This window comes from Veillonella ratti, assembly GCF_003992115.1.
Classification (GTDB): Bacteria; Bacillota; Negativicutes; order Veillonellales; family Veillonellaceae; genus Veillonella_A; species Veillonella_A ratti.
Genome location: NZ_RQUX01000016.1, coordinates 1 through 50888, shown reverse-complemented (window position 1 = coordinate 50888; position 50888 = coordinate 1). Strand labels below are relative to the sequence as shown.

The window sequence follows — 50888 nt, the reverse complement described above, 5'->3', positions numbered from 1 at the left end:
GTTAAATATATTTATCAACTAAATAAACACTTCATTTTACTTTTAATAAATTTATAAATCAAAAAAGCAGTTATAAAGTAAAAATTTTATAACTGCTTTAGCATATACCTATTAAATTTTATCTATAAAAATATTAGAGTTCTTTAACAAATTCTCGGCACTTGGTCCTCACCCAACTGATCTAGCAAGCGAACACCGCCGAGCGCTGTTTTAAGCCCCACCTTACCGGCATTGGCACTTAGCACCTCACCGATACAAGCGGCTTCACGGCCATATTCGTTAGCATGCAAGATTTCAAGCACTGTATCGGCCACATCGGCTTCGACGACGAATACGGCTTTCCCTTCGTTCGCTAAATAGAGTGGATCATAGCCTAAAATACTGCACACGGACTGTACTTCATCATGAATCGGTAAGGCATGTTCATCTACACGGATACCCACATTCGCCTGACCGGCAATTTCATAGAGCGTTGTAGCTAAACCACCACGGGTCGGATCACGCATAACAGCCACTTTATTCCCCACTGCATCAAGTACTGCCATAACCATATGATTCAGTGGCGCACAGTCGGTTTTAATTGTTGGTGGTAATGCCAGTTCATAGCGACTACCCATAACGGCAATGGCATGGTCACCAAGCGAGCCGGATACAATAATCTTCATGCCCGGCTGCACACGGGTGGGGTCGATATTAATTCCATCCGGAATCATCCCCACACCGGCTGTGTTGATATATAACCCGTCCACGGCCCCTTTTTCAACGACCTTCGTATCGCCGGTCACAATGGAAACGCCTGCTTCTTTGGCCATATCGGCCATAGTTGCCAAAACGGAATCCAAGGTTTTCACCGACAACCCTTCTTCCAAGATAAGGCCGCAGCTCAGATATAACGGCTTAGCCCCGTTCATTGCCAAATCGTTAACCGTACCGCATACGGCTAATTTACCGATGTTGCCACCGGGGAAAAACTGCGGTGTTACCACGTAGGAATCGGTGGTAAACGCCATGCGTCCAGCAGGCACATCGAATTGAGCACCGTCATGTAATTTTGCCAATGCGTCATTTTTAAAATGAGGCATAATATATTTTTCCATCAGTTCATGGCTGAATCGGCCGCCATTGCCATGAACCAAGCGTATTGTTTCATCCATAAATTACTCCTTTGCCGGCAAACCGCATATCAGCAGGCTCGCAATAAAGGTATTCAAATAGAAGTATTCCACTAAAGATATTCCAATAAAAGCATCGCCCAAGGGCTCTGTCTTTATTCTTCCCAAGTCATACCGCCGCTGGCACGACCGTATTTATACCAAGCCGCACAGCTTCCTTCTACAGACACCATGCAGGCACCTACCGGATGGTCGGCCGTACATAACTTACCGAACAAACCGCATTCGTCGGGACGAATTAAGCCTTGTAAGACGCGACCGCATTGACAGCCTTTCGGCACACCGCCACTTTCAATAGGCCCGAGTGGAATCATGCGCTCCGCATCAAAGGCAGCATATTCACCTTTTAAGCGCAAACCGGACTGCGGAATCACGCCGATACCGCGCCAGGTATCATCAATCACTTCATAGAGTTCATCCATAAGCTTCACAGCCACCGGATTCCCTTTTTTAGCGACCACCGACTTATATTGATTGCCCACATAGTACTGACCGCTCTTGCGCTGTGCCAATAAATCGCGCACCGCCGCCAAGATTTCAAGGCCGTCAAAACCGGCAATACAGGATGGCATGTGGCATTCCGTCGGAATAAAGCTATATGGTTCTTCGCCGATAATAACACTCACGTGCCCCGGTAAAATAAAGCCGTCCAGATGGCCTTCTTTTTGATTAGCCAACGCCCACAGAGCGGGAGGTACCAATTTATGAGATACCAAGAAGAACACATTTTTAAGACCGGACATTGCCACCGCCTTAACGGCCGCCGCAATAACGGCAATAGTCGTTTCAAACCCAATGACCAAGAATACGATTTTTTTATCCGGATTAGCTTTTCCGAGTTCAATAATTTCCAAAGGACTGTAGATAATGTGGATATGGGCTCCGCCGCTCTTCGCTTCCCACAGATTACTGTGCGTGCCCGGAACTTTGAGCATATCCCCGAAAGTGGCCACAATCACATCATCCATGGCCGCGTAGGCCAGCGCTTTATCCATATATACCTGGTCGGTTACACATACGGGACAGCCCGGCCCGCTGACGAGCTCGATACCGTCCGGCAACAATTGGCGAATCCCTTCGCGGAAAATTGCCACCGTATGGGTACCGCACACTTCCATGAACCGAACTTGTTTGCCCAGCGTATGAAGTGCCTTTATTTCTTCCAACAGTTCATTAGCGACCTGCGTTTTTTCCTGCAAAGTAATTTTCTTCAAGTTCTTCCAACTCCTTAAAGGCTTCCATTGTTGCATTAGCCTCTTCTTCATCTACGATTTGGACGGCGCAACCGGCATGAACCAGTACGTAATCGCCAACCTTGGCTTCCGGCACCAACATGAGATTAACATCCCTGGTTACTCCCGTAAGCTCAATCGTGCCGATGAATTCATTTACTTTTATTAATTGAGCAGGTACTGCTAAACACATAGTGTTTCCTCCTAACTTTCAAACGGAGTTTTAATAACTTCTTTGATCAAAACTGCTTGTTGCCGACAAAATATATGACTCCATATATTCTACCGTTTTATTCACGGTTTTCAGATTAACCTTACAGGTCAGCCAACTTCTGGTGACCTAGCCATAATTGTCCCAAGGCTAAACCGCCGTCATTAGGCGGCACTTGACGCGGCAACAGCATAACTTGATCGTGATTTATACTCATCATTTCTTCGATAAGGCGTCTATTTTGAAAAACGCCGCCGCAAAGAATAACTTGCTTAATATTATATTGAGTGCACAAATGCTCCATCGTTTCCGTAATGCCATAAGCTAAGGTTCGATGGAACGACGCCGCCAAAACGCGTTTAGAAATGCCGTCACCCAAATGACCGATAATATCCTGAACCAACGGTTTAAAATCAAGGATTTTGCCGTCAAAAATAAATTCCTTAATTTTGCCACGCTCACCATAGGCTAATTGTTCAAGGCTCATGGCAATCTGACCGTCAAAGGTGTGCTCATTACCAAGGCCCAACAAGCAGCCCACCGCATCGAATAAACGACCCGCACTGCTGGCGTCAACCATAGGCATATTGTTTTTCATCATAAAATCCAACAATTCCCAATTATCCGGCAATTGATTGAACCACGGTTCAAGCCAAGCCGGTGTATCATCGCCAAATTTATCGCGTACATACCAAAGAGCCTGACGCCACGGTTCTTTAACAGCCGCTTCACCACCCGGTAACGGGGCCGTATGTATATGAGCTAAACGCTGCATGGAATGGCCTTGGCAGAGTAAAAACTCACCGCCCCATATAGTGCCGTCTAAGCCATAGCCGGTGCCATCGAAACAGATACCCAAAACGGGCTCCGAATCCAGCCCGTATTCAGCCATAACCGCCGCTACATGGGCATGGTGATGTTGCACCTGAATAAATGGAATATTGTGCTCTTCACTATAAGTTTTGCCATATTGGGAAGAGAAATACTGCGGATGATAATCGGCTACTACCGCTTCCGGTGTAAGGCCGAATAAATCTTTATACCGATCGATAGTCCAAACCAGACTGTCGTTCATGGCCATATTTGCCAAATCACCGATATGAGGGCCCATAAGGACTGCCTCGTTACGATTCATGGCAAACGCATTCTTTAAGTCGCCACCCATGGCAAGTACCGTCTTTTTACCTTCATTCGGTAACCGAACTTTAAAAGACGTAGGCACATAACCGCGGCTGCGACGGATTTGCAAGGTTTCACCCTTAACCACTTCCACCACCGAGTCATCAACGGATGCCACGATGCGACGATTGTGAACGAGGAAATAATCCGCCACATTTTTCAACTTAAGAACGGCTTCCTCATCCTTAAAAATCACCGGTTCGCCGCTGCGATTACCGCTGGTCATAACCCATACGGCACCGGCCGGCAGCCAAACTTCATGGACCGGCGCATAAGGAAGCATAATCCCCACATAGTGATTATTAGGCGCTACCGCCTGCCACGCCACTTTAGCATCGCTCCGTTGCGGTACTAATACTATAGGCCGCGCCGGCGATTGTAGGAGTGCTTCTTCTTCCGGCGTAATATGGGCAATTTCTTTCGCCATTGCCAACGAATCCACCATAACCGCTAAAGGTTTATGCGGCCGTTGTTTACGCTCTCGAAGAGTCATAACGGCCTTCTCATTCGTGGCGTCACACACCAAGTGATAACCGCCTACCCCTTTAAAGGCAATAATATGACCGGTCATGACGTAGTCACGGCCCAAAGTGAGCGGATCCAAATCCGGTGAAGTTGCTTCTAATTCACCGTTATTCACTTCATATAATGTATATTGCGGGCCACATACGGGGCATGCATTCGGTTCTGCATGATAACGGCGATTGTCTTCCGACTCATATTCGTTCTTACAAGCCGGACAAAGGGGAAACTCCTTCATTGATGTAAATTTACGGTCATACGGCACTGTCTCTACAATGGTGTAACGAGGTCCGCAATGGGTACAGTTAATAAAGCCGTAATGAAAACGGCGATTCATCGGATCGTGCAGTTCCCTTCGGCACGCCTCACACGGAGCCGTATCGGCGCCGATAAACGTAGCCGGTTGTTTCCCCGCCGGCGAAGGCGCAATGACAAATAGGCTGTCCTCCTTTAAAGGAATCTCATATGCCTTAACCGTATCAATGCGTGCTATAGGTCCCTTTCGCTCTTTTACGGCGTCAACAAATTTTGCCAACGCCTTTTCCGTACCCTGCACTTCTACATAAACACCGGCATCGTCATTATAAACAAAACCCGTTAATCCCAGCTCTCGTGCTACAACCGCAATCAGGGGCCGAAAACCGACCCCCTGTACTATCCCTGTAAATCGTATACCTTGTCGCTTCATAAATAGTTCCTTTATTATATACTATTTGCTTACTTGTTATACGGTATTTAGTTTTACATCCAATTATGCTGTTTGCGTTCCTGGAAGGCCGGATCCTCCTTCGGCACAATCCCTTGTTCACGCAATTCATCAAGCTCAGCCTGGATCATAATGGCGCATTCAATGCGTTTTTTCTGCAATTCACAACCTAAAGCATATGGTTCGTGAATAGTCCCTGTAAAAGTTTCATTATTGGCATGGCAACCGCCGGAGCAGAAGAATTTAGCCCAGCAAGCGGCACATGTCGGTTTTGTAAATACATGAGTATTGCGGAATTCACGAGGAATATCAAAGTTTTTAAGACCTTCGTACACATTCCCCAATACATAACCGTCACGACCGACAAACTGATGGCATGGGTAAATATCGCCGTTCGGTACGATGGCCATGTATTCATGACCGGCACCGCAACCGCGCAAGCGTTTAGCCATACATGGGCCACGATATAAGTCCATGCGGAAGTGGAAGAAGTTGAACTTCTCACCCCAACCTGCTTTTTGGCGTTCCAAATACAAATCGGCAAGCTTTTCGTATTCTTCCATCAAAGCCGGTAAATCTTCTTCACGAAGTACATAGTCCCCTTCTTTACCAACTACCGGTTCCATGGATAAATGTTCAAAACCGAGGTCGGACATGGCGATAACGTCTTTCGTGAAATCGAGATTATTATGCGTATAGGTACCGCGTGCATAGTATTCAAGACCATGACGCTGTTTAACCGCGTTAATCAAGTTTTTGGCAACGGTTTTATACGTATCCGTACCGCCGGCGCTCGGACGCATGTGATTATGCACTTCTTCACGACCGTCGATAGATAGTACCATGCTCAATTTATGTTCGTTGAGGTAATCAATTTTCTCCTGAGTCAACAACACACCGTTAGTAGTCATGGTCATTTTGAAAATCTTATTGTGCTCAGCACCTACTTTTTCAGCATACTCGATGGTCTGCTTAACGACTTCCCAGTTCATCAATGGTTCGCCGCCAAAGAAATCTATTTCCAAATGTTGACGAGGACCACTCATAGAGATTAAGAAATCAACGGCACGTTTGGCCACATCAAAACTCATGAGTTCACGTTTTACCCCGCCGTAATCGCCCTGGCTGGCAAAGCAGTAACGGCAAGCCAAGTTGCAGTCGTGAGCAATGTTAAGGCATAATGCTTTAACAATCGGTTTTTCAGCCGCCACCAATTTGAAATCTTCAGACATTGGTGCATAGAGCATTTCATCTTTAATCAAAGCGTCCAATTCGTCTAATAATTCATTGATTTCTTCCGGTGATTCAACCCCGTCAAAAGCCTGATGAACCGCATCACGATTCGTGCCGTCATAAATGTCGAGCACTTTATCGGTAAATTCGTCAATCACGTGAATAATACCGCTATTTACATCAAGACAGAAATACTTATCCTTCATCTTGAATTTGTGAATCATTGGTTTTAATTCTAACATGGTACCTCCATATATTTAATAGTTACTACTACCTTTATATTATACATCATTTATCTACTTTTAGCTTAAAAAAAAGGTTCTACCATATATGAAATAATGACATACAAGACCTTTCGAAAATTCTGATTTATTAATTTTGCATGCCTTGGGTTGTTTTAAATATAGCTTGAATTACTTTAAATTATAAAAATAAAATAAGACCCAATCACTATCACATAATGATTGGATCTTATTGGGTCATTGACGTATCAAAACAGATAAGAAATCTTATTTCTGTTTGCAAACCTGGTTGCCTACAGTGCAGCTTGTTTTGCAAGCGGACTGGCAAGAAGTCTGGCATTCGCCGCAGCCACCGGTTTTAGCAGTTTTCTGTAAAGATTCAGTGTTGATTGTACGAATTCGTTTTGCCATGGTGTTCAACCTCCTCAAAATACTACTATACGTTACTTTTATTTTAACATAGTAACGCGATAATCGGCAATAGTTCAGTCAATGCGAAATATCAATATCCCCTATGTGATTGAGAAATACGTTGATAATTCTCTTTTCTTTTCAGCCTCAAAAAGTACTATAAACCACCTAAAACAGCCTTTGACATTCTTATAAAATACGTATTATTAAGCACCTAACGCTGTTTTTAGTACCTTCAAATTATCTTCCATAATAGATAAATACGTAGCCCCTGCTTTCATTTGTTCTTCGGTTAAGCCTTCTACCGGATTTAACATATACACCTTAGCGCCCGTTTCTTTGGCAATAGCCTCGGCGAGTTTTGGATTAACTAATTCTTCACTGAAGATGGCCTTTACTTTATGCGCTTTGACAAAACTGATAATCGACGCCATCCGTTCCGGCGTAGGTTCCGCGTCCGGCGCTACCCCCATGATGCCCAATTGGGTAAAACCGTAGCGATTGGCCAAATAGCCGAAGGCCTCATGAGTTACGACCAGCTCTTTATTTGGAATCGTTGCTGCAAATGCTCGGTACTGTGCATCTAAAGCTGTCAATTTTTCTTTATACGCTTTGCCATTGGCTTCATAATAGTCTTTGTTGGCCGGATCGGCTTCACTAAAGGCCGCCACTACGGCGTCCACTTCTTTAGCTACATTCATCGGATTGAGCCAAATATGAGGGTCCACCGTACCATGATGATGGTCATGACCGTCATCGTCATGATGCGCTGCATCAGTATGATGATTGTGATCATGGTCAGCTTCCGTTTCATTATCAAGCTCTACGGTTTTAATCGGCATAACGTCAACCGACTTTGCCAACTCCACCGGTTTAGCCTCTTTTAAAATATCCGGAGCCAATAATTTTTCACTCGGTTCCAAACCGGCGCCGTTATAAATAAATACTTTCGCCTGTCCCACTGCCTTCAAATCTTTTACGGTTGGTTCCCAATCATGCGGTTCTGTTCCCGGCGGTACCAATAAAGTTACATTCACCTTGTCGCCCCCAACTTGCCTTGCTATATCATAGGCCGGATACACCGTCGCCACTACGGGTAAGCCCCCTTTGCCGACATCACCGGTGCTATCACCCAGACCACAGCCTCCCAGTATAGCGGCGCCCGCTACCAAAACGGTAGTCAACACAGCTGTAAGACGCCATTTGTGCCAATTCATTTGAATATTCATTTCATCGCCTCTCTTTCATCAATATCTATTCATATATCAATATATACATTCAAAAAGCCCCGACATGACGTCGAGGCTAATGGTTTAACATATTATTTATCTGTTTTAAGTTTAGCCCTGAGCGCCATGACTACCGGCGTACCTACTACCACAGCCGCCAATGCTTCAAGCGGTCCGTGGAATACGGCTACACCAATTACAATATTTGCCACATGGTCTACAGGAATCCCTTTGGCTGCTGCATATGGTTCTGCATAGATAAGGTAAATCAAGCCCATTACCATTACGGTATGCACGATAGTGCCTACGAATAAAGCAAGCATAACACGCCACACCGGTCTTTGAATCGGCAAATAACGATATACATAGTATGCAATAGGTCCGATTAACATACGTGGTAATATGGAAATAATCGGGTTTAAAAATACGAAAGACATGATGTTTGGTTGTACCATGTTTTGAACCAAACTGTAAGACCCGAAAATGAAACCGATAACCATACCGATTTTAGGACCTTCTAAAAGTGCGCCGATTAAAGTCGGAATATGCAAAATAGTCGCATAAATCGGTGGAATCGGAATAAATCCTAACCCGCTGACACCCAGTACTACGGTTAATGCGGACAACAAACCGATAACAGTCAATTGTCGCAAGCTGAATCGCTGACGCGGATACGGACTTTTCGTATCCATATTATCTTTTTCCATGTAAAAAATCCTCCGTTCTCATTCCTATTCGGATATAAGTCGAATACATATTTAATTCTAAAACCTCAATTTTTCAAAAAAAAGCAATTGCTGAAAATTGCACAAAATCTATTATACCATATAGCAGTACATAGTACGACAGATTACATAATGTGCCTTACAGGCTATTTCGCCTGTCTTTTCAAAATAAAATCTTCTAAAAGTAAACCTAAACCAACAGACATTCCAAGTACTATGAATTCAAGCAAGCCCGGGGTGATGTACACCAACCAATTGCCTTGGAATACCGGCATCAGGAAGTATAACAATTCCATAAAGAAGTCCGGCTTCCAACCATACATCAAGTGGCCGTTGATGGCGAGCCATACCAAGGCGGTTACCATAATACGAGCCAAGCGAAGGCCTTGTTTTTGCCCCATACGCGGATGCAAATAGATGGCAATAACACCCATGGTCCAAATAACAAAACCATAGAGCCAAAGTTGTAAAAAGGTAAATACTTGCGGACTGAGTTGGGCTGCCAATATTGGATCGGGCACATTTAAAAATAACACATCCCCTAATAACAGCATAGGTACCGGCAAGGAATAGACCGCCATATCCAAGGAATCATCGAACCAGCGATTAAACCGTGGTCGCTCCGCAAAAAGTGTCAAAATAACAGCCACAATAGTCATGGCCAATAGACAGACCGTAAATACCACAACCCAGCCAAGCATAATCATACCCATGCTGCCGGATGCAATGGCATAAGGAATAACACTGTCACCTAAGAAGAAAAAGGTTAAGCACCAAATCCAACTATATGCATATAAACTGTTACGCCACGGATAGGTCAAAAATTGTTGCAACTTATCTTGACGGCGCAACACCATAGGCGTCAAGAATGAAAGTACTAAGAAAGCCACCATGCCCAAGGACACACCTTGTAATGCCAATATAATCATAGTCACCGGCAATACGATAGCAAGATTTAAAACAAACATGCGCAATACATTTTTTATCATTTAGCGGCCCTCCCTCTTACGAGTGAATTAAGTATATAACCGGCCGTCAACGAAAGCGAAACCTGAATATACATAACAATTACAAAGGCTATATCACGACCAAAGCTTGGCAAGCCCCATAGGAATGAAAAATCGCCTACAAAAAAGGTCTGATACGTGGCCAGCTGAACGATGACCCAGCCCAATATATAGAAAATACGGCCCACTCGCTTTTCTTCCGGACCGAAACCACTTCGCTTCGAAGATAAATACGCCACCGGCACCAATAATGACAACACCAAATAACTGACAAGCGCCACCATGGCACTGGACCCGTTATGAATAGTGTAGGCACCTAAGGGTACTAATATGATGAAAAAACTCATATATAGCGTGCGTCCCAAAATATCCGCAAGGACTTTCATACTAAAAACCTCCTACATCCTTATCTTAACAGTATAATTTTACTATAGGACGCCTTAAAACTCAACCGCAAAAGGCGGTGCTCCGAAGAACACCGCCTTAAAACTGCTTATAAACACCTTAGTTTCGCTTACGCTACAACACGAGCCGTCGTTTCAATTACCGAATCATCATCTTCAGATTTAGCCGGTAACAATGGCGTCATACTGCGTAAACCAATACCTAACGTAAACAGATTATGCATCCATGCCGTCGTGCTTGGTGTCAATACCTGGAATAAACCAAGACCTACCAAAGCGCCGTTAACACCGACAATGGAGTTGTAATTAAATTGAATACGATCCATCAATTGCATAGCAATGCGACGTAAGTCTACAAGACTGGAAAGATTATCGGAGGAAACCGTAACATTGGCGATTTTCTGAGCAATCGGTGCCCCTTCATTCATCGCAACGCCTACATGGGCTTCCGACAAGGCCGGCGAATCATTGATACCGTCGCCAACCATCATAACCGTATACCCTTCTTCTTTAGCTTTCTTCACATAAGCCGCTTTATCGCCCGGCAATACTTCCGCATGTACTTCGTCGATGCCGATCTCACGTGCAACTCGTTCTGCATTGCGTTTGCTGTCACCGGTCATCATAACGACTTTTTTGATCCCCAATTCGTGAAGTTCTTTAATAACTTGTTTTGCTTCTTCACGTACCGGATCTTTAATGCAAAGAACCGCAGCCAAACGGCCACTGATAGCTAAGTATAAATGAGAGGAGGAGTCCGGCAAATTGTCGAATTTTTCCTGTTCCCCTTCCGGAATAACAACCTTTTCATCATCAAAAATAAAGTGCGCACTGCCGATACGGCATTTGCGATTGCCCACTTTCGAGGCAATACCGTGAGCTACAATATATTCAACCTTAGAGGAGTGTTTTTCCTTATGAGGCAAATTATGCTGTTCCGCTGCATTAACCACGGCTTTTGCCATAGAATGAGGGAAATGTTCTTCCAAGCAAGCAGCGAGCATAAGCATATCATCCGGATCATGATCTTCAAAGGTAATAATCTGTTCAAATACCGGTTCTGCTTTAGTTAATGTACCTGTTTTATCAAAAACAACCACATCAGCAGCGGCAATTTGTTCCAAATATTTACCACCTTTTACGGTGATACCACGCTTAGACGCTTCTTCCATGGCAGATAATACAGCCAACGGAATGCTTAATTTTAAAGCGCAAGAGAAGTCAACCATCAAGAACGATAAGGCCTTCATCGTATTTCGGGTCAATAAATACGTTAAGATAGTGCCGGCAAAACTGATTGGCACTAATTTATCGGCCATGTGGAACGCCTTCTGTTCCATACCGGATTTCATCTGTTCCGATTCTTCGATAAGAGCCACAATTTGTTCATAACGCGATGATTTGGAATTACCGCGAACTTCGATTACACAATGGCCTTCTTCTACGACGGTTCCTGCATATACCGAAGTAGCTTCATCACGGCGAACCGGTTCAGGCTCACCTGTCATGGAACTTTCGTTCACAAGGACAACGCCTTCTACTACTACACCATCCAATGGTACCACTTCACCTTGACGAAGTACCACAAGATCGCCTTCGCCAACTTCGGATACGGGACGACTCACTTCAACGCCATCCACTTTAACCCAAACTTTATCCACATTGAGGGACATACTTTCGGCTAAATTAAGGACAGATTTACGGAGTGTCCATTCTTCCAAGGTTTCACCAATACCCAAGAGGTACATAACGGCGCCCGCCGTGGATACGTCACCACGTAACAAGGATACGGTAATCGCTACGCCATCCAATACTTCTACAGTTAATTTGCGATGCCATAACATAGTTACCGCTTTTTTCGCAAATTTTAAAGCATTAAACCAAGACCACACCATATTGATTGGTGCCGGTAACAATAACTTTTTACCTAAATACATGAGAGTCTGACTAATCATGGACTCTTTGTATTGTTTATTGACAAGTCGCGGTGAGTATTCCGTCAATGCCGGTGCATCTTCGAAATTCAAATCATTAAGTGCCACCAATGCATCACGAACAGCTATTTCATCCCCTGTATGGTGGATAATAATGTCACGTGAACGCGTAAAAAACTGAGCTTTTTCAATCGCCGGATTCTGCAGCAACACTGATTCTACATAGGCAGCTTCTGCATCATCAAACAACCGTCCGGTGCATCTAACATGAAGACGTTTCGATAATCTTTGAATAACCGAAAACTTCAACATATTAATTATTCACCCTTTTCTTCGCCTTGTTCTTCTTCAAACAAAGCTTCTTCTTTACGGCGATTTTCGTTGATTTCCTGAGCATCTGCCAAAATGCTGCCGCTGGAAGCCTGTACTTTTTCAGCAGTCTGCATTACGCTTTCTTTAGCGCGAAGACCTGCTGCTACAACATTGGCATACACTTTCTTAGCATCTTTGCTGGTCAACATTTTAAGACCTACAGTACCAAGAGCCAAACCGGCTGCGAATAAATTAGCGTGTTTTACTTTTTCTTTGTTTACGTTGAACATATAAATCTCACCTTTCCTCTACAATATGTAAGGTGCTGTAATGCTCCTTACAAAAAATAAAATAAGCGCCTATTGCTTTATAAAAATAGCCAAGGTCTACCCGAACCTTGGCTACTTTTGCCGTAAATCCATCGAATACACTGTATTCGTCAGTCATTACCCTTATGAAATCCTATTTGTTGCCCCCACAACCGCAGCCACAACCGGAGGAAGAAATTTCTTTCTTCTTGCCGTTACCGCTACCACCGCAACCGCAACTGCAGCCGCTCTTGCCGCTTAAGGTCTTATACGCCTTGCGAGCAACAAATAATACAGCGATTAATCCGATAAGATATACTATTAGGTTCTCCATTATCATACACCATCCTTAATCAATAATCAATAGCGATTTGTAAAAATTTTGAGAAAACATTGATTGGCGTTATATTCTCAACGATTATCAGTAGTTAATTCTCATTTAGACTATCATGGGAACAAGCTAATAACTTAACAGAAAAACGCATTTCAGTTTTGATTCATTTAATAAATAACTGTTTTTTTCAATCAATGGAAACCAAGTAAACGACCGCCATTGTAGACGATAAAGGCTGCTACCCAAGCAAGGGCCGTTGAATAAACAACAAAGAAAGTTAACCAGCCCCAACCGCCGGCTTCACGTTTGAATACGGCCATAGCCGCAAAACATGGCGGATAAATAAGAACGAACATCATCAAACCAACTGCAACGAGTGGTGTGAATGAAGGGTCCTGACGTAAGTAAACTTGCAATGGCTGTTCATTATCTTCATCAGCCGCAATAGAGTAGATTGTACCTAAGGTACTTACCATAACTTCTTTAGCAGCTAAGGCTGTAACCAAGGATACGCTCATCTTCCAGTCGAAACCAAGCGGTCTCATAACCGGTTCGATAAATTTACCGATAGAAGCTACATAAGAGCCTTCCAATTTTTCAGTAGATTCTTTCTGATCGAGATCCCCAATAGCTTCGTCTTTTTCTTGATTATTCAAGTAAATTGCCCAAGCAACCGGGAATGCATCAGCATTGGCAACTTGAAGATCGTGGAAATAATCAGGAACTTCAGGTGCAGCATTTGCATCTTCAGCTGTAGCAGCTTCGTCAGTCGCAGCGGCTTCGCCGTTAAGACCTTCATCACCGATTTCTTCTTCCCCTTCTTCAGCGGCAGCTTCGTCTTGTTCTGTCTGAATAGCTGTCATTTCATCAACCATAGCCATAACCGGCGCTTTTTGTTCATCCGTAGCAATACCATACTGAAGCAAGATTGCATTATCGCGAGCTTCATACTCTTGCGTTACTTGATCGCGAGCGGCGTCAAAGTCTTGAGACATTGGTACATCTTGCGGATAGGATGCTAAGAACCAAATCAACACGGACGCTGCTAAAATGAAAGTACCTGCTTTTTTAAGATATAAGAAAGCACGTTCCCACATATGCATTAACACACTCTTAAGAGTTGGCATATGGTATGGCGGTAATTCCATTACGAATGGTTCGGATTCGCCCGGGAATAAGAATTTGCGGAAGATTTTAGCCATTACAATCGCCAATACGATACCGGCAAAGTAGATGGCAGCCAATACATTACCACGTTGTGCTACCGGGAAGAATGCCCCGATGAACAAAGTGTATACCGGCAAACGAGCACTACAAGTCATGAATTGGGAAACAAGAATCGTAATCATTCGATCGCGGTTATTATCCAAGATACGAGCACCCATAATAGTAGGAATACTACAACCATAACCCATAAGGAGGGGAATAAAGGATTTCCCGTGTAAACCGCAGGCACGCATGATACGGTCCATTACGAAGGCCGCACGTGCCATGTATCCGGTGTCTTCAAGGAACGCAATCCCTAAGAATAAGAGTACGATAAGCGGTACGAAACTCATTACCGCACCAACACCGGCGATGATACCGTCAACCACCAAGGAATTCAATTGACCTTCCGGAATTACTGCACCGGCCCAGTCGCCAAGGGCCGTAAAAGCATCTTCAATCCATCCCTGTGGATACGCACCGATCGTATTAACGAGGTTAAATAAGAGCCACATTACGAATACGAAAATCGGTAAGCCCCAAATACGATGGGTAAGCACTTTATCGATACGGTCGGAACGGGTTTCGATTTCTTTAGGTGTACCTTTTATAGCATTATTATAAGTAGCAACGGCAAAGCTGTGACGGAATTCTTGGAAAATAATTTCTAAATCAACTTTGTCTTTAAGCTCTTCGCGCCACTGTTCTGCTTTTGCCAAAACCGCTTCGGTACGTTCAAAGGCTTTTACTTTTTTAATTACATCAGGATCGGCTTCCAATAATTTAATAGCCACCCAACGCAATGGATATGTAATGGTATCTGCTTTCTCGAGTTCATTAACAATATCTTTAATAGCCGGTTCAAGTTCAGGACCATAATCAATAGTCGCACTTGGTTTTTTAGCTTCTTTGGCTACATCGATAACAGCTTGTAATAATTCGGTAGTCCCTACATTATTACGACCAACCGTTTCGACGATAGTAGCACCGGTCAATTCACTCAATTTCTTAATGTCAATATGAACACCCATTTCTTTGGCCACGTCGGACATGTTAAGCGCCATAACCAACGGACGTTCCAATTCCAACAATTGAGCTGCTAAATATAAGTTACGTTCCAAATTAGATGCGTCAATAACATTAACGAGAACATCCGGCTCATCATTAATAATTACGTTACGAGCTACTAATTCATCAAGGGAACGAGCTGTTAAGCTGTATGTACCCGGTAAGTCAATAAAGAGTAAATCTTTACCGCTAAAAGTACATTCCCCTTCTTTCTTTTCTACCGTTACACCGGGATAGTTACCAACATGTTGTTTGGCACCGGTAATATTATTAAAAATTGTTGTTTTACCACAGTTCGGATTACCGGCCAGAGCAATTCGGATAGACGTGGTACTTTGGTCACTCATTCTAGGCCTCCTGACTCACTTCAATATCAATAGTTTCTGCTTCGCTGACACGCAACGCTAAATCAAAGTTTTTTACTTTAATTTCAATGGGATCACCCAAAGGTGCGAATTTCATAACACGCACGAAAGTCCCCGGTACGAGGCCCATGTCAACGAGACGGTGTTTGATGTTACCGGAACCGCGCAACTGTTTAATTGTGCCCGCTTCGCCGGTTTTCATCGACGCCAATGATTTTATCACTATCTACACCTCCTTGTGGCCGAACCAAACAAACTCATCTTCAAAAATTTGCTTAAGAACTGCACTGAAACTGATAAAAAATTACAATTAAATTATAACATAGTCACTGAGAAAATCAATAACCATTTTCAATATCGAATCTTATGAATGCAGATAGATAATCTTCAATTTTCATTATCATTGCTCATCTTTTCAGTATTTTCTCATGAATAACAGCCTCGCCGTTCTCATTCTCATTTGAAATACCTTCTCTTTTATTATCAATTAGAATTAAACTGCAATTATTATCAAAAGATTATCAATTAAATAACTATTCTCAATGAATTATTAAAATATATATTTCGCAAAAAAAGTATGCGCTTAAGTTCAAATTATCCTAAATATATCGATTCTTTTATATAAATCATCTATATATGATATAATAAAAATAGATTTAGCTAATTTAATATCAATGAATCCTATTTATTCTACAAAATTAACGGTAACAGCTAATTTACAAAGTCCCCCTATTCCCCTCCGGGACTCATCACTCAAAGTATTACGAATTAAAAATAAGGAGACATATATGAAATCATTTCAAACTCTTGGCGTTGTGCCCGAACTCATAGATTCCCTGGCCAAACAAGGTATTAAGGAGCCTACCCCGATTCAGGAACAAGCCATTCCCCCTGCCTTTAAAGGCAACGACTTGATTGCTATGGCACAAACCGGTACGGGTAAAACTCTGGCATTCTTGATTCCTGTCTTGCAGCGTATCAACATCGAAGTATTCCAAGAACAAGCACTTATTATTGCCCCAACCCGTGAATTGGTAAAACAGATTGCTGACGAAGCCAAGGCTATCGGCGATATTTTGGGCGTCGATATTCTTCCCCTCATCGGCGGTCGCACTATTGAAGGGCAGCTACAACAATTAGGCCGTCGTCCTCATGTTATCCTCGGCACGCCGGGGCGTTTATTAGACCACGCCACACGCGGTTCCCTTCACCTCGATACGGTGCGCCGTGTAGTTCTCGACGAGGCGGACCAGATGCTTCACATGGGCTTTTTGCCGGATGTAGAATCTCTTATTGAAAAAACTAACGCCAACCGTCAATTATTACTCTTCTCCGCTACCGTGCCGGATCGCATCCGCAGCCTTGCCAAAACCTATATGAAAAAACCAATGTCCGTAACGGTTAAAGGCAATAACGTAACCTTAGACACTATTGAACAAAAGGTTATCATGGTAAAACCGGAAGAAAAGTTGAACCGTTTAATGGCCCAACTAAGAGAAGACAATCCGTATTTAGCCATTGTTTTCTGTAATAAAAAAGAAGGCGCTATTAAGCTTTCCTACGAATTAACGGCAGCCGGTTTTAACATCGGCGAATTACACGGTGATTTAACACAAGGTCGTCGCACGCAAATTCTGCGTGATTTTGCCCGTGCCCGTACGCAAATCTTGGTGGCTACCGACATTGCGGCTCGCGGTATCGACATTGAAGGCATCAGTCATGTATATAACTATGATGTGCCGCATGATGTAGATTACTACATTCACCGCATCGGCCGTACCGGTCGTGCCGGTACCAACGGCATTGCCATTACCTATGCGACACAAGCGGACGAAACATGGCTTCGCCGTATCGAACGGGCTATTGAAGCAACATTGACAAAATACACCACCGACGGTCAGGTGAAAACCAAAGGCCGTGCGCAAGCACCTAAGAAGGCAACGGCATCCAAAAAACCGGCCATAAAATCATCTTACCAAGCTACCAAAGCGAAACGACATAAAGCAACAGGCCATAAAGGGGTTAACACAAGACGCCGTCGCTCTCGCTAATAGGATTTAATGTCCTATAACCCGATTTAATAATACAGTGTCTTTCACTATAAGCACTTACCAGCACATATAAATAAAGGACTACTCTCGTAGACACGCCGTTCGTACTTTGAATAGCATGTTCCTACAAGAGTAGTCCTTTTTTATAAGCAACTTACTTAAAAACAACCGGTTTCCCATCTACATCAGCCACGGTAGTGCGACATTTAGGTTGATTGGCACAAGTCCAACTTGTATTGCCATTACGCACAATGGCTACTAAATAGCCTTCGCCGCAACGTGGGCACTTATATTGCAAGGTCCCTTTTTCCTTAGCCGCCGCCAATGCTTGCGCCACCTGGGGGTCAATAGAATCAGCACTTCCTCTGCCGAAGCCGGTCGAATTCCCGGTCGGATTCCCGGTCGGATTTCCGCTCGGAGTTCCGGTCCCATTTCCGTTTAAAGGTCCACCTTGAACTTTACCGGCATTCGAAGGGTTTGTTGCAGGCTTAGTAAAATTACATTTTGGGTAATCGGTACAGCCGTAAAACTCCCCGAATTTACCGTTTCTAAGTCTTAATTTCCCCTTACCGCAACGCGGACAAGCTTCGAGCTTACTGAGCTCTTCGTCCGACAAAGCTGCACCGCCTCGATTAACAGTATTACCGGTTCCGCCTGACGGGCGTTTCACTGTACGCACGGTGCTGACAATATTAAAACCGTCTGTATCGAGACCATCCATATTCATGCCGCTATTTGCCTTGTTAATCAAACTTTTTAAGAATTCAATCTGATCGGTCAAAAAAGAATCCAATGTATCCCGACCTTCGCTGATAGCCGCCAAACGTTCTTCCCAAAGAGCTGTTTCATCGGGATAGAGCATTTCCTCCGGTAAAGCATCCACCAAAGTATACCCCAAAGAGGTAGGCTGAATTACTTTCTTTTTGCCTTTTGCTGACATAAACTTACGTGTAATCAACTCATCAATGATGGTGGCCCTGGTTGCTTCCGTACCGATACCGGATACGGCCTTCAATTGCTTTTTCAAATCCTCATTCTTCACATACTTGTGAATTTCTTTCATCGCCTGCAATAAAGTGGCTGCCGTAAAACGGCTCGGCGGTTTAGTCTGCTTCGCATCAATAGCCATATTATCTACATCAACAGAATCGCCTTTTTTTACATTTGGCAGTTCACCGCTCTCTTCAATAGGCTGTTTACGTTTTTTCCCCGCTTCTTGCGAATCTGCCTCTTCATCACCGGCCGAATCATCCCCATCATGGCCGTCATCCGATGCATTATCATCCTTTTTAGCTTTTTGATACAAAGCCTTCCAGCCTACTACCAAAATAACGCGGCCATGAGCGACAAATTCCTCATCACATTGGGTCACTGTTAAACGAGTTTGCTCGTATTCATGTTCCGGATAAAACTGCGTAATATAGGACTGGGCGATGAGAAAATAAATATTTCGCTCCATGTCCGGCAACGTAGCCATGTTACAAGCCACCGTCGTTGGAATAATAGCATGGTGAGCGGTGATTTTCTTATCGTTCCAAGCCCGTGATTTAATAGTTAAATCAGCACCTTGAGCCCATTCGCCGATAACGCCGCTGTTTTTACTTAAATTCTGTATTATTGCATGACGATCTTCAAATTGATTTGTCGGTAAGTAATCACAATCCGAACGGGGGTAAGTAGTCAATTTCTTTTCATATAATTTCTGCGCCGTATCAAGCACCTGCTGTGGGTCATAACCATACGCCTTCCCTGCTGCAACCTGCAAGGCCGACAACGATAAAGGCAGACGCTGGGCTTCTTTTTTCTTCGTCTTCTCTCGTTTGGAAATGACGCCTGTCTTACCATCCATCAAGCGCTTCGCTAATTCTTCGGCTACCGCTTTTTTTATTAAACGACCTTCCGGATCGAGACCGATTTGATCGTCTTTAGGCTGCCACGTGGCCCAGAAACTGCCGTTCGGATGTTTGTATAAAACTTTTAAGGTAAAGTAATCAACGGGCACGAAATTTTCCAGTTCCCGTTCACGGCGAACCACCAAGGCCAAGGTCGGTGTTTTTACACGACCAATCGGAAAGGTCACCTTATTGCCTTGGCGGCGCTGTTGCAAGGTGTAGGCTCGGGATAAATTCATGCCTACGAGCCAATCGGCGCGGGCTCTGGCCAAAGCTGATTGCTGTAAATTATAAAAATCCTTATTATCACGCAAATCATTGAGAGCTGCGCGAATCGACTTTTCATCCAACGCATTCAGCAAAATACGCTGCACCGGTTTCGTATTATTTACGTACACTAAAATCTCATCAATAAGGAGCTGTCCTTCGCGGTCCGGGTCACCGGCGTTAACAATTGTATCCGCATCTTCTATAAGCTTTTTAATAGTCTGAAACTGCTTAGCACTGCTCTTCGTCACCAGCAATTGCCATTCGTCCGGCACTATGGGCAAATCGGCGGCATTCCAACGCTTAAAGCGTTCATTATAGTCCCCCGGCTGAGCCTGTTCCAACACATGTCCAAAGGCCCAAGTGACTACATCATCGCCTTGCACAATAAAACCGTCGCGCTTTTGCACATTCTTCTGCTCCGGTAAATATTTACTTATTTCTCGCCCCATACTGGGCTTTTCGGCAATAAATAATCTCATAGGCCCTCCTTTGTCTGTTCTATTATACACTAAACCGGGCGTTCATAAAAGGAACCCATTCATACCGGTGGTGCGGATACGCCCCAATGGTGCTTCTCATCACCAAACATGCACTCCATGATAATGGTCCACCCCTGGCCCACGCCTATACCGGTATTCCTGCGACTATCTTAAATTTAATAAAATGAATTTAATGACAAAACGCCCGTCATTAGTATATAATTTTAAGGATAGATAATTTGTATGAGGTGACAACATGACATTCTTAGAAGAAGTTAAACGCCGACGCACGTTTGCCATCATTTCGCATCCGGATGCCGGTAAAACTACATTAACTGAAAAACTGCTCCTTTACGGTGGTGCTATTCACTTAGCCGGTTCCGTAAAGTCTCGTAAAACTCAAAAATATGCCGTATCCGACTGGATGGAAATCGAAAAACAACGTGGTATCTCGGTAACAAGTTCCGTGCTTCAATTCGATTATGACGGCTGCCGTGTAAATATCTTGGACACGCCGGGTCACCAAGACTTCTCGGAAGATACCTACCGTACCTTAATGGCCGCAGACAGCGCCGTCATGCTTATCGACGTAGCGAAAGGTGTGGAAGCGCAGACAAAAAAACTCTTTGCTGTATGTAAAGAGCGCGGTATTCCTATTTTCACCTTCGTCAACAAAATTGACCATTTCGGCCGCAATCCCTTCGATTTGATGGAAGAGATTGAAAACTCCTTGGGCATTCGCGCCGTTCCTATGAATTGGCCGGTTGGCATCAACGGTGAATATCAGGGGATTTACGACCGTGAAACTCACACGGTTGACCTTTTTGCCAAAGACGAAACACATGGTCAGCAAAAATTGGCATCTACCAAAGAATCGGTAGACGATCCGGCATTTCGTGAGTTATTGGGCGAAGAAGTGCATCAGTCCTTGATTGATGATATTGAACTCCTCGACGTAGCAGGTGACGAATTCGATTTCGATCGTGTTCGTGCCGGTGAATTAACACCAATGTTCTTTGGTTCCGCTATGACCAACTTCGGGGTTAAACCGTTTTTAGAAAAATTCCTCGCCTTGGCCCCATCCCCGGCTCCTCGCCAGGCCATTGAAGAGACTGTAGAAGCGACTTCCGAAGACTTCTCCGCGTTTGTTTTCAAAATCCAAGCCAACATGAACCCTAACCATCACGATCGCATCGTGTTCATGCGTATTTGCTCCGGTAAGTTTGAAAAAGGCATGTCCGTGTTGCATCGCCAATCGAATAAAAGCATTCGTCTCGCGCAGCCGCAACAGTTCTTGGCTACGGAACGTACGATTATCGACGAAGCCTATCCCGGCGATATTATCGGTGTTTTTGATGCCGGTACTATGGGCGTAGGCGATACTCTTTGTGCCTCTAATCACAAAGTAACCTTCGGCGACTTCCCTGTGTTCCCGCCGGAATTTTTTGCCCGCGTCAGCCCGAAAGATACAATGAAACGTAAACAGTTCCAAAAAGGGATGACTCAATTGGCCCAGGAAGGTGCGGTACAGATTTTTGAACAGCCTCATTCCATGGATTCCTTCATCGTCGGCGCCGTTGGTATGCTTCAGTTTGAAGTATTACAGTATCGTTTGCGCAATGAATACGGTGTTGAACCGATTACCGATTCCCTTCCTTACAGTGTAGCCCGTTGGGTAAAAGAAGATGTGGATATTAAACAGCTTAAAGGTCTTGATAATGCCATGGCTGTTAAAGATAATCGAGGGCGAACCGTTATTTTGATAAGTAATGAGTGGCAAATGGGATGGGTTGTGGAACGAAATCCTGATGTGACGTTCTTAGAGACGCCGGCGCTGAATGAGCATATTTAGTGTTTTCTTTGGCGGGTAAACGCTTAAATCTTATAATATAAAAATAGAGATGGTCCGTGCCGAAAAGTAACTGTGCTTTTGGCAGATAAAAGCTAGAATACTCAATATAAATAGAGAGGACCCGTGCCGAAAAGTGACTGCGCTTTTGGCAGATAATAATTAACTCATAAATAAAATAGAGATAGCTCGTGCCGAAAAGTGACTGCGCTTCGCCTATAAAACTTCTCTTACACGAGCTATCTCTATTTCTTTTATATCATCTCAATTTAAAAGATTATCTGCCTAACGTATCGCCATAAAGCTTTTCATATACGGGTCCTCTCTATTTCTTTATATCATCTCAATTCAAAGTTTTTATCTGCCAAAAGACAATACTATACTTTTTATGCCCTGCCATCTCTATTTTTATATCATCGTAATTCACTGCATTTACCTGCCAAAGAAAACCCTGCCCTCTCTTCCATTCAGCGTCCGGCGTGACTCTAATTCAGTTCACATCAGGATTTCGTGGAAGAGGAGTGTTGAGGCTCTTAGTAAGACCCACACACTGAATAAAGGTCCCACATGAGGAACGCCTTTTGATGTGAAACAGCCAGGCTTCCGATGTGGGACCTTTGTTCAGCTTAGAACAATGGCACTATTGATGCCAAGGTTGGATGGTTATGGGCGAGGAGGAAGTCACGAAGTGACCACAGGCCTCCGATGATTTCTACGTAGTGGAGGCGTAGTTGCATGCTTAGGAGTGGGTTGTCTCCTTCGAACACGGGTACGCGGTCCAGGTTAAAGCGGTTTTCACCACTTCTTACATTCCCTGTATCAACGGTAAAAGCCAAGCGATAGCCTGCTGCCTGAGCCAAAGCGTCTACTTGCGGGTTGGTAAAGCCGCACGGATAGGCGATGTATTGCACCGGATGGCCTAGGGTAGCTTCTAATAATGTTTTAGAATGGCTAAATTCATTAGCCACCGCATCGCTGGAGAGTTTCCGTAAATCTTTATGCGAATAGGTATGAGATTCAACTTCAAATATATGGCTTGCTTCCATTTCTTTCAGCTGCTCCGCCGATAAGAATCCGGGCGCGCCAATGGAGTCGCCAATCATAAACAAAGTGGCCTTCATGCCGTATTCTTTTAAAATTGGCATTGCTTCGGTATAGTTGTCTACATAACCATCATCAAATGTGATTACGACCGGTTTACTTGGCAAAGGCAAATTATTTTGCAAATAGCCGTATAATTCTTCCATAGTAATCGCATGATAACCTTGCTCTTGTAAATATGCCATTTGATTTCTGAAATCCGAAGTTTTCATTGTCAATGGGGAAAATTTTTCATCATTCACTTGATGATAGTTTAAAACGGGAATCCCTCGCAGTGTATACACCGGTGCGGTAAAATAAAACACCAAAGTCGCAAACACAACTAAAATAGCGACTACACCAATCACTTTACCTGTTAAACGTAACATTACGCTTTTAACTCCTATGAAACTCTTGCAACTTATATTTTTGAAAACGCAGTCTAACTTTCTAATTACTGCTTACTATTGCAACTTATATTTTTGAAAATGCAGGCTAGCGTTCTAATTATTACTTGCTATTTCATTATTGCTTGCTATTTCATTAGTTCATTGCAAACGACTAAGCTACTATTTTTAATCAAAATAGTAGCTTACTTTGATCATTAAATACCAGCCGAATTTTATTTAAAATTTCAACTGACATCTAATAATACGCCTATACTTTTAAATTTGCAATAGTTATTTTTTGAAAAATAATTTTATACCCTGCTGTAGTGTTTAATCTTTACTTTTGAAAAATAATTTTATGCCTTGCCGTAGAGTTCATGCCAAGCATTAGCCAAAGCGGCAAAGTCATCTAAGGTAAAGGTTTCACCGCGCAAATTGCCGTCAATGCCGGCTTTTTCTAAAATAGCCGCAATCTGTTCTTTAGCGAGACCGGTTGTTTTCATAGTGTTGCTAAATGTTTTACGACGCTGCGCAAAAGCGGCCTTAATAACGCGGAATAAGAGTTTTTCATCAGCCACTTGTACCGGCGGTTCCTTACGCAAACGACAGCGAATAACTGCACTGGTTACTTCAGGTGGCGGCAAGAAGGATTTAGGCGACACTTCAAATACAATATCCGGTTCCGTATAGTACTGTACGGCCACGGAGAGTGCACCATACGCTTTGGTTCCCGGTTCGGCCACCATGCGCTCTGCCACTTCTTTTTGCACCATTACGACGAGTCGCTCAATGGGAAGTTTCATTTCCAATAGGGACATAATAATCGGCGTCGTAATATAGTATGGTAAATTTGCCACTACTTTAAATGGTTTATGGTTCATTAATTCAGGAATATTTACTTTTAAAATATCTCCGTGAATTATATTAACATTGTCATAGCCTGCTAAGGTCGTATCCAATACTTCCAACAAACGGCGGTCCAATTCTACGGCCGTAACATCCGCTTTACTCTGCGCCAGGCCCTGTGTAAGCGTACCGATGCCCGGTCCGATTTCCAATACCGGCTCCCCCGGTACCAGCTGGGCTGCTTTTACAATATCATCTACTACATGACGGGAGATGAGAAAGTTTTGTCCCAACTTTTTACTCATGTGAATGCCAAAGCGTTTGCATATGTAATGCACTACTTCGGGACTCGCAATAATTGATTCTAACATATATATCCTTTCAAAAGAGTACTTTAACTCAGTGTATTCGCACTACTGACCGATAACAATACAACCTATTATCATATCATGTAAGCGCCCGACTAGCCGCGCATTATATCAAGTAAGCCTCCAACTAGCTGCTTATTATATCGAATAAGCACCCGACTAGCCGATCATTATGTCGCGCATGGCCTCATTAAAGCCCTCACGGGTAACGCCATAGTGATTTAAGCGGTATAAAAACTGCTTGCTGTTGCCATAACCGATGCCCAGTTTAGCACCTGCAATGGCGCGATTATCGGCGCTGCGTGGTGAACCGGTTAAGTTATGAGCCACCATGTCCTGCATGGTAAATTCTTCTGACGACTCAATCGACTGTGTATGTAATTTTCCTAACGCTTCACGAATGGCTTCCGGTGGCGCTTGTTCAATCCCAATATCATCGTTAGCGGTTGCTAAGTCGCGCGAGATAAATGCATGCTGCGCATCCGGAAATTTTTTGGCCAAGAAACGACGAATTCGTTCGCCCGCCGTGTCAGGGTCGGTAAAAATAATAATTCCTCTTTTTTCATAGGCAACTTGTATTTGCTCCAATACCCCTTTGCGTAAAGTAAATCCTTCGGTAGCAATACAATCAGCCTCTACTGCTTTGGCAATCTGCTGAATATCCGACTTGCCTTCGACTACGATTACTTCTTTTAACATAAGTATTTCCTTTCCACAATGGCCAAACAATCAACTGTGAATAACATAGGCTTTATAGCTACTTAATTTTACCAAATTTTTCAAAAATAATAAAGAAGAGGCTATAACAACATGCGGGTCAAAACGCATTTCGTTACAACCTCTTCTTACGACGAGTTTACATATTTAATTACTGTAAAAATTCAATTACTATGAAGTTAATCAGGCCAGAATTAAGTGCTGAAAAACTTCTTTACTGTAAAACATAAACTTCTACAGAACGGCGACCGAATTCCATCGCCTCACCGTAAGATTCCATTAATAAGTCAATTTTGTGACCTCTAATAGCTCCGCCGGTATCCGCTGCTATAGCCATACCATAGCCCGGAATGTAAAGACGTGTACCCAATGGAATCACATTCGGATCCACTGCTACAACGCCTCGTCTGGCCACCATACCGGTAGCCGTGATGCCTCGACCATCACCATCACCCGGTAAATACGCTGACGCTTCCATAGTCAGCACCTCGCGATAGCGTACTACCCCACGAGAAGTTTCTACCACATCTCGTGAACCTTCTTTGATGATTGTCGGTACCATCCGTTTAATATCATTCTGACTAATAATTTGCTTTTTGATTTCCTTACCATCCTGGTACAAGATTTCCTCCTCAACGGCAACTAAACCGGGAGTCCCCTCTTGGATAACTTCCTGTTCGCCGATGTGCATGGAGTCGTCTCGCTGACGAATAACCTGTACTTCTACAGGCTGTTCGTAAGTTTTTACAGAACGACCGGTTACATGAGCTATAGCAACCTCACTACCAGCTTGTAAGTGCTGATTGCTATCTCCCAATGGTACGTAATTAGGTGCATGATATCCCAACTCATCAGCTAGACCCTGGGCTGTCGTTTGAACGGTCATAACATCTTTAGCTACGCCGTCAATCGTTACTTTTACAGGAAATGCTCGTAGAACTGTTAATTGAGTTCCATTTTGCAAAGTCTGCGTATTTAATAATACAGCATCTTTTGGCCCGAGCGTAATCCCGGCATCGTGTAAAATGCCCTCCGCTGAGTTGAGGTGTGTCCTAACAATCTGTGCTTGACCATCAGCTAAAATCGTAACTGATTTCTCATTCCAAGCAAAGCCTGAAATCGTCATAAACACGACCGCTAGGAGTAACAGCAAAAGTGACGTATGGCGTCTCAAGAGGGTCGCCATATTCTTCTTTTGCATTACTAGATATTTTGTCATCTAATCCCTCCTACCGCGCTATTCTACCACAAAGAGATACAGAGCGTCAACAAAACGGCCGGGCGGTATAAATAAATACAGCATCTTCAGATTTCTCTCATGTTTATATTTTTCTTTATTTTTCGTTTATGTCCTTTTACAGTGCACACAAAATAGCTATAATTATATTTATTTATTTTATTTATAATCTCGTCATTTTTATTTTATTCTCTTTAGGAATAATTGTACATAAAAATACACTACCAGCTCTGAACGCCTTTATATAAAGGGCTCACAGGTTTAATGTCAATAATCAAAAAGAAGTATCGACCTGATAATGGAAATCACTTTCTATTACAAGTCGATACTTCAGTAAGAAAAATTATTTGATTTTCTGATAATTACACAAAAATGTGTTTAAATGTTTTTTAAAACCAACCGCTATAATCGGCGCTTTATTATTAAACGATTCGTGTAATTTTTCACTTCTAATTTCAGGCGTATACATACCTTTATTATGTCGTATTTAAGGTTAATAACGGCTTATACATTAGCTGAAGTCATATATAAGACTTATTATTCCTTAAACATTGGCTGCATGCGCTCAACTACCGTCATTTTTGGATGTTCACTCGCCTGTTTGGCTTCTTTCATCAACGTTTCTTGAGCCGAAACTTTGTCAGTCTTACTTACAAGCTTACGATAGGAGCCGTCAGCACGCATTACATGGGCTTTTTGATTATCGCGAAGATATAAATCTAAAATGCCGCGAACGCGTTCTTTATGGATTTTATCTTCAATCGGAATCATCAGTTCTACACGTTCATTGAGGTTACGCGGCATCCAGTCGGCACTGGATAAGAATACGCGGTCATTACCGCCGTGACGGAAGTAGAACAAACGATGGTGTTCCAAGAAACGACCGATTATAGAGCGAACCTGGATATTTTCACTCACATTCGGAATGCCCGGACGCAAGGTACAAATACCACGTACAATTAAATCGATTTTAACCCCTTTTGAAGACGCTTCGTAGAGTTTAGCCACTACTTCGCGGTCCAATAAAGAGTTCATTTTAGCTATCATATAAGACGGTTCGCCTTTTTCGGCATAGCTGATTTCTTCATCGATGAGTTCCATTATCTTTTCGCGTAAATTGAGAGGTGCTACGATGAATTTATTCCAAATCGGAGGATCGGAATACCCGGAAATTAAGTTGAAGAAAGCAGACGCATCTTCACCGTATTCATCATTGCAGGTGAAAATACCACAGTCGGTGTATAAACGCGCTGTTTTGCCATTATAGTTCCCTGTTGCCAAGTGAACATAACGGCGAATAGCATCATCTTCGCGACGCACTACCATGGTAATCTTGGAGTGAGTTTTCAAACCTTTCAAACCATAGATTACATGACAGCCGGATTTTTCCAAACGACGGGCCATTAAAATATTATTGGCTTCGTCAAAACGCGCCTTAACTTCCATGAGGACTGTTACTTGTTTACCGTTATCCGCCGCTTTAATAAGGGACGAAATAATTGGCGAGTTGCTACTTACACGATACAAGGTCTGTTTAATAGCCAATACCTGCGGATCATTGGCTGCTTGGGCTACAAAGTCTTCAACCGTTTTAAATGTTTCAAACGGATGGTGCACGAATAAGTCGTGACGGCGAATGAGGTCAAAAATATTTTCTTCTTCATGACCTACAAGATCGGCGGGTTCACAAGACTCAAACGGTGCATAGCGCAAGTAATCATAGCCTTCCATGTCACAGAAGCCAAAGTACGTACATAAATCGAGCGGACCTTGTACGATAAATGCATCTTTCGGTTTTAACTGCAAGCTGGTTAAAATGAAGTGCAATAATTCGTCGTCCGGTTCACCGGCTACTTCCAAACGAACCGTAGCACCACGGCGGCGGCGACGTAAGGACTCTTCCATTTCAAGAAGTAAATCTTGTGCTTCTTCTTCATCGATTTCAAGGTCGGCATCACGGGTTACACGGAATGTCATGGTATTTAAAATGTCATACCCCACAAAGAACTGCTCTGCATAGAAGGTGATGATATCTTCTAAGTAGATGAAATACCGCTGGCCGTCTTTAGCAGGCACTTCTACGATACGATCGAGTACCGACGGAATTGGCAAAATGGCATTCTTTGTTTCTTTATCCTCTTCGGTTTCCACAACAGAACGTTTAATTTGAACTACCGTATTCATTGTTTTATTTGCCAAGAATGGGAATGGATGGCCCGAGTCGATGGCAAGCGGTGTTACTACCGGATATACCACCCGTTCAAAGTGAATGCGTAGCCATTCCAACTGTTCCTCGTTCAAATCTTCCGGTTTTACAAAGTGCAAACCTTCTTTGCCGAGCATTTCCATAACATGGTTCAAATAAGTGTATTGAACACGCACCAAACGCTTAGCGGACTCATCAATAGCGCGTAATTGCGCACGCGCATCCATGTGAGCCGCATCGTATTTAACGATGCCGTTTTCTTCCTGATGGCGCAGACCGGCTACACGAATCATAAAGAATTCGTCTAAGTTTGAACTGGTAATCGCAATAAAACGCAATTTTTCCATCAATGGATTCGTATTGTCTATCGCTTCTTGAAGGACGCGTTGATTAAATTTTAACCATGATAATTCACGGTTAAAGTAATATTTATAGTTTTCAAACATGCCTTATTTACCTCCTATGCGTAAGACCATTTCCAAACCAAAAACTTCACTAAAATATTCTGCTTCTCGTTCAAAGGTCCATTTTTCCAAGGACAAGTCTTGCTTCGTCGTCGCTTTAACCACGATGCGTTTATCATTGCGTTCAATAGCCAGCTTCGACACTTTCAATTTATGACTTACATCCAAGGCACGCATACAACGTAATACGGCCACGAATTTTGATACCCATATCTTTTGGACTTCTTTTAAATAACGGAAGTTTTCATCATCATCATCGGGTTTGCCCTTGTAATGGTAAAATACCACATTGGCTACCACTTCTTTTTCACGATCCGACAAACCGAAAAGGTCAGTCCCCATAATGATGCGATACGCATGTTCACTGTGATTACGGAGACTCACGAATTTTCCCACTTCCGATAAAATAATCGCCGTGCGAAGTACAAATATCATGCGTTCGTTAATACCGAAATCCACTAAATGACGACAAAGCTGTACCGCAAAACGCTCAACCTGAGCAATATGGGTTTCATCAACCTGATAGCTGCGCGCAATAGCACGAGCCAATTGTAAGTTTTGTTCGCGCATCACTTCAAGGAACCGGTTATTTTCAAGTTCCGCGCCCTTGTACACAATTACGCCCTCGGCAAAGCCGTAAGGGCTGATTAACAGGCTTTGCGGTCGTACCATTTTTAACAATTCCGAATACAATACAATAGTCGGCATAAGGATATTAGCACGATATTCCGGAATACCATAGCGGTTAACGAGTTTTGTCGCTGTAACGCCATGGAAGGTGTCAACAAAGTCTTCAAATTGCTGTGGCAGTAAAGACATAGTTTCCTGACCATGTGTTTCAAACCCCATCAAATTTGCAATTTCACGAGGTTCATCGCCGGATAACACGAAATATTTAACGTTAAAACGACGTACTTCTTCCTCTAAAGGTTGCAACATACTGTGCAAATATTCACCTACCGCTGCCGGGAAGGATAAAGATGAGCGCTGATTACGGTTAAAGGATTCCATAACGCGCAAAGTCCCTAAATGCACGTTTTCTTGGAATACCAAGGTACCCTTTTGCCACACCGTAAGCCCTACGCCGCCGGATGTAATATCGATAAATAAGGCTGCATCTTTAGTCTTAGTAAGCCCTTGTTTCATCATATGATAGTACAATCCGAAGTATTTATAATAAATTTCTTTAGGCATGTCCACGACTTCTACTTTGAAGCCGGTCTGCACGAAAATTTGGTCCATAATACTGCGACGGTTTTCAGCTTCACGAACGACAGCCGTAGCATACACGGTATAATCCGTAACTCCGTATTCATCGAGCATTCGTTTATAACCTTTTAGCAGGCGACAAATTTCTTCGATTGTTTGGAATGATAATCGTTTGCTGTGAAACAATTCTTCCCCGAAGTTTACATCACGCGAAGCATAGTCGATTATTTTCACTTCATCGATAGTGGTGTATTCTACGATGGTAATACTCATACTGCTGGCTCCCAAATGGATGGCTCCATAAAGGGGCGGCTTCGATAATGCCATTATTTCCTCCTTATAAGGCTTCGCGCCACTCTACAATTAAATTCTTTCTAAAGTCCTTCTTACACTGCTTAATCAGCTTACCAATGACCACCTCCGCAATGGATGTATTGCCGCCCGGCTTTTTCCAAACGGTCACATTAATTGTTTTATCAGTAAATTCAGTATTAACCAATACAGCCGATTGTTCATGGCTTTCGTCAATCGCTTCCGCTAAAGCTAATACTAAAGAAACTTGCGCTATCATAACTCGATCGTCCGCCGTCAATAAATGACCATACGGCGAGGCCTTAATAAATTTACTGTTAGTCCCATGAGAATTGGCTGCCACAAAGGCACAAATGGCCTGCTCTTTATGAGATAAACCGTATAAACTGCTGTTAACAATCAGATAGGCACTGTGACGGGCATGACCGTAATAGTTAATAGTCTTACCGATATCGTGGAGCAACGAAGATACTTGCAACAATTCGCGCATGCGCGGCCCCCATTGATATACCTTATCCCATTGATCATAGAGCATCTTCGCTAAATTCGTAATGTACTTGGCATGAATCAAATCGCCTTGTACCATGTTGAGTAATACATTTTCAGCGGAATGAAGCAGAATATCATCAACGATACCGTTTTCATTCATATAATTTCGGCCATAGTAACGATAAAATAAGCCGTCACGCAAACCGCAACCGCTGACACGAATAGTATTGGCATCAACGAACAACATAAGTTCGCGAATCAAAGCTGTCCCGGCTACGATGATATCGGCACGTTCAAAGGAAAGACCGGAAATCTTACGGCGCTGTTCCAATGTACGGGTACATACATCTTCATAAATCGCATCTAAGCGTTCAAATGATAATTCATAATTATGCAGTTTTTCAATCGGATAATTATGCGCTCTTTGGTCAATTTTAGCCAAATTACGCACTGTGCCGCCAATCCCAACAAGCGGTAACTGTTTATCCTTCAGCCATTTCTCCTTGCTAAGTACATCTTGAATATGGCTGATTAAGTTTTTACGCTCTTTTTCAGACATTTCATCGCCGCTTTGGAATTTACCCGTTAAAGTAAGCGCCCCCATAGGCAAACTTACACTATGTTTTACAGTTCTGTCTTTAACGAGTGTTACTTCAATGCTGGCGCCCCCAAGGTCAAAGAGGATGAAGTCTCGAAGGCCAATGGTATTCACTACCCCTAAAAATCCCAAATAGGCTTCTTCGGTGCCATCAATACATTCCAGGTCAATACCGGTACGGTCCTTAACCAGCTTAAGGAATTCGTTTCCATTTTTAGCTAAGCGTACGGCAGCAGTGGCTACGGCATATATTTCAAGACTATCCATGGCTTCTGCCATGTGTGCAAATGCCTTAAGTGTCATAATGGCACGTTCCATAGCTTCTTCAGTGAGTTTATTTTTCTCCCACATATTCTCACTGAGTCGAATGCTCTCCTTCTGCTGATAAATCAGCTGATAACTGCCGTTTTCGTTAATTTCAATAATAACAAAACGTACGGAGTTGGATCCCAAATCTATAAATGAAACACGCTTCATAATTCTACCTCTCGTCTAAAACAATATGTTACCTTAATCTTACCGAAACTGAAAGAGTATTTCAAGAATATTACATAATCTTTACACACTTTATACAAAATTTTTCCTTGTCATTACATCATCGATTCACTTCAGTTAAGACTGTAAATAAAAGAGCTCTCTTCGCAAAACTCACGAAGAGAGCTCTTATTGGTTACTAATATTTATACTATTTAATATTAAAAATTCGTTTACCGTTTTCAAGGGTAATGGCTGCTATTTCGTCTGCTTCCATACCGCGTAAAGCAGCAATTTCCTGCGCTACGAACTGAGTCTTGCTCGGATCGTTACGACGCCCTCTGAATGGTGGCGGTGTCAAATATGGCGAATCCGTTTCAATCAATAAGCGATCGAGCGGAACCTGTTTGGCCACTTCTTTCAACTTTGTAGACTTAGGAAATACTACCGGGCCGGCAAAAGAAATATAAAAACCCATTTTAATGGCTTCTTTCGCCATTTCCCAACTGCCGGAATAGCAATGGAAAATTCCATAATTCCCCTTGCCGTCAGTGCGGAGTGTATCCATAATATCGCCGTGCGCATCGCGGTCATGAATAATAATCGGCAAATCCACTTCGCGGGCCAGCGCCAATTGGCGTTTGAATTCGCGCATTTGCGTTTCACGATCGGAAAAATCATAGTAATAATCCAAACCAATCTCACCGATAGCTCTTACCCGGTCATTGTTAAGAGCTTGCTCTTTAAAGTATTCATAATCTGCTTCCGTCACATCTTTCGATTCGTGAGGATGCACGCCTACAGCTGCATACACATAATCGTATTTCTCAGCCAAAGCGATACCGGATTCCGCCGTGCCGCGGTCAACTGCGGGACACATAATATAGCGAACACCTTGCGCTCGGCAATCCTCCAACATGGCTTCACGGTCATTGTCAAAACGATTATCGTTAATATGCGCATGCGTATCAAACAATTCCATCTTATTTCACCAAACTTCCCGGAATAAGCGATTCGATATTGGTTACTTCTAAATTATCGGCAAAGTCGGAGGCAGATAAAATCATGCCGTACGATTCAATGCCCATGAGTTTCTTAGGTGCCAAGTTGGCAAGGTAAATTACTTTCTTGCCAATCATATCTTCCGGTTCGTAGTATTGAGAAATACCACTAACTACGGTGCGTTCTTCCACGCCCACATCTAAGACAAATTTTAAAAGTTTCTTGGATTTTTTAACTTTTTCACAGGAAATAACTTTAGCTACGCGCAAGTCCAGTTTGGCAAAATCGTCATATTCCACATTGTCTTTGATTGGTGGAATTTCCTGTTCACCTGCTTCGGCAGTTTCATTGGTGCGGTCTGTTTCATCCGCACTTTCCGTACCCGTTTTAGCGGCCGCTTTTTCGTCTGCTTTAGTTTCAGTAGCTGCCGGAGCATCTACCATTTCAGGTACTTCGAAACGAGGGTAAATTGGTTCCCCTTTTACTACTTTCGTGCCGCTGGCTAAACCGCCCCACTGGCGCACATCGTCAAGTTTGGCATCGGCAAAACCGGTAAGGCCCAATTGTTCCCAAATCTTTGGTGCCCCTGTAGGGATTACAGGATCAACTAAAACGGCGATAATGCGTAAAGCTTCCGCCAAATGATACATTACGGTCTGCAATTTTTCAGCATCCCCCGCTTCAGCACCTTTGGCAAGTACCCAAGGCATAGTTTCATCAATATATTTATTGGTACGACCGATGAAGGCCCAAACAGTTTTTAACGCACGGTTCAAGTCGAAGGCTTCCATGTAAGTTTCGTAGTCTTTAACGGTTGTTTCCGCCATAGCCGCCAAATCTTTGTCATATTCACTGACGGAAGGCATAGCCGTAATCACGCCGCCGTGATATTTTTCAATCATTGCTACGGTACGATTTAACAGGTTGCCCAAGTCATTGGCCAAATCGGAGTTAACGCGCTGTACAAAGTTAGGCAACGTAAAGTTACCGTCATTGCCCAAGTGAATTTCACTCAATAAGTAGTAGCGAAGAGCATCGGAACCGTACATATTAATGAGCGGAATCGGATCCACCACGTTACCGAGGGATTTACTCATTTTGGTGCCGTCTACAACGAGCCAGCCGTGACCGAATACTTTTTTAGGAATCGGCAATTCAAGACTCATGAGCATAATCGGCCAAATGATGGAGTGGAAACGAACGATTTCCTTACCTACCAAGTGCATATCAGCAGGCCAGAATTTTTTGAATAAGCTGTCATCTTCTTCTAATGGATTCAAAGCACTGATGTAATTCACAAGTGCATCAAACCATACGTACACAACATGTTTAGGGTCAAACGGTACTTTGATGCCCCAGTCAAAGCTGGTACGGGATACGGCCAAATCTTCAAGGCCCTGTTTAACGAATTGAATCATTTCGTTACGACGCGCTTCCGGCTGGATAAAATCAGGGTTTTCATCGATAAATTTAAGCCATTGATCGGCGTATTTACCCATTCTGAAGAAATAGCTTTCTTCTTCTACCTGTTCTACAGGACGACCGCAATCAGGACAAGTATGGTTAGGACCCAATTTTTGTTCGGTCCAGAATGTTTCGTCCGGTGTGCAATACCAACCTTTGTATTTAGCTTTGTAAATATCGCCTTTGTCATAGGCTTTTTGGAATAAGTACTGAACTACTTTTTCATGACGTTTTTCCGTAGTACGGATGAAATCATCATTGGAAATATTAAGGGCTTTCCATAATTCTTGGAAGCCGGTAACAATTTTAGTTGTATATTCAAGCGGCGTAATCCCCATTGCTTCGGCAGCACGTTGGATTTTTTGGCCGTGTTCGTCAGAGCCTGTCAAAAAGCGCACATCATAGCCGGCGCGGCGTTTGAAACGCGCTACCGTATCGGCAATCGTCGTACAATAGGTATGACCGATATGAAGCTTGGCACTTGGGTAATAAATTGGTGTTGTAATATAAAATCGTTTGTTGGTTGTATCTGACATACAATAACCTCCTCTTATTCTATAACAAGGTGTAGCCTTATAAATTTAATTATTTATCATTCACGGTTTCATCAATCTAAACATTTAATGCCTAATCGATTTATGTGTCCTGTGCCGCTTCAACGGCATTGTACACATCGCGTCTGGCTACGCCCAGTCGTTTGGCAACTTCGCGTATTGCTTCTTTTTTAGCCGTTCCGGCTTCCATAAGCATCATCACAGCACTTACATAATCATCAGTTGACATTGTTTCTGGCGCTCCCGACTCAGCGTGAACGGCACCGCCTACGACCAAAACAAATTCACCTTTAATGGTAACCAAATCCTCCGCTTTTTGCAAAGCTTCCAAATCGGTACGCACAAAAGTTTCAAACTTTTTAGTCAACTCCCGCCCTAACACAATTGGACGATTGCCTAAGTATTTATATAACTCCTGTAATGAAGCTTGTAAACGATGAGGCGCTTCATAGAACAATAAAGTGCCTTCATAAGTACCCACACGCTCCAATAATTCTTTACGGTGGCTGCTTTTCTTTGGTAAAAAGCCTAAAAAAGTAAACTCCCTCGTATCGAGCCCCGACGCAATGAGTGCCGTCAAGGCCGCATTCGGCCCAGGTAATGGAACCACCGGAATTACCGCGTCTATGGCCGCTAATACAAGATTGGCGCCCGGATCGGAAATAGCCGGCATACCTGCATCACTGATAACCGCCACATCGTGACCGCTTAGTAACAACTCCATTAAGGGCTCTTCCTTCGCATCCTTATTATGCTCATGATAGGATATTAAAGGCTTTTTAATATCAAAATGTTTTAACAACAGACCGCTGTGCCGCGTGTCTTCGGCCGCTATGGTATGCACTTCCTGTAAAACACGGACAGCCCGATAGGTCATATCTTCCAGATTGCCTATGGGCGTAGGTACTAAATATAAAGTTCCTTTAGTCTCTGTCATACCAACTACGCACCTCCTCACTGTACACATTCGGTGTGTCATAAATATATAAAGGGGCTTCTGTAATTAAACCGACCTGCCCCGCCTTACGTGCTTCAATAAGAACCAATTTAGCCGCTTTGCCCGGCATACTGTGGACAAAACGCATTCGCTTCGGTTCTAATTTCACTGCTTTTAACGCACCCAATAAATCCATCAAGCGACTTACCGGATAAATCCAAAAAGCCTGTCCCTGATATTTTACGAGCTTTGCTACTGCCCTTGCAATATCCGTAATATCATACATTGTCTCATGACGAGCTAAACTCACATCAGAAGATTGGGGTATTGCTCCCTGCGAAGCCGTAAAATATGGTGGATTGATAAGAATTGCATCAAATCGCTCCACCCATTCAGCACCTTCAAGCTTACAGTAATCTGCTTCAACCAAAGAAATTTCCGTTTCTTTGTGATTTAATGTAATATTACGGCGCGCTAAATCGGCCAGCACCGGATTAACTTCAATAGCCGTAATCTGCTTGGCGCCGAGAGCGGTCATGAGTAAAGGAATTACCCCTGTTCCCGTGCCTAAATCGGCATAGCGGCGCTTTTCACTAAGTTTTGGAAAATGCGCCAGTAATACCGCATCAATAGCAAAACGGAATTGATCGGTCCGCTGCCACAGCTTCATTCCGCCAATCAATAAATCATCAAGTCGCTCTGCATTATTCTTCATCAGGCAATACGATATCAGTCCACGGCAAGTCGATAGTACGACCTTCTTCCAGCTGTACTTTTACCGTTTTCTTGTTGCGATTAATCTTCAATACCTTGCCCATACCTTCATCGGTTACTACATCTTTACCGATGCCCGGCGGTTCTACAATAACGGGTGCCACTTTAGTTTTCTGCGTATATAAATCGCCGCCCTTGGCATACAAATCATTTTCATAATTTAAGCAGCACATCAAACGTCCACATACACCGGAAATCTTCGTTGGATTAAGGCTTAAATTCTGATCCTTAGCCATGCGAATCGATACGGGTGAAAAATCCCCGAGGAATGTGGCACAGCATAAAGCACGGCCGCAAGCACCGATACTGTTTAAAATTTTAGCTTCATCGCGCACCCCTACCTGACGCAATTCAATACGCGTACGGAATACGGTGGCTAAATCTTTAACCAAATCACGGAAGTCAATGCGTCCGTCAGCGGTAAAGAAGAAGATGATTTTGTTCATGTCGAAAGTATATTCAACATTGATGAGTTTCATTGGCAATTTGCGGTTGGCAATTTTCTCCAAACAAATCTCAAACGCCTTTTCTTCACGCTGCTTATTTTTTTCTACTTGTTTGTAATCTTTCGGGGTGGCCTTACGAATTACGCTTTTAAGCGGTTGAATTACCGACTCTTCGTCCACTTGGCGCGGTGCAATTACCACATCGCCGAATTCAAGACCGCGAGCCGTTTCAACAATAACACCGTCACCTAAGTTCAAGCTGGCACCACCGGGAGCAAAATAATAAATTTTACCCGCTTTTTTAAATCTAACACCGACTATGGTTGTCACTGGGTGTCCTCCTTTAAGGCTTGGCGAAGGGCAAACAATACGCCATCCATAACCAAACCTGCTTTCACATTTAATCGAAGTGCCTCTTCCGCCGCCAGCGTTTCCCGCTCTACGGTCAATAAGGTTTTCACCTTCCATGACGATAAGATTTGCAGCAAACGCTCTTTATGGAGAGGACACTGTAGTACATCATCCGGCGCACCGGCTCTTAGAGCCATCATATCGCGCGCCAAGAGCCGCAACCAGCCCATTAACTCGCGCATGTCATCGCGTTTAAGGGATTCCGTTTGCAGGCTCAACTGTGTAAAAAACAAAGCTTTCGGCAGCTGTTCCAGCATTTTTACGGCCTGTTCCAATAGTGGCAACGTGCCTCTCAGGACCAGCTCACGAACCAAAGCAGGATTACCCTGACCGGCTCCCAAAGCTTGTTGTAAATCTTCGGTGAAGCCTTCTTTACGCAGTGCCGCCGTAATAATATCATTACTTACCGGACCGAAAGGAACCAGCATGCACCTTGATTTAATAGTAGGTAACACCGAAGCAATTTGATTCGTTATAATTATGAAAAAAACATCAGCCGGCGGCTCCTCAATAGTTTTTAACATGGCATTGGCCATAACTGCATTAGCCGTTTGAAAATCTTCTACGATAACAACTCGTCGGCCGCCACCGGTACGCCCTAAATAGGAACTTAACAGCTCATACCACTGCTCTACCTTCAGCATATTCTTCATCGGCCGCAACCAAAAAGCCTGACCGCCATCAACGTAAATAGGAAGGCCTTCCGCTTCCGTTTTTTTCTCCGATTCGCCATCCGCTTGACGAGCATTCGCTACAGCTTCTAAAAACTGAGCGCCTCCATCAGCCGAAAAGACTTGTCGACCTATTAATAAAGAAGCTAAGCCAATAGCCGTATTTAATTTTCCCAGGCCCTTCTCCCCATAAAATAACAAACTATGGGGTAAGGTACCGCGCTCTACCAAGATCGTCAAATGGTCGATTATGGCCTTTTGACCGATAACTTGCTCAAAATACGACATGGTGCCTCCTCAATGTATTACAACATATTTATTATATACCGTGAAGCCCCTAAAAAACAACTCAAAGCGAAGGCTCTAAGTCATTCAATACGGCAGCTACTGCGTTATATACATCCTCATGAATGTCTTCTATGGTACGAAGTTTCATATGTTCATCGGCACAAGCAATACGCTGCCAATCATAGCGTGCCACCAATTCATCATAGGCCCCGTGAACACGGCCCAAATATGCATGGTCTTTCTCATGAATATCGCCGGTAGCGCCACCGGTTTTATGTTTGCGCTCCGCCATAAGTGCTTCGCTTACTGCAAGTGGCATATCCAGTAAACATACCGCATCAGGTCGCGGTAAGCCGAATTTTACGAACTCAAAATCTTCCAACCAGTCGAGAAATGCCTTGCGTTCCGCCGGGTCTTCATATTTTACCATTTGATGTACCATATTGGACGTCGTATAGCGATCGGCTAAAATAATGCCCCCTTCTTCGTAGAAGTTTTGCCAATCCATGCGAAAAGAAGCAAATCTGTCCACAGCGTATAACGAGCTGGCCACGAAGGGATTTACATCGGACGGTTTTTTACCGAAATCACCGGCTAAATACATCTTTACCGGCATGGCGGCCGGACTGTCGTAATTGGGAAAACTCACGGACTTTACCTTATAGCCTTCTTTGAGTAAACGTTCTTTTAATAGCGCTGTCTGCGTAGCTTTACCGCTACCGTCGCCACCTTCAATAATTATTAAACGGCCCACGGGTCACACCTCATTTACTAATAATACGAATTGTTTTTAATGTTTTATCAGCGCAGCCATTTGGCAAAAAGCCCATGGCTTGCCGCTCCTTAATATAGGCCAACACCGTCGGTGTAATTCGTTCGCCTACGCTGACAAAAGGAATCCCCGGCGGATAATAACTGATAGTCTCGCCACTGATTTGCCCTGTCGCTTCTGTAAGGGCCACAGTTTCTGTTTTACTGTAAAAAGCCTCACGGGGCGTCAGTACCACTTCCGGACTTGGCAAACGCGAGCCTGTAGCCAATGGCTTTGCCTGAGGGCTTGATTGCTTAAATTCATTTACCTTCGCCGCCACCTTACTTACCGCATCAACCAGTCGTTTAATGCTGTCTTTGGTATCGCCTAGCGTAATGAGCACCAACACATGATAAGCCTGTACCAATTCTACCTCGATGCCTTCCTTGCGAAGCAATTTTTCCGCATCTACACCGGTCAATCCGAGCTCATAAAAATCAATGAGCACTTTGGTCGCATCATAATCATATAAACCGGTAAAATCTTCGGCAGCCGGTACAGTAATCCCCGGAATGCTCTGCAAACCCCGGCGTAATTCTTGTGCCAGCATTTCCGCCTTGGCGACTAACTCCCGGCCCTTTGTCGCCATTTGATGACGCGCCATATCAAGGCTGGCCAGAAATATATAATTAGGACTGGTACTCTGCAAAATCTGATGAACCTGCGTGATGCGTCGTTCATTAATGAGCATACCCTGTCCATGAAGCATCGATGTTTGTGTTAAAGAACCGATTAATTTATGTGTACTTTGTGCCACTAAATCGGCCCCACAGGCCAAGGCACTTTTAGGTAAATTTTTACCAAACGGCAAATGGGCTCCATGAGCTTCATCTACAAGAACAATAACACCTTTCTTATGAGCTAATAATACTATAGCTTCTAAATCAATGGCAATGCCATAATAATTCGGGTTTACCAAAACGATGGCTTTCGCCTCCGGATGCTTGTTTAAGACTGTTTCTACTTCACGGGGTGTAGTCCCCAAAGGTACACCGAAACGCTCATCAAAACGCCCTTCCAAGTAAACCGGCTTGGCCCCACTTAAAATTAAACCGCCCATTACTGAGCGGTGTGCTTCACGGGGAATAATAATCGTATCACCGGCACCGACCGTACCCATAATCATTGTTTCAATTAGCGCGGTGGTCCCGTTTATAGAAAACCAAGTGTGGTCGGCCCCATATAATTGAGCCGCCAAGTCTTGCGCTTCTTTTAACGAACCTTCCGGTTCATGTAAATCATCCAGCGCATACATCACGCCTAAATCATAAGGCAGCGCCGGATCCATCCATGCTTTTAATGTATCGGGCGCTCCTACGCCTATTTTATGGCCCGGTGTATGAAACGGCACGAAATGCTCTTCTTTATAAGCCTCCAACGCTTCTACAAAAGGCATGCATGACTGATTTAATGCTATATTATTACATTCCCTATTATTATTTTTCGTTTGTGTATGTGTTTTCAAAATAAAACCTCTGTTTGCTTATTTTTATATACATACAATTATACCATTTTATAGTAATGGCGGTGTATCTATTTGTAATTTTATAAATACTAAATCGCTATTTGTAATTTTCTACAAAATATTGACGTAATTCTCGGCCCCGCTCATTGCTTGTTTTAATGCGGTCCAAAGCCTCACGTAAGGAATCCTGCAACCGATAGGTATTAAGCTCTGCCGGTTTGACCCAGGCAAAGTCTGTATGTTCGTCCGACAATACTACGTCACGATTATTTGCTTTGGCAATGAAGATAACGCCTGTCAAGAACTGCAATTTATTGCGTTTATAGGACCACAGACCGGCTACATCAAGCAGTTCGACCGTAAGACCGGTTTCTTCACGTACTTCTCGTAACGCCGCATCATGTAAATCTTCACCAAACTCAAGACCGCCACCGGGAAATTCCCATGGTCTGAGTCCTTCTCTATCCTTTTTTTGTAATAATAAAATATCGCCATCGCAAAAAATCATACATTTCACTGACATTCCCATACGCCTTGTTTGGCGTGGCCCGGCAGGAAACGAACGTTGCTTACGCGGTTTATGATTTTGTCGTACGAACATGTAATCCTCCGTTCTCCCTTATATCGAAAAAAAGGAGACTATAGCTCCGTATAGTCTCCTGTGTTTACGCTAAAGCTTACTTGCTATAAGCGGCCGCATATTGCGTACCTAGCGTTACATATTTTTCCATTTGCTGAATAACATCTCTCAACTGATGTTTACTCAATGTTGTTAACTCTTTGCCTCTGGCGGCATAATTAATAATGTGAGAAATCTCGAAACCACTATATCCCAGCACCGATAAGCGGTTCGATAAACTTTGAATCTTGTTCATAATCGAACCTCCTTTGTTATTCTTATAACTTACAGCGATTTGGGTTAAAACCAACTGCTAAAAAGTGGTTGGGTTATTACCACATACCCGTACGACTGCTCAGGAATGTTCAAGATTATGACATTGTTGGGTTTAAAGTTCATCCTCCTCAAGCATTAACACTGACAATCTATCCGGATAATAGAGTTATTATATCGAAATTATTAAAACTTGTCAAGTGTTATTGACGACGACCTTTACGCGGATTGTATAAATTCATACCTTTGTCGAGCCCTACCTCTAAGGTGCCTAAAATAGCTTTGGCCATATCTTCAATGCCTTTATTCACCTTATCCTGCTGTTCTTCCGGGAACGGTGCCAATACATGGTCGATAACCGTCCATTGCGGTAACGGTCGGCCGATACCGAAACGGAAATGAGGGAACTCAGATGTGCCCATATGAGCAATGAGGGATTTAATCCCATTATGACCACCCGCACTGCCGTTAGGACGAATACGGATTTTACCGACCGGTAAATCCATATCATCGTACACGCAATACACATCGGCCGGGTCTATTTTATAATACCGCATCAAAGGGCCTACTGATTCACCGCTGGCATTCATAAACGTCTGCGGTTTTACCAAAAGAACCTTCTCGCCGTCAATTGTTATTGTCGTAATAAGTGCTTTAAAATCTTCACGCCACGGCGTATGAGCTTCTTTCGCCGCCATAGCATCGATGACCATAAAACCTATATTATGTTTTGTCTTTTCATATTCACGGCCCGGATTCCCGAGCCCTACAACCATTTTCACTGTTTACATCCTTTATCTACGAAAAACAGAACCTCCGGAAAGGATTCCGGAGGTTACACACATCGCTCTACAGAGGCATAAACAGCCATGCAGAGAAAAATTATTTATCAAACAAATTACTTACCGATACTTCGTGGAAGATACGCATAATCGCTTCACCCAATAAAGGCGCTACCGACAAGGACGTAATATTTGGTAATTTATGTTCTTCCGGTAAATCAATCGTATTGGTTACGATTAATTCCTTAATATTGGAGTTTGCAATGCGTTCGCAAGCAGGATCAGTTAATACGGCGTGTGTTACACAAGCCATAACGGATTTAGCACCGAATTCTTTAAGTGCTTTTGCCCCTTCAACCAAAGAGCCGGCTGTATCAACGATATCATCGATAATGATGCAATTCTTACCTTCTACATTACCGATTAAGTTCATAACTTTAGCCACACCCGGTTGCGGACGTTTCTTTTCGATAATCGCAATCGGCGCACCGATACGGTCAGCCAAATCACGAGCACGCGTTACACCACCAAGGTCAGGCGATACAACGATTAAATCTTCCATTTTCTTTTCGTTAATGTATTTTGCCAAAATGGAGGCACCGAATAAGTGATCCACCGGCACATTGAAAAAGCCTTGAATCTGACCGGCATGAAGGTCAATCGTTACCAAACGAGTGATGCCGGCTGTCTGCATTAAGTCAGCTACCAATTTAGCCGTAATCGGTTCACGACCGCGAGTTTTACGGTCCTGACGAGCATAGCCATAGTACGGCACTACCGCCGTAATGTGACGCGCAGAGGCACGTTTTAAGGCATCAGCCATAACTAATAACTCAATTAAATTATCATTTACCGGATAGCTGGTAGGTTGCACGATAAATACATCTTTACCGCGTACGCTTTCATCAATCATAATCTGTACTTCGCCATTGTTGAAACGACCTACAAACGCTTCGCCTAAAGGTAAGCCTAAGTAATCACAGATTTCTTTCGCCAACTCCGGATTCGCATTACCTGTGAAAATTTTAAGTTTCTTACCGTCTTCAAATGCCATGATTCAATACCCCTTTTGCTAATTAATAACTTCGTTGCTCCTAGCAAACCTCATCTTTATTATTGTATACTATTACCGTCTTTATTGCAAAAAAGTAAACAACTTTTTTCTATTTTTTCTTAAATGTATCGTCAGTCACCCAGTTTTCTTTTACAATTTGACGAGCCCGACCTACTGCCAAAGATTTAGCCGGTACATCTTTGGTAATAGTGGAACCGGCGCCGATATAGCTGTAATTACCAACCGAAACAGGGGCTACTAAATTAGAATTACAGCCCACAAAAGCACCGTCACCGATTTTGGTACGGTGTTTTAATTTACCGTCATAGTTAACCGTAATTGTACCGCAGCCTATATTAACGCCGCTGCCTACATCACTGTCGCCAATATACGATAAGTGTGGGAATTTAGTCCCTTTACCGACAATACTGTTCTTCACTTCCACAAAGTTACCGATATGAACGGATTCGCCGATAACCGTATTAGGGCGTAAATGTACATACGGTCCGATATCGGCACCGTCTTTTACTTCACAATCATGAGCATAGGTAAAATGCATAACCACTTCGTTGCCCACTTTTACATTAGTTAAACGACTATGTGGTCCGATTTTGCAACCTTCACCGATAACCGTTGTCCCTTCAAGTAAGGTACCCGGTAAAATTACCGTATCGGCACCGATTACAACTTCCGGTGCAATATAAGTGGATGCGGGATCGATAATCGTCACACCGAGGTCCATGAAATGACGGTTTGTGCGCTCACGCAAAATACGTTCTGCTTCCGCCAATTGTGCTCGGGAGTTAACGCCTAACGACTCTTCTTCGTTAGTCATCATATAGGCACTTACGCGATCACCCTGATTTACCAAAATGCCTACCACATCGGTAATATAAAGTTCGCCCTGCGCATTGTCATCGGATAACTGTTCCAAACACGGCCATAGCTTTTCACTGTCAAAGGCATACATACCGGTATTGATTTCCTGTACCGCCAACTCTTCCGGTTTGCCGTCTTTTTGTTCCACAATGCGAAGAACCTTGCCCGTCCCTTCTTCGCGAATAATGCGGCCGTACCCGGTTGGATCAGCCATATGAGCCGTCAATACAGTAGCCGCTGCACCGGTTGCTTCATGTTCGGCTAACAACGCTTCCAACGATTCACGCGTTACGAGTGGCGTATCACCGCAGAGCAATAAAATGGTCCCTTTGTAATCACCTAATAAAGGTTTGGCCTGCTTAACAGCATGGCCGGTGCCTTTTTGCTCAGTCTGGGTCACGAATTCAGCAGCCTCACCCAAGTACGCCTGTACTTGTTCACCGCCAAAACCGACAATAACAACATTGCGTTCTGTGCCCACTGTTTTTACGGTTTCAAGTACGCGTTCCACCATAGGCTTACCCGCTACGGGATGCAATACTTTCGGTAGTTTAGACTTCATGCGGGTCCCTTTACCGGCCGCTAAAATCAAAGATGTAATAGGTTTCATACAATTAGGCCTCCTTATCAGCCTCTAAATTTACAGGTTCGATATCAATACTGCGTGTTTCTTCATTAACACCGTTAAGAATTAAGAGTGCTTCGCAATCTTTTACAACTTTAGGATCCGGCGTCGATACCAATACACCGATACCAACCACGGTACCACCCATTTCGGTAACCAGCTCCCGCATGCCGTTCGCCGTACCGCCGGCTTTCATAAAATCATCAATGAGCAACACTTTGGATTTAGGCGGAATAGCCCGTTTCGTAAGCGACATAGTCTGAATGCGACGATTCGATCCGGTCACATAGTTAATACTGATAGACGAACCTTCTGTCACCTTGCTGTCACGGCGAGCGATAACAAGGGGTTTGTTAAAAGCTCGCGCCACCATAACGGCCAGCGGAATTCCTTTTGTTTCTACCGTCATAATATAGTCCGGGTTCCGGTCGGCAAAGCGAGTCATAAAAATCTCGCCTAAACGGCTGGCAATATGCCAATCATATAAAATGTCTGACATATACAAGAAGCCCCCCGGAATTACGCGGTCCGGTTCTTGTAAACGCTGCTGAACTTCACGAAGGACAGACATGGCTCGCTCCCCTTGCCGATACGGAATAAAGCGAACACCACCGGCTACTCCGGCTACCGTTTCCAAGGTGCCTAAGGAAAAATGTTGCAAAGCTGTTTTCACGGAACTTAAATCTTCACTGAGTGTGGACTTTGCAATATCAAAAAAATCGCAAAAATAGCGTAAAGATATCAATTCTTGCGGAGAATCTACCAACAGTTTAGTAAGCGCTACCATGCGCTCAACGCGTCGCACTTTTTCCACTGTATACCTCCTTATACAAAAAAATAACGTTGCCGACTATGCCAACAACCTTGTTCTCTTTTAAGGATACCACAAAACGTTCGGAAAATACATACTTTAAAGGTAAAAATCCATACATTCGAGGTTAATTTTTATCTGAACGTTCGCAGTTTGCATGTATCTTTCAAGAGTGGATAGTCAAAACATCCATTCCCTGTCAAACATTACTACTATCTTATTCCATATTTTGAATAACAAAAGAGACTATAACCTAAACGAAGAAATGAATCCTCGTTTTTGTTACAGCCTCTTTAGCTGCATTTTAGATGTTAATAATTGAATTCATAAAAGTAAATTCATACATAGTACTAACGCTTCTCTAAAATCTTATTCTCTTATTCTAAAATATAAACCTTAACGGTTTGTCGACCAAAATCTATGGCCTCGCCATGAGAATCCATGGCTAAATCGATACGATTACCAATAATATCGCCGCCGGTATCATCCGCGACTGCATATCCGTAGCCCTCGACATAAACCGCTGTGCCTAAGGGAATCACATTCGGATCCACCGACACATACCCACGTTTCAATAAATTGCCTCGTGCCGTATATGAGGAATTACCCGGATCATATGCGGAATAGGCTGTAGCATTCATTGACATAGTCTTCTTATACTCTGTCGGAACACCGCGCTCTTTAGCTAAGAGCTCCATTGTCTTGCTGTCCACTTCACCGGTAACGGCTAAACCGTTTGCCTTCTGGAAACGTTTTAAAGCATTGGCTGTGCCATTGCCGAAAATACCGTCAATCGAACCCGGTGAAAAACCACTGTGGGCTAAACGAGCCTGCAAATCGGAAACCGAGCGACCTCGATCACCAAAACGTGACACTTCTACGCTATTGCGCACATTGCGAGACTGTTGTGCTGCTGCAAATTTCTTATTGTTCTCTTTCATCGCTGCCAAGGTGTCGCTATCCACCTTACCCGTAGCGGATAAGCCGTTTTGCTTTTGGAACATGCGCACTGCATATTCCGTATTATTACCAAAAACACCGTCAGCTGTATCAACCAAGTACCCTTGCGTTATCATCAAACGCTGAACATATTGTACTTCGCTGCCGCGATCGCCGCGTCCTACATCAGCCAATACTACTGAAGTACAAGCCATTAGAAACGTTAAGAGAACTGTCACTATTCTAAGTTTTCTCAATATTTCCACCTCGTATCTAAATGCAATACTATTTTACTTTATTTTGGGAATTTTGTCAAAATTCGACCCCTTTTATCAATTACAATCACCACTTTAATCAAAATAAACGGGGGTTTTTCCCACTTCGATTAATATCTTCGATATAGTTATTCATTTAGCGGTATATTTAATTGACCATCACATATCTCAACCGGGAAACTAAAAGGACTGTTACTCTTTTTTAAAAGTAACAGTCCCTGCATCAATCGTCATCGTTTCAAACGATTATACTAAATGATTTTTATGAAAAAACGGATCTTCCGGTTCAGTCAATTTCACTTCCGGAGTAAAGAAGCGAAGCATAATATAGCCGCACACACCGGATACAATAGAACCTAAGAAAATACCAACTTTGGCAATCTCCTGCGCATGGCCCGGCGGGAATGCCAATAAGTTAACAAAAAGGCTCATAGTAAAGCCTACGCCACAGCAGAGGGATACGCCGTAAATGTGTTTCCACGTAAGCGGCTTAGGCATCGGTACAATCTTCGCTTTAACAAGAACAAACATGATGCCGAAAATGCCGATTTGCTTGCCCACGAAAAGGCCCAGGGAAATCCCCAAAATAACCGGATGCATAAGTTCGGACCACTGGAAGTCACCGAAGGAAACGCCCGCATTGGCAAAACCGAACAACGGTATGATGAGGAACGTAATCCAGCCGCCCAATGCCTCATGCCAATCATTTAACGGCGATAATTCCACGCCGTTACGCAACACTTTGGACGGAATCGTCATGGCTAAAATTACACCCGATAAAGTGGCGTGTAAACCAGATTTAAAGATACAGAACCAAAGAGCTACGCCAAGAATAATGTACGGCCACGGGCTGACTACGTCTTTTTTATTTAATAATAAGAGCAATACAAAAACAAGAATCGCACCACCCAAGTACATAAACTCTAAGGAAGGCGTATAGACAGCGGCAATAATTATTACGGCAATTAAATCGTCAACTACCGCTAAGGTTGTCAAAAATACTTTTGCTGCCAACGGCACGCGCGATCCCAATAAGGAAATAATACCGATGGAAAAGGCAATATCCGTTGCCGTCGGAATCGCCCAACCGCGAACCAATTCGCTTTGATTATAAGTAAAAAACGTATATATCAAAGCAGGCATCAGAACGCCAAAAACAGCTGCAATAGTCGGCAACAAGCGTTTCGCATTCGTATTTAGCTCGCCTTCGAGCATTTCATGTTTTACTTCAAGGCCGACGCCTAAGAAAAAGATGGCCATTAATACATCGTTTATCCAATGAGATACGGATAAAGGACCCACGTACGTATGCAATATTTGTTCATACTGCGGACCGAACGACGAATTAGCTACGAGCACGGCCAGTACTGCCGTTAACAGCAATAAAATGCCCCCCGTAGCCGGCGCTTGAAAAACTTTTTTAAGACTCTCCATATGTTTCCTTCACTTTCTCACACATTCATAACCTCTCATAAGCTTCATCACATTTTATAATTTATGGTGATGCGCTAACTTAACTAATTCCTCTGCACTACTTAGTATACCCTATTCAAAATAAAACTGGCAATAAAATAAAGAGGTTTATTGAAAATTTTCAATAAACCTCTTGCTATACAATTTTATATTGTTAAAATCCCCAACAACGCTGTACGAATTTCAATACCAGCCTATCAATAATTACTATAAAACTAATCTTCTTTCCGTTCTAAGGCACTTACATCAGGCGTTAAGAATCTAAGTACTAAATATCCTAACACACCGGAGAGGATGGAGCCCATGAAAATACCGACTTTCGCCATTTCCTGAGCATGACCGGCCGGAAATGCCAATAAATCGACGAACAAGCTCATAGTAAAGCCTATCCCACAGCAAAGAGCAATGCCATATACGTGAGACCAAGTTGCATGAACCGGCATGTCAACCAATTTAGTTTTAACTAAAACAAATACGGTAGCAAATACGCCAATTTGTTTACCTAAGAAGAGTGCTAAAGAAACACCGAGTACTACCGGATGGAATAAATCGGAGTATGTAAAATCCCCAAAGGATACACCGGCATTAACAAAGCCGAAAAGAGGCAAGATTAAGAAGGTAATCCATTTGATTAACGCATTGTTCCACTGCATGACAGGTGAAATCAAACGGCCCGTGCTGTATTTAGCCCGATACGGTATGGTCATGGCCAGGATAACACCGGACAATGTCGCATGAAGACCGGATCTAAAGATACAGTACCATAAGCCGAGCCCGAGAATAATATACGGAATCGGATGGAAAATCCCTCTTTTATTCAGTATCATCAAAAGTATAAAAAGCACAACCGCCAATCCCATGAATAAAAATGACAAGGACTCGGTATACACGGCGGCAATGATAATAACTGCAATCAAATCATCCACAACAGCCAATGTAGTAAGTAATACTTTCATGGCTATCGGAACACGCGTCCCCAATAAAGAAACTACGCCAATGGAGAACGCTATATCCGTCGCTGTCGGAATAGCCCACCCTCTATGGTATAAAGGGTTTGCATGGTTAAATGCGAAATAAATAATGGCCGGAACCATAACGCCGCAACATGCGCATATGGTCGGTAAAATACGCTTTGCATTCGTATTTAATTCACCGTAAATCATTTCATGCTTAATTTCGAGACCAACGCCTAAGAAGAATATGGCCATTAAAACATCGTTAACCCACAAATCAACCGGGAATGGTCCCAACGGTAGTTTTAAGAACATAAAATACTGTTCTGCCAGTGATGAGTTTGCTACTCCGACTGCCAGTGCAGCTGAGATAAGTAATAAAATCCCACCGGCTGAAGGAGACTGTAGAAATGATTTAATCCAAGCCATAATATCCTCTTCTTTCTTAAGGAAATAAACTTTACAATAATTTTGATAATCTCACTTTCCGGTCGTTTATTTCCTTTTAGTTATTTTATATATAATATTATATCATCTTTTATCATGAAGAGGAATGTAATTTTGTGCGTTTTGTGTATACATTTGTACAACAAAAATTGATAAGAGTTATTGAGAAATATGATTTTTAAAGCTAACTTATAAATACAATTAC

42 protein-coding genes are annotated in these 50888 nt (G+C 43.2%); 2 read left to right on the top strand and 40 right to left on the bottom strand.

Features of this window, described 5'->3' with window-relative positions; translation table 11 throughout:
- Window positions 1-143: 143 nt before the first annotated feature.
- From hypE to EO124_RS07585, 15 genes are all read right to left on the bottom strand, one after another.
- Window positions 144-1154: a hydrogenase expression/formation protein HypE gene (hypE, locus tag EO124_RS07655; protein ID WP_127059025.1), complete on the bottom strand. Its 1011-nt coding sequence runs from the start codon at window positions 1152-1154 to the stop codon at window positions 144-146.
- A 113-nt stretch (window positions 1155-1267) separates the two neighbouring features.
- Window positions 1268-2386, bottom strand: coding sequence for a hydrogenase formation protein HypD (hypD, locus tag EO124_RS07650; protein WP_127059024.1), 1119 nt, complete (start codon window positions 2384-2386; stop codon window positions 1268-1270).
- On the bottom strand, window positions 2346-2597 hold the full coding sequence (locus EO124_RS07645) for a HypC/HybG/HupF family hydrogenase formation chaperone (protein WP_021842409.1): 252 nt from the start codon (window positions 2595-2597) through the stop codon (window positions 2346-2348). Before EO124_RS07645 ends, hypD begins: the two co-directional genes overlap by 41 nt.
- Window positions 2598-2718: 121 nt before the next feature.
- Window positions 2719-5004 carry a carbamoyltransferase HypF gene (hypF, locus tag EO124_RS07640; RefSeq protein WP_127059023.1) on the bottom strand — a complete coding sequence of 762 codons (2286 nt, stop codon included), beginning with the start codon at window positions 5002-5004 and terminating at the stop codon, window positions 2719-2721.
- Window positions 5005-5057: 53 nt separating this feature from the next.
- Window positions 5058-6497 carry a thioether cross-link-forming SCIFF peptide maturase gene (gene scfB / locus EO124_RS07635; RefSeq protein WP_127059022.1) on the bottom strand — a complete coding sequence of 480 codons (1440 nt, stop codon included), beginning with the start codon at window positions 6495-6497 and terminating at the stop codon, window positions 5058-5060.
- Between the two features lie 267 nt (window positions 6498-6764).
- Window positions 6765-6908, bottom strand: coding sequence for a six-cysteine ranthipeptide SCIFF (scfA, locus tag EO124_RS07630; RefSeq protein ID WP_004693318.1), 144 nt, complete (start codon window positions 6906-6908; stop codon window positions 6765-6767).
- Window positions 6909-7114: 206 nt separating this feature from the next.
- Entirely contained in the window at window positions 7115-8125 is a 1011-nt protein-coding gene (locus EO124_RS07625; RefSeq protein ID WP_127059021.1) for a metal ABC transporter solute-binding protein, Zn/Mn family, read from the bottom strand.
- Between the two features lie 104 nt (window positions 8126-8229).
- Window positions 8230-8844: an ECF transporter S component gene (locus EO124_RS07620; protein ID WP_021842405.1), complete on the bottom strand. Its 615-nt coding sequence runs from the start codon at window positions 8842-8844 to the stop codon at window positions 8230-8232.
- A gap of 164 nt (window positions 8845-9008) precedes the next feature.
- Window positions 9009-9851: a hypothetical protein gene (locus EO124_RS07615; protein WP_127059020.1), complete on the bottom strand. Its 843-nt coding sequence runs from the start codon at window positions 9849-9851 to the stop codon at window positions 9009-9011.
- A complete protein-coding gene (locus EO124_RS07610; RefSeq protein ID WP_021842403.1) occupies window positions 9848-10255 on the bottom strand; it encodes a hypothetical protein in 408 nt (135 codons plus the stop codon). The genes EO124_RS07615 and EO124_RS07610 overlap by 4 nt, the downstream gene beginning before the upstream one ends.
- Before the next feature lie 128 nt (window positions 10256-10383).
- Complete coding sequence (locus EO124_RS07605) at window positions 10384-12519, bottom strand: heavy metal translocating P-type ATPase (RefSeq protein WP_127059019.1); 2136 nt, start codon at window positions 12517-12519, stop codon at window positions 10384-10386.
- 5 nt (window positions 12520-12524) lie between these two features.
- Window positions 12525-12809 (bottom strand): DUF6110 family protein, encoded by a 285-nt coding sequence (locus EO124_RS07600; RefSeq protein ID WP_127059018.1) that lies wholly within the window; start codon window positions 12807-12809, stop codon window positions 12525-12527.
- Between the two features lie 172 nt (window positions 12810-12981).
- Window positions 12982-13161, bottom strand: coding sequence for a FeoB-associated Cys-rich membrane protein (locus EO124_RS07595; protein ID WP_127059017.1), 180 nt, complete (start codon window positions 13159-13161; stop codon window positions 12982-12984).
- A 191-nt stretch (window positions 13162-13352) separates the two neighbouring features.
- Complete coding sequence (feoB, locus tag EO124_RS07590; protein ID WP_127059016.1) at window positions 13353-15782, bottom strand: ferrous iron transport protein B; 2430 nt, start codon at window positions 15780-15782, stop codon at window positions 13353-13355.
- A gap of 1 nt (window position 15783) precedes the next feature.
- Entirely contained in the window at window positions 15784-16026 is a 243-nt protein-coding gene (locus EO124_RS07585; RefSeq protein WP_127059015.1) for a FeoA family protein, read from the bottom strand.
- Between the two features lie 562 nt (window positions 16027-16588).
- On the opposite strand from EO124_RS07585, the gene EO124_RS07580 reads away from it, so the two are divergent.
- Window positions 16589-17851, top strand: a complete 1263-nt coding sequence (locus EO124_RS07580) for a DEAD/DEAH box helicase (protein WP_127059014.1) — start codon at window positions 16589-16591, stop codon at window positions 17849-17851.
- Between the two features lie 154 nt (window positions 17852-18005).
- Here the strand turns inward: EO124_RS07580 and EO124_RS07575 are convergent, their stop codons facing one another.
- On the bottom strand, window positions 18006-20492 hold the full coding sequence (locus EO124_RS07575; RefSeq protein WP_127059013.1) for a DNA topoisomerase III: 2487 nt from the start codon (window positions 20490-20492) through the stop codon (window positions 18006-18008).
- A 256-nt stretch (window positions 20493-20748) separates the two neighbouring features.
- Here EO124_RS07575 and EO124_RS07570 point away from each other — a divergent pair, with 256 nt between their 5' ends.
- Window positions 20749-22344: a peptide chain release factor 3 gene (locus EO124_RS07570; protein WP_127059012.1), complete on the top strand. Its 1596-nt coding sequence runs from the start codon at window positions 20749-20751 to the stop codon at window positions 22342-22344.
- 623 nt (window positions 22345-22967) lie between these two features.
- Here EO124_RS07570 and EO124_RS07565 read toward each other — a convergent pair.
- The 24 genes from EO124_RS07565 to nhaA (EO124_RS07450) all read right to left on the bottom strand — a co-directional run bounded on the left by EO124_RS07565 (window position 22968) and on the right by nhaA (EO124_RS07450) (window position 50665).
- Complete coding sequence (locus EO124_RS07565; protein WP_127059011.1) at window positions 22968-23810, bottom strand: polysaccharide deacetylase family protein; 843 nt, start codon at window positions 23808-23810, stop codon at window positions 22968-22970.
- A gap of 356 nt (window positions 23811-24166) precedes the next feature.
- A complete protein-coding gene (gene rsmA / locus EO124_RS07560; RefSeq protein WP_127059010.1) occupies window positions 24167-25027 on the bottom strand; it encodes a 16S rRNA (adenine(1518)-N(6)/adenine(1519)-N(6))-dimethyltransferase RsmA in 861 nt (286 codons plus the stop codon).
- A gap of 156 nt (window positions 25028-25183) precedes the next feature.
- On the bottom strand, window positions 25184-25723 hold the full coding sequence (rnmV, locus tag EO124_RS07555) for a ribonuclease M5 (RefSeq protein ID WP_127059009.1): 540 nt from the start codon (window positions 25721-25723) through the stop codon (window positions 25184-25186).
- Window positions 25724-25955: 232 nt separating this feature from the next.
- Window positions 25956-26960 carry a 3D domain-containing protein gene (locus EO124_RS07550; protein WP_127059008.1) on the bottom strand — a complete coding sequence of 335 codons (1005 nt, stop codon included), beginning with the start codon at window positions 26958-26960 and terminating at the stop codon, window positions 25956-25958.
- A gap of 555 nt (window positions 26961-27515) precedes the next feature.
- The gene (locus tag EO124_RS07545; RefSeq protein WP_127059007.1) at window positions 27516-29630 is read right to left on the bottom strand and encodes an RNA degradosome polyphosphate kinase; all 2115 of its coding nucleotides are present in this window, start codon (window positions 29628-29630) and stop codon (window positions 27516-27518) included.
- A 3-nt stretch (window positions 29631-29633) separates the two neighbouring features.
- The gene (locus EO124_RS07540; RefSeq protein ID WP_127059006.1) at window positions 29634-31184 is read right to left on the bottom strand and encodes a Ppx/GppA phosphatase family protein; all 1551 of its coding nucleotides are present in this window, start codon (window positions 31182-31184) and stop codon (window positions 29634-29636) included.
- Window positions 31185-31194: 10 nt separating this feature from the next.
- Complete coding sequence (ppx, locus tag EO124_RS07535; protein WP_127059005.1) at window positions 31195-32733, bottom strand: exopolyphosphatase; 1539 nt, start codon at window positions 32731-32733, stop codon at window positions 31195-31197.
- A 208-nt stretch (window positions 32734-32941) separates the two neighbouring features.
- Window positions 32942-33712, bottom strand: coding sequence for a TatD family hydrolase (locus EO124_RS07530; RefSeq protein WP_127059004.1), 771 nt, complete (start codon window positions 33710-33712; stop codon window positions 32942-32944).
- Between the two features lies 1 nt (window position 33713).
- Window positions 33714-35732: a methionine--tRNA ligase gene (metG, locus tag EO124_RS07525; RefSeq protein WP_127059003.1), complete on the bottom strand. Its 2019-nt coding sequence runs from the start codon at window positions 35730-35732 to the stop codon at window positions 33714-33716.
- Window positions 35733-35832: 100 nt separating this feature from the next.
- A complete protein-coding gene (gene rsmI, locus EO124_RS07520; RefSeq protein WP_127059002.1) occupies window positions 35833-36687 on the bottom strand; it encodes a 16S rRNA (cytidine(1402)-2'-O)-methyltransferase in 855 nt (284 codons plus the stop codon).
- A complete protein-coding gene (locus tag EO124_RS07515) occupies window positions 36674-37402 on the bottom strand; it encodes a tRNA1(Val) (adenine(37)-N6)-methyltransferase (protein WP_127059001.1) in 729 nt (242 codons plus the stop codon). Before EO124_RS07515 ends, rsmI begins: the two co-directional genes overlap by 14 nt.
- Window positions 37392-38237 (bottom strand): PSP1 domain-containing protein, encoded by an 846-nt coding sequence (locus EO124_RS07510; RefSeq protein ID WP_127059000.1) that lies wholly within the window; start codon window positions 38235-38237, stop codon window positions 37392-37394. The genes EO124_RS07515 and EO124_RS07510 overlap by 11 nt, the downstream gene beginning before the upstream one ends.
- A complete protein-coding gene (locus EO124_RS07505; protein WP_127058999.1) occupies window positions 38234-39277 on the bottom strand; it encodes a DNA polymerase III subunit in 1044 nt (347 codons plus the stop codon). The genes EO124_RS07510 and EO124_RS07505 overlap by 4 nt, the downstream gene beginning before the upstream one ends.
- 61 nt (window positions 39278-39338) lie before the next feature.
- On the bottom strand, window positions 39339-40031 hold the full coding sequence (locus tag EO124_RS07500; protein ID WP_127058998.1) for a dTMP kinase: 693 nt from the start codon (window positions 40029-40031) through the stop codon (window positions 39339-39341).
- 10 nt (window positions 40032-40041) lie between these two features.
- Window positions 40042-41484 (bottom strand): aminotransferase class I/II-fold pyridoxal phosphate-dependent enzyme, encoded by a 1443-nt coding sequence (locus EO124_RS07495; protein ID WP_127058997.1) that lies wholly within the window; start codon window positions 41482-41484, stop codon window positions 40042-40044.
- 166 nt (window positions 41485-41650) lie between these two features.
- Window positions 41651-42154 carry an NUDIX hydrolase gene (locus EO124_RS07490; protein WP_021840342.1) on the bottom strand — a complete coding sequence of 168 codons (504 nt, stop codon included), beginning with the start codon at window positions 42152-42154 and terminating at the stop codon, window positions 41651-41653.
- Between the two features lie 76 nt (window positions 42155-42230).
- On the bottom strand, window positions 42231-42428 hold the full coding sequence (locus EO124_RS07485; RefSeq protein WP_127058996.1) for a hypothetical protein: 198 nt from the start codon (window positions 42426-42428) through the stop codon (window positions 42231-42233).
- Window positions 42429-42648: 220 nt separating this feature from the next.
- Window positions 42649-43227: an aminoacyl-tRNA hydrolase gene (gene pth / locus EO124_RS07480; protein WP_127058995.1), complete on the bottom strand. Its 579-nt coding sequence runs from the start codon at window positions 43225-43227 to the stop codon at window positions 42649-42651.
- A 100-nt stretch (window positions 43228-43327) separates the two neighbouring features.
- Entirely contained in the window at window positions 43328-44281 is a 954-nt protein-coding gene (locus EO124_RS07475; protein ID WP_127058994.1) for a ribose-phosphate diphosphokinase, read from the bottom strand.
- Window positions 44282-44390: 109 nt separating this feature from the next.
- Window positions 44391-45770 carry a bifunctional UDP-N-acetylglucosamine diphosphorylase/glucosamine-1-phosphate N-acetyltransferase GlmU gene (glmU, locus tag EO124_RS07470; RefSeq protein WP_127058993.1) on the bottom strand — a complete coding sequence of 460 codons (1380 nt, stop codon included), beginning with the start codon at window positions 45768-45770 and terminating at the stop codon, window positions 44391-44393.
- A 4-nt stretch (window positions 45771-45774) separates the two neighbouring features.
- Window positions 45775-46599: a pur operon repressor gene (purR, locus tag EO124_RS07465; protein WP_021840347.1), complete on the bottom strand. Its 825-nt coding sequence runs from the start codon at window positions 46597-46599 to the stop codon at window positions 45775-45777.
- 374 nt (window positions 46600-46973) lie between these two features.
- Window positions 46974-47750 carry a peptidoglycan-binding protein gene (locus tag EO124_RS07460; RefSeq protein WP_241230688.1) on the bottom strand — a complete coding sequence of 259 codons (777 nt, stop codon included), beginning with the start codon at window positions 47748-47750 and terminating at the stop codon, window positions 46974-46976.
- A 306-nt stretch (window positions 47751-48056) separates the two neighbouring features.
- Entirely contained in the window at window positions 48057-49244 is a 1188-nt protein-coding gene (gene nhaA, locus EO124_RS07455) for a Na+/H+ antiporter NhaA (RefSeq protein WP_127058991.1), read from the bottom strand.
- A 254-nt stretch (window positions 49245-49498) separates the two neighbouring features.
- Window positions 49499-50665, bottom strand: a complete 1167-nt coding sequence (nhaA, locus tag EO124_RS07450; RefSeq protein WP_127058990.1) for a Na+/H+ antiporter NhaA — start codon at window positions 50663-50665, stop codon at window positions 49499-49501.
- Between the last annotated feature and the right edge of the window lie 223 nt (window positions 50666-50888).

Coding starts and splice junctions, on each gene's coding strand:
- EO124_RS07565 (WP_127059011.1), bottom strand. CDS start 23,810: ATGTTACGTTTAACAGGTAAAGTGATTGGTGTAGTCGCTATTTTAGTT.
- hypF (WP_127059023.1), bottom strand. CDS start 5,004: ATGAAGCGACAAGGTATACGATTTACAGGGATAGTACAGGGGGTCGGT.
- EO124_RS07550 (WP_127059008.1), bottom strand. CDS start 26,960: ATGACAAAATATCTAGTAATGCAAAAGAAGAATATGGCGACCCTCTTG.
- EO124_RS07610 (WP_021842403.1), bottom strand. CDS start 10,255: ATGAAAGTCCTTGCGGATATTTTGGGACGCACGCTATATATGAGTTTT.
- feoB (WP_127059016.1), bottom strand. CDS start 15,782: ATGAGTGACCAAAGTACCACGTCTATCCGAATTGCTCTGGCCGGTAAT.
- EO124_RS07540 (WP_127059006.1), bottom strand. CDS start 31,184: ATGGCATTATCGAAGCCGCCCCTTTATGGAGCCATCCATTTGGGAGCC.
- scfA (WP_004693318.1), bottom strand. CDS start 6,908: ATGGCAAAACGAATTCGTACAATCAACACTGAATCTTTACAGAAAACT.
- EO124_RS07505 (WP_127058999.1), bottom strand. CDS start 39,277: ATGTCGTATTTTGAGCAAGTTATCGGTCAAAAGGCCATAATCGACCAT.
- hypE (WP_127059025.1), bottom strand. CDS start 1,154: ATGGATGAAACAATACGCTTGGTTCATGGCAATGGCGGCCGATTCAGC.
- EO124_RS07605 (WP_127059019.1), bottom strand. CDS start 12,519: ATGTTGAAGTTTTCGGTTATTCAAAGATTATCGAAACGTCTTCATGTT.
- EO124_RS07615 (WP_127059020.1), bottom strand. CDS start 9,851: ATGATAAAAAATGTATTGCGCATGTTTGTTTTAAATCTTGCTATCGTA.
- EO124_RS07490 (WP_021840342.1), bottom strand. CDS start 42,154: ATGTTCGTACGACAAAATCATAAACCGCGTAAGCAACGTTCGTTTCCT.
- EO124_RS07595 (WP_127059017.1), bottom strand. CDS start 13,161: ATGGAGAACCTAATAGTATATCTTATCGGATTAATCGCTGTATTATTT.
- EO124_RS07580 (WP_127059014.1), top strand. CDS start 16,589: ATGAAATCATTTCAAACTCTTGGCGTTGTGCCCGAACTCATAGATTCC.
- metG (WP_127059003.1), bottom strand. CDS start 35,732: ATGTCAGATACAACCAACAAACGATTTTATATTACAACACCAATTTAT.
- rnmV (WP_127059009.1), bottom strand. CDS start 25,723: ATGTTAAAAGAAGTAATCGTAGTCGAAGGCAAGTCGGATATTCAGCAG.
- EO124_RS07625 (WP_127059021.1), bottom strand. CDS start 8,125: ATGAATTGGCACAAATGGCGTCTTACAGCTGTGTTGACTACCGTTTTG.
- ppx (WP_127059005.1), bottom strand. CDS start 32,733: ATGAAGCGTGTTTCATTTATAGATTTGGGATCCAACTCCGTACGTTTT.
- rsmI (WP_127059002.1), bottom strand. CDS start 36,687: ATGACAGAGACTAAAGGAACTTTATATTTAGTACCTACGCCCATAGGC.
- EO124_RS07645 (WP_021842409.1), bottom strand. CDS start 2,597: ATGTGTTTAGCAGTACCTGCTCAATTAATAAAAGTAAATGAATTCATC.
- EO124_RS07460 (WP_241230688.1), bottom strand. CDS start 47,750: ATGGCTTGTACTTCAGTAGTATTGGCTGATGTAGGACGCGGCGATCGC.
- EO124_RS07575 (WP_127059013.1), bottom strand. CDS start 20,492: ATGAGATTATTTATTGCCGAAAAGCCCAGTATGGGGCGAGAAATAAGT.
- nhaA (WP_127058991.1), bottom strand. CDS start 49,244: ATGGAGAGTCTTAAAAAAGTTTTTCAAGCGCCGGCTACGGGGGGCATT.
- glmU (WP_127058993.1), bottom strand. CDS start 45,770: ATGAAACCTATTACATCTTTGATTTTAGCGGCCGGTAAAGGGACCCGC.
- EO124_RS07475 (WP_127058994.1), bottom strand. CDS start 44,281: ATGGCATTTGAAGACGGTAAGAAACTTAAAATTTTCACAGGTAATGCG.
- nhaA (WP_127058990.1), bottom strand. CDS start 50,665: ATGGCTTGGATTAAATCATTTCTACAGTCTCCTTCAGCCGGTGGGATT.
- scfB (WP_127059022.1), bottom strand. CDS start 6,497: ATGTTAGAATTAAAACCAATGATTCACAAATTCAAGATGAAGGATAAG.
- EO124_RS07600 (WP_127059018.1), bottom strand. CDS start 12,809: ATGTTCAACGTAAACAAAGAAAAAGTAAAACACGCTAATTTATTCGCA.
- EO124_RS07485 (WP_127058996.1), bottom strand. CDS start 42,428: ATGAACAAGATTCAAAGTTTATCGAACCGCTTATCGGTGCTGGGATAT.
- EO124_RS07530 (WP_127059004.1), bottom strand. CDS start 33,712: ATGGAATTGTTTGATACGCATGCGCATATTAACGATAATCGTTTTGAC.
- EO124_RS07515 (WP_127059001.1), bottom strand. CDS start 37,402: ATGAAGAATAATGCAGAGCGACTTGATGATTTATTGATTGGCGGAATG.
- EO124_RS07545 (WP_127059007.1), bottom strand. CDS start 29,630: ATGTTTGAAAACTATAAATATTACTTTAACCGTGAATTATCATGGTTA.
- EO124_RS07620 (WP_021842405.1), bottom strand. CDS start 8,844: ATGGAAAAAGATAATATGGATACGAAAAGTCCGTATCCGCGTCAGCGA.
- EO124_RS07570 (WP_127059012.1), top strand. CDS start 20,749: ATGACATTCTTAGAAGAAGTTAAACGCCGACGCACGTTTGCCATCATT.
- rsmA (WP_127059010.1), bottom strand. CDS start 25,027: ATGTTAGAATCAATTATTGCGAGTCCCGAAGTAGTGCATTACATATGC.
- EO124_RS07495 (WP_127058997.1), bottom strand. CDS start 41,484: ATGCCTTTTGTAGAAGCGTTGGAGGCTTATAAAGAAGAGCATTTCGTG.